The 55,999-nt window shown below is 60.2% G+C and carries 56 protein-coding genes, 1 pseudogene and 2 riboswitches (1 of these 59 cut by a window edge); of the genes and pseudogenes, 15 read left to right on the top strand and 42 right to left on the bottom strand.

Annotated elements, in window-relative coordinates; all coding sequences use genetic code 11:
• Positions 1–792: the 5' portion of a long-chain fatty acid--CoA ligase gene (locus tag FOI68_RS04980; protein WP_029098481.1), read on the bottom strand. 837 nt of this gene lie to the left of the window's left edge; 792 of the gene's 1,629 nt are visible here — the first part of the coding sequence; it begins with the start codon at positions 790–792; its stop codon lies beyond the left edge, outside the window.
• Positions 793–1,077: 285 nt separating this feature from the next.
• Here FOI68_RS04980 and FOI68_RS04975 point away from each other — a divergent pair, with 285 nt between their 5' ends.
• Complete coding sequence (locus tag FOI68_RS04975) at positions 1,078–2,394, top strand: MFS transporter (RefSeq protein ID WP_029098480.1); 1,317 nt, start codon at positions 1,078–1,080, stop codon at positions 2,392–2,394.
• Between the two features lie 138 nt (positions 2,395–2,532).
• On the opposite strand, the gene FOI68_RS04970 is transcribed toward FOI68_RS04975, so the two are convergent.
• The 8 genes from FOI68_RS04970 to FOI68_RS04935 form a co-directional block, all read right to left on the bottom strand.
• The gene (locus tag FOI68_RS04970; RefSeq protein ID WP_035299635.1) at positions 2,533–3,759 is read right to left on the bottom strand and encodes an ROK family transcriptional regulator; all 1,227 of its coding nucleotides are present in this window, start codon (positions 3,757–3,759) and stop codon (positions 2,533–2,535) included.
• Between the two features lie 110 nt (positions 3,760–3,869).
• Positions 3,870–4,955 carry a M24 family metallopeptidase gene (locus tag FOI68_RS04965; RefSeq protein WP_143862514.1) on the bottom strand — a complete coding sequence of 362 codons (1,086 nt, stop codon included), beginning with the start codon at positions 4,953–4,955 and terminating at the stop codon, positions 3,870–3,872.
• Complete coding sequence (locus FOI68_RS04960; RefSeq protein ID WP_143862513.1) at positions 4,945–6,660, bottom strand: phospho-sugar mutase; 1,716 nt, start codon at positions 6,658–6,660, stop codon at positions 4,945–4,947. The genes FOI68_RS04965 and FOI68_RS04960 overlap by 11 nt, the downstream gene beginning before the upstream one ends.
• A gap of 29 nt (positions 6,661–6,689) precedes the next feature.
• Entirely contained in the window at positions 6,690–7,685 is a 996-nt protein-coding gene (gene galE, locus FOI68_RS04955) for a UDP-glucose 4-epimerase GalE (RefSeq protein WP_143862648.1), read from the bottom strand.
• On the bottom strand, positions 7,685–8,683 hold the full coding sequence (gene galT, locus FOI68_RS04950) for a galactose-1-phosphate uridylyltransferase (RefSeq protein WP_143862512.1): 999 nt from the start codon (positions 8,681–8,683) through the stop codon (positions 7,685–7,687). The genes galE and galT overlap by 1 nt, the downstream gene beginning before the upstream one ends.
• A gap of 50 nt (positions 8,684–8,733) precedes the next feature.
• Positions 8,734–9,924 (bottom strand): galactokinase, encoded by a 1,191-nt coding sequence (locus FOI68_RS04945; protein ID WP_255433370.1) that lies wholly within the window; start codon positions 9,922–9,924, stop codon positions 8,734–8,736.
• Between the two features lie 566 nt (positions 9,925–10,490).
• Entirely contained in the window at positions 10,491–10,832 is a 342-nt protein-coding gene (locus FOI68_RS04940; protein ID WP_143862510.1) for a hypothetical protein, read from the bottom strand.
• Between the two features lie 126 nt (positions 10,833–10,958).
• Positions 10,959–11,669, bottom strand: a complete 711-nt coding sequence (locus FOI68_RS04935; protein ID WP_143862509.1) for a copper homeostasis protein CutC — start codon at positions 11,667–11,669, stop codon at positions 10,959–10,961.
• Between the two features lie 172 nt (positions 11,670–11,841).
• A riboswitch (PreQ1 riboswitch) is annotated at positions 11,842–11,885 on the top strand.
• An 82-nt stretch (positions 11,886–11,967) separates the two neighbouring features.
• On the opposite strand from FOI68_RS04935, the gene queC reads away from it, so the two are divergent.
• The 4 genes from queC to queF are packed head-to-tail and all read left to right on the top strand — an operon-like array spanning position 11,968 to position 14,391.
• Entirely contained in the window at positions 11,968–12,639 is a 672-nt protein-coding gene (gene queC, locus FOI68_RS04930) for a 7-cyano-7-deazaguanine synthase QueC (protein WP_255309680.1), read from the top strand.
• Positions 12,639–13,127, top strand: a complete 489-nt coding sequence (gene queD / locus FOI68_RS04925) for a 6-carboxytetrahydropterin synthase QueD (protein ID WP_029098471.1) — start codon at positions 12,639–12,641, stop codon at positions 13,125–13,127. Before queC ends, queD begins: the two co-directional genes overlap by 1 nt.
• Positions 13,124–13,852, top strand: coding sequence for a 7-carboxy-7-deazaguanine synthase QueE (gene queE / locus FOI68_RS04920; protein WP_255433369.1), 729 nt, complete (start codon positions 13,124–13,126; stop codon positions 13,850–13,852). Before queD ends, queE begins: the two co-directional genes overlap by 4 nt.
• Before the next feature lie 41 nt (positions 13,853–13,893).
• Complete coding sequence (gene queF, locus FOI68_RS04915) at positions 13,894–14,391, top strand: preQ(1) synthase (RefSeq protein WP_044897399.1); 498 nt, start codon at positions 13,894–13,896, stop codon at positions 14,389–14,391.
• A 195-nt stretch (positions 14,392–14,586) separates the two neighbouring features.
• On the opposite strand, the gene FOI68_RS04910 is transcribed toward queF, so the two are convergent.
• Complete coding sequence (locus FOI68_RS04910) at positions 14,587–15,486, bottom strand: NAD(P)-dependent oxidoreductase (RefSeq protein WP_029098468.1); 900 nt, start codon at positions 15,484–15,486, stop codon at positions 14,587–14,589.
• Between the two features lie 246 nt (positions 15,487–15,732).
• Between FOI68_RS04910 and FOI68_RS04905 the strand changes: the two genes are divergently transcribed.
• Positions 15,733–16,002, top strand: a complete 270-nt coding sequence (locus FOI68_RS04905) for a hypothetical protein (RefSeq protein ID WP_143862507.1) — start codon at positions 15,733–15,735, stop codon at positions 16,000–16,002.
• A 171-nt stretch (positions 16,003–16,173) separates the two neighbouring features.
• On the opposite strand, the gene FOI68_RS04900 is transcribed toward FOI68_RS04905, so the two are convergent.
• The gene (locus FOI68_RS04900) at positions 16,174–17,376 is read right to left on the bottom strand and encodes a M20 metallopeptidase family protein (RefSeq protein WP_143862506.1); all 1,203 of its coding nucleotides are present in this window, start codon (positions 17,374–17,376) and stop codon (positions 16,174–16,176) included.
• Between FOI68_RS04900 and FOI68_RS04895 the strand changes: the two genes are divergently transcribed.
• A complete protein-coding gene (locus FOI68_RS04895) occupies positions 17,375–17,596 on the top strand; it encodes a hypothetical protein (RefSeq protein ID WP_143862505.1) in 222 nt (73 codons plus the stop codon). The two genes, FOI68_RS04900 and FOI68_RS04895, sit on opposite strands and share 2 nt — an antisense overlap.
• Before the next feature lie 68 nt (positions 17,597–17,664).
• Complete coding sequence (locus FOI68_RS04890) at positions 17,665–18,966, top strand: amidohydrolase (RefSeq protein ID WP_143862504.1); 1,302 nt, start codon at positions 17,665–17,667, stop codon at positions 18,964–18,966.
• Positions 18,967–19,290: 324 nt separating this feature from the next.
• Here the strand turns inward: FOI68_RS04890 and FOI68_RS04885 are convergent, their stop codons facing one another.
• Both FOI68_RS04885 and FOI68_RS04880 read right to left on the bottom strand, forming a co-directional pair.
• Complete coding sequence (locus FOI68_RS04885; protein WP_029098462.1) at positions 19,291–19,551, bottom strand: metal-sensitive transcriptional regulator; 261 nt, start codon at positions 19,549–19,551, stop codon at positions 19,291–19,293.
• A gap of 97 nt (positions 19,552–19,648) precedes the next feature.
• Positions 19,649–21,436 (bottom strand): sigma-54-dependent Fis family transcriptional regulator, encoded by a 1,788-nt coding sequence (locus tag FOI68_RS04880; protein WP_143862503.1) that lies wholly within the window; start codon positions 21,434–21,436, stop codon positions 19,649–19,651.
• A 222-nt stretch (positions 21,437–21,658) separates the two neighbouring features.
• Between FOI68_RS04880 and adh the strand changes: the two genes are divergently transcribed.
• Both adh and FOI68_RS04870 read left to right on the top strand, forming a co-directional pair.
• Positions 21,659–23,179: an aldehyde dehydrogenase gene (gene adh, locus FOI68_RS04875; protein ID WP_143862502.1), complete on the top strand. Its 1,521-nt coding sequence runs from the start codon at positions 21,659–21,661 to the stop codon at positions 23,177–23,179.
• 7 nt (positions 23,180–23,186) lie between these two features.
• A complete protein-coding gene (locus FOI68_RS04870) occupies positions 23,187–23,561 on the top strand; it encodes a DUF779 domain-containing protein (RefSeq protein WP_029098460.1) in 375 nt (124 codons plus the stop codon).
• A 112-nt stretch (positions 23,562–23,673) separates the two neighbouring features.
• On the opposite strand, the gene FOI68_RS04865 is transcribed toward FOI68_RS04870, so the two are convergent.
• The 10 genes from FOI68_RS04865 to ehuB form a co-directional block, all read right to left on the bottom strand.
• On the bottom strand, positions 23,674–24,876 hold the full coding sequence (locus FOI68_RS04865) for a branched-chain amino acid ABC transporter substrate-binding protein (protein WP_044897432.1): 1,203 nt from the start codon (positions 24,874–24,876) through the stop codon (positions 23,674–23,676).
• Between the two features lie 263 nt (positions 24,877–25,139).
• Positions 25,140–25,625 carry a glutathione peroxidase gene (locus tag FOI68_RS04860; protein WP_065067153.1) on the bottom strand — a complete coding sequence of 162 codons (486 nt, stop codon included), beginning with the start codon at positions 25,623–25,625 and terminating at the stop codon, positions 25,140–25,142.
• A 755-nt stretch (positions 25,626–26,380) separates the two neighbouring features.
• Complete coding sequence (gene thpD / locus FOI68_RS04855) at positions 26,381–27,271, bottom strand: ectoine hydroxylase (RefSeq protein WP_143862501.1); 891 nt, start codon at positions 27,269–27,271, stop codon at positions 26,381–26,383.
• 43 nt (positions 27,272–27,314) lie between these two features.
• Positions 27,315–27,698, bottom strand: coding sequence for an ectoine synthase (locus tag FOI68_RS04850; protein ID WP_143862500.1), 384 nt, complete (start codon positions 27,696–27,698; stop codon positions 27,315–27,317).
• Between the two features lie 16 nt (positions 27,699–27,714).
• Positions 27,715–28,989, bottom strand: a complete 1,275-nt coding sequence (ectB, locus tag FOI68_RS04845; RefSeq protein ID WP_143862499.1) for a diaminobutyrate--2-oxoglutarate transaminase — start codon at positions 28,987–28,989, stop codon at positions 27,715–27,717.
• A gap of 10 nt (positions 28,990–28,999) precedes the next feature.
• Positions 29,000–29,509, bottom strand: coding sequence for a diaminobutyrate acetyltransferase (gene ectA, locus FOI68_RS04840; protein ID WP_255433368.1), 510 nt, complete (start codon positions 29,507–29,509; stop codon positions 29,000–29,002).
• Positions 29,506–30,318 (bottom strand): ectoine/hydroxyectoine ABC transporter ATP-binding protein EhuA, encoded by an 813-nt coding sequence (gene ehuA, locus FOI68_RS04835; RefSeq protein WP_143862498.1) that lies wholly within the window; start codon positions 30,316–30,318, stop codon positions 29,506–29,508. The genes ectA and ehuA overlap by 4 nt, the downstream gene beginning before the upstream one ends.
• Before the next feature lie 15 nt (positions 30,319–30,333).
• A complete protein-coding gene (gene ehuD / locus FOI68_RS04830; RefSeq protein ID WP_029098453.1) occupies positions 30,334–30,984 on the bottom strand; it encodes an ectoine/hydroxyectoine ABC transporter permease subunit EhuD in 651 nt (216 codons plus the stop codon).
• Between the two features lie 3 nt (positions 30,985–30,987).
• On the bottom strand, positions 30,988–31,635 hold the full coding sequence (gene ehuC / locus FOI68_RS04825; RefSeq protein WP_143862497.1) for an ectoine/hydroxyectoine ABC transporter permease subunit EhuC: 648 nt from the start codon (positions 31,633–31,635) through the stop codon (positions 30,988–30,990).
• Between the two features lie 35 nt (positions 31,636–31,670).
• Positions 31,671–32,570 (bottom strand): ectoine/hydroxyectoine ABC transporter substrate-binding protein EhuB, encoded by a 900-nt coding sequence (gene ehuB, locus FOI68_RS04820; protein ID WP_143862496.1) that lies wholly within the window; start codon positions 32,568–32,570, stop codon positions 31,671–31,673.
• A gap of 204 nt (positions 32,571–32,774) precedes the next feature.
• Positions 32,775–32,910, bottom strand: a riboswitch (cyclic di-AMP (ydaO/yuaA leader).
• A gap of 334 nt (positions 32,911–33,244) precedes the next feature.
• Between ehuB and FOI68_RS04815 the strand changes: the two genes are divergently transcribed.
• Both FOI68_RS04815 and FOI68_RS04810 read left to right on the top strand, forming a co-directional pair.
• A complete protein-coding gene (locus FOI68_RS04815) occupies positions 33,245–33,844 on the top strand; it encodes a hypothetical protein (protein WP_035299610.1) in 600 nt (199 codons plus the stop codon).
• Between the two features lie 150 nt (positions 33,845–33,994).
• The gene (locus FOI68_RS04810) at positions 33,995–34,351 is read left to right on the top strand and encodes a L,D-transpeptidase (protein ID WP_185973882.1); all 357 of its coding nucleotides are present in this window, start codon (positions 33,995–33,997) and stop codon (positions 34,349–34,351) included.
• 1,112 nt (positions 34,352–35,463) lie between these two features.
• Here the strand turns inward: FOI68_RS04810 and FOI68_RS04805 are convergent.
• The 16 genes from FOI68_RS04805 to FOI68_RS04725 all read right to left on the bottom strand — a co-directional run bounded on the left by FOI68_RS04805 (position 35,464) and on the right by FOI68_RS04725 (position 50,760).
• Positions 35,464–36,237: an ATP-binding cassette domain-containing protein gene (locus tag FOI68_RS04805; protein ID WP_143862495.1), complete on the bottom strand. Its 774-nt coding sequence runs from the start codon at positions 36,235–36,237 to the stop codon at positions 35,464–35,466.
• A 20-nt stretch (positions 36,238–36,257) separates the two neighbouring features.
• Positions 36,258–37,040 (bottom strand): aliphatic sulfonate ABC transporter permease SsuC, encoded by a 783-nt coding sequence (gene ssuC, locus FOI68_RS04800; protein WP_143862494.1) that lies wholly within the window; start codon positions 37,038–37,040, stop codon positions 36,258–36,260.
• A gap of 30 nt (positions 37,041–37,070) precedes the next feature.
• The gene (ssuD, locus tag FOI68_RS04795; RefSeq protein WP_143862493.1) at positions 37,071–38,222 is read right to left on the bottom strand and encodes an FMNH2-dependent alkanesulfonate monooxygenase; all 1,152 of its coding nucleotides are present in this window, start codon (positions 38,220–38,222) and stop codon (positions 37,071–37,073) included.
• Positions 38,223–38,239: 17 nt separating this feature from the next.
• Entirely contained in the window at positions 38,240–39,265 is a 1,026-nt protein-coding gene (locus FOI68_RS04790; RefSeq protein WP_255433367.1) for a sulfonate ABC transporter substrate-binding protein, read from the bottom strand.
• A 201-nt stretch (positions 39,266–39,466) separates the two neighbouring features.
• On the bottom strand, positions 39,467–40,501 hold the full coding sequence (locus FOI68_RS04785; RefSeq protein ID WP_143862491.1) for an LLM class flavin-dependent oxidoreductase: 1,035 nt from the start codon (positions 40,499–40,501) through the stop codon (positions 39,467–39,469).
• The gene (locus FOI68_RS04780; RefSeq protein ID WP_143862490.1) at positions 40,498–41,952 is read right to left on the bottom strand and encodes a 4-hydroxyphenylacetate 3-hydroxylase family protein; all 1,455 of its coding nucleotides are present in this window, start codon (positions 41,950–41,952) and stop codon (positions 40,498–40,500) included. Before FOI68_RS04780 ends, FOI68_RS04785 begins: the two co-directional genes overlap by 4 nt.
• Positions 41,924–43,408, bottom strand: a complete 1,485-nt coding sequence (locus FOI68_RS04775; protein WP_044897417.1) for a 4-hydroxyphenylacetate 3-hydroxylase family protein — start codon at positions 43,406–43,408, stop codon at positions 41,924–41,926. Before FOI68_RS04775 ends, FOI68_RS04780 begins: the two co-directional genes overlap by 29 nt.
• The gene (locus FOI68_RS04770) at positions 43,405–44,229 is read right to left on the bottom strand and encodes a MetQ/NlpA family ABC transporter substrate-binding protein (protein ID WP_143862489.1); all 825 of its coding nucleotides are present in this window, start codon (positions 44,227–44,229) and stop codon (positions 43,405–43,407) included. Before FOI68_RS04770 ends, FOI68_RS04775 begins: the two co-directional genes overlap by 4 nt.
• A gap of 11 nt (positions 44,230–44,240) precedes the next feature.
• Complete coding sequence (locus FOI68_RS04765; RefSeq protein ID WP_029098442.1) at positions 44,241–44,903, bottom strand: methionine ABC transporter permease; 663 nt, start codon at positions 44,901–44,903, stop codon at positions 44,241–44,243.
• Complete coding sequence (locus tag FOI68_RS04760) at positions 44,896–45,666, bottom strand: methionine ABC transporter ATP-binding protein (RefSeq protein ID WP_143862488.1); 771 nt, start codon at positions 45,664–45,666, stop codon at positions 44,896–44,898. Before FOI68_RS04760 ends, FOI68_RS04765 begins: the two co-directional genes overlap by 8 nt.
• Positions 45,667–46,156: 490 nt before the next feature.
• Positions 46,157–47,197 (bottom strand): tripartite tricarboxylate transporter substrate binding protein, encoded by a 1,041-nt coding sequence (locus FOI68_RS04750; protein ID WP_143862487.1) that lies wholly within the window; start codon positions 47,195–47,197, stop codon positions 46,157–46,159.
• A gap of 35 nt (positions 47,198–47,232) precedes the next feature.
• Complete coding sequence (locus FOI68_RS04745; protein WP_029098440.1) at positions 47,233–48,750, bottom strand: tripartite tricarboxylate transporter permease; 1,518 nt, start codon at positions 48,748–48,750, stop codon at positions 47,233–47,235.
• Positions 48,751–48,765: 15 nt separating this feature from the next.
• Positions 48,766–49,224, bottom strand: a complete 459-nt coding sequence (locus tag FOI68_RS04740; protein WP_035299598.1) for a tripartite tricarboxylate transporter TctB family protein — start codon at positions 49,222–49,224, stop codon at positions 48,766–48,768.
• Between the two features lie 197 nt (positions 49,225–49,421).
• Entirely contained in the window at positions 49,422–49,676 is a 255-nt protein-coding gene (locus FOI68_RS04735) for an HPr family phosphocarrier protein (RefSeq protein WP_160297068.1), read from the bottom strand.
• A 27-nt stretch (positions 49,677–49,703) separates the two neighbouring features.
• A complete protein-coding gene (locus FOI68_RS04730; RefSeq protein WP_065067164.1) occupies positions 49,704–50,393 on the bottom strand; it encodes an LrgB family protein in 690 nt (229 codons plus the stop codon).
• Positions 50,380–50,760 (bottom strand): CidA/LrgA family protein, encoded by a 381-nt coding sequence (locus FOI68_RS04725; protein ID WP_065067165.1) that lies wholly within the window; start codon positions 50,758–50,760, stop codon positions 50,380–50,382. The genes FOI68_RS04730 and FOI68_RS04725 overlap by 14 nt, the downstream gene beginning before the upstream one ends.
• Before the next feature lie 284 nt (positions 50,761–51,044).
• On the opposite strand from FOI68_RS04725, the gene FOI68_RS04720 reads away from it, so the two are divergent.
• From FOI68_RS04720 to FOI68_RS04710, 3 genes and pseudogenes are all read left to right on the top strand, one after another.
• On the top strand, positions 51,045–52,121 hold the full coding sequence (locus FOI68_RS04720; protein ID WP_143862486.1) for a YeeE/YedE family protein: 1,077 nt from the start codon (positions 51,045–51,047) through the stop codon (positions 52,119–52,121).
• A gap of 24 nt (positions 52,122–52,145) precedes the next feature.
• Positions 52,146–52,379, top strand: coding sequence for a sulfurtransferase TusA family protein (locus tag FOI68_RS04715; RefSeq protein ID WP_029098434.1), 234 nt, complete (start codon positions 52,146–52,148; stop codon positions 52,377–52,379).
• A 248-nt stretch (positions 52,380–52,627) separates the two neighbouring features.
• Positions 52,628–52,876 (top strand): annotated as a pseudogene (locus FOI68_RS04710) (SDR family oxidoreductase); the annotation flags it as partial.
• 58 nt (positions 52,877–52,934) lie between these two features.
• Here FOI68_RS04710 and FOI68_RS04705 read toward each other — a convergent pair.
• From FOI68_RS04705 to FOI68_RS23285, 3 genes are all read right to left on the bottom strand, one after another.
• Positions 52,935–54,206 carry a sensor histidine kinase gene (locus FOI68_RS04705; protein ID WP_044897426.1) on the bottom strand — a complete coding sequence of 424 codons (1,272 nt, stop codon included), beginning with the start codon at positions 54,204–54,206 and terminating at the stop codon, positions 52,935–52,937.
• Positions 54,199–54,885 (bottom strand): response regulator transcription factor, encoded by a 687-nt coding sequence (locus tag FOI68_RS04700; protein WP_029098432.1) that lies wholly within the window; start codon positions 54,883–54,885, stop codon positions 54,199–54,201. Before FOI68_RS04700 ends, FOI68_RS04705 begins: the two co-directional genes overlap by 8 nt.
• A gap of 208 nt (positions 54,886–55,093) precedes the next feature.
• A partial coding sequence (locus FOI68_RS23285) for a hypothetical protein (protein WP_185973870.1) occupies positions 55,094–55,999 on the bottom strand: 906 nt, incomplete at its 5' end.

The following is a 55,999-nucleotide window of genomic DNA, read 5'->3' as shown; positions in this document are numbered from 1 at the left end:
CCTTTCGGACTCGATCAATTCGGCCAGGATCTGCGGGGTGAATCTCGGGCCGGGCAACACTTGTGTCGTCCCAAACCACGCAGCGGCAAACGGAAGTCCCCAGGCGTTTACATGAAACATGGGAACGACCGGCATGCAGACATCGGACTCGGACAGCGCAAGGGAATCTGCCAGCCCAATTCCCATGCAGTGCAGGACAATGCCGCGGTGCGTGTACACAACCCCTTTCGGCTTCCCCGTTGTGGCTGACGTGTAGCACATGCCAGCAGGATCGTTCTCCTGGATATCGGTGGGGTATTGATAGTGGGGATCGCCCTCCTGCAGCAACGCTTCATACGAATAAAGAGGCTCGAGGCTGGAGGCGGGCAGTTCGTCGTGATCCGTCATGAGGATGTAAGCCTTCACCGTATGGAGGTGATCCTTGCAGCGCTCGATGAGCGGCAGCAGGTCATCGTCGATCAGAAGCACCTGATCTTCTGCATGGTTGATGATGTACGTGATGTGTTCGGGGGAAAGACGAATGTTGATCGTATGCAGCACAGCTCCCATCCCCGGGATGGCGAAATACGCCTCGAGATGTCGATGGTGATTCCACGCCAGTGTCCCCACGCGATCGCCGCGTTTGACGCCCAGTTTTTCCAGGGCACTCGCCAGCCGGCGCGTTCGTTTGCCGATCTCTTCATACGTAAACCGATACATCCCGGTCGCCGTTCGGGAGATCACCTGTTTCCTGGAAAAGTATTGTTCCGCCCTCTCCATCAACGGCGCGATGGTCAACTGGACATTCATCATGCGCCAACACCCCCTGCACAAATATTCGTTTGTATGTTTTGAATATATATACTATTCTATACTCTTTCCCCAACCATAATCCTTCTGGAAACGGCGGAAATGGACAATCGAAAAAAAATAGTGGAGATCATCATATGATTGGACGGAATAGTTTAACTAAAATGAAATTTCATCTACTTTTGTGAAATGATAAATGGTATAATTTGAATAGACGAAATGTTTCGAGTGTTGACGAGGCCCATACAAGTACGTCCAACACCGGCACTTTACGAGGAGGATGCAGCAATGTCTCAACCCATTGATCGCGCACAGAGACGACGTATCACGAGCAACATCTTCAAGGGGTCGGTCGGAAACCTGATCGAATGGTACGACTGGTACGTCTATTCCGCATTCGCCGTGTATTTCTCGGCGGAGTTCTTCCCCAAGGGAGACCCGACCATCCAACTGCTCAACACGGCGGCCATCTTCGCCGTCGGCTTCCTGATGCGCCCGATCGGAAGCCTGCTGATGGGCCGCTACGCTGACCGCCATGGCCGCCGTGCCGCGCTGACGCTTTCCATTACCATCATGGCCAGCGGTTCGCTGATTATTGCCTGTACCCCCGGCTACAGCACCATTGGCGTGCTGGCTCCCATCATTCTGATTTTTGCACGTCTGCTCCAGGGATTGTCACTGGGCGGCGAGTACGGAACTTCGGCGACGTACCTGTCCGAGATGGCCAGCAGCGGCCGCCGCGGCTTCTACTCGAGCTTCCAGTACGTCACGCTTGTTGCCGGACAGTTGGTGGCACTGGGGGTTCAGATCATCCTCCAGCAGGTGCTCAGCGAACCCGATATGAAGTCCTGGGGCTGGCGCATTCCCTTTGTGATCGGCGCCATCGGAGCATTGGCCGTATTGTGGCTGCGCCGCACGATGGACGAATCGGAGCAGTTCTCCAAAATGGGCTCGGAAAGCCGGGCGAGCGCCGGGACCATTCGGGCTCTGATGAAACACCCCAAGGCGGTACTGACCGTGGTCGGACTGACGCTCGGCGGAACCGTCGCCTTCTACACCTACACGACGTATTTGCAGAAATTCATGGTGAATACGGTGGGCCTCGACAAAGAGGTCGTCAGTTGGATCAACTTTTTTGCCCTGCTGGTATTCGTCGTGCTTCAACCGATCGCCGGCCTGCTGTCTGACAAGATCGGACGTCGCCCGCTGCTGATTGGTTTCGGCATCCTGGGAACGCTGCTGACGGTGCCGCTGTTCCTGCTCATGGAGCAGACGACGAACCCGGTCGCCGCTTTCCTGCTGATGATGACAGGTCTCATCATTGTAACCGGTTACACGTCCATCAATGCGATCGTGAAAGCCGAGCTCTTCCCGACAGAAGTCCGTGCTCTTGGCGTGGGCTTCCCCTACGGCGTCACCGTAGCGGTGTTCGGCGGGACGGCGGAGTTCCTCGCGTTGTGGCTGAAGAGCATCGGAACAGAGTCGCTCTTCTACTTCTACGTCTCCGCCTGCATCGCCGTGAGCTTTATCGTCTACTGGCGCATGGACGAGTCTTCGAAAATCTCTCGCATCGAAGCCGAACTGAATCATAACCGGAAAAAATAGCGGACAGGGAACCATCGGTACACAGCGGTTCACGCTGCTCCATCACGTCGTGCAATCAGCCTAGTGAGCCCTCGGTTTTGCCGGCAGGCAAGGCCGAGGGCTCACCTTCGTTTGGGGCGTGCGCGCCCGTCTCCCCTGTCACATCGGCGTTGCATAATCAGGTGCGAACAGTTTTTTCAGCACCAGCGTGACGGCGCCGATCGCCGTGGCGTGATCGCCCAGCCCGGAGAGCGTGATGGACGCGGCTTCCGCGGGCGTCTGCAGCGCCCGGGTGCGCACCGTCTCGTTGACCGCCTCCAGCAGAAAATCTCCCGCTTTGGCCACTCCTCCGCCGATGATCACCCGCGCCGGATTGAGGAAGTTGATCACGGCGGCGATCCCGATGCCCAGGTAACGGCCCGCAGCCTGCAGCACCTCAATGGCCAGCGCGTCCCCCTGCAGCGCGGCCGCATGGACGGTTTCGCCCGTGATCGCATCCGCGTCTCCGCCTGCCAGTTCAGCGATGATGCTTGTTCGGCCCCGCTGCATCTCCGCCTTGGCCCGGCTGGCGATCGCCGGACCGGAGACGAGGGCTTGCAGGCAGCCGTAGTTGCCGCAGCTGCACTTCGGTCCTTCGGGATCGACGGTGATGTGCCCCAGCTCGCCGGCCGTGTGGGTGGTTCCGTCAAACAGCTTCCGGTCGATAATAATCCCGGCCCCGACGCCGCGCCCCACATTGACGCAGACGAAGTGATCGATTCCCCGGCCGCTGCCGAACCAGCTTTCGCCCAGCGCCATGGCCCGCACGTCATTTTCCACTTCGACGGGCAGCGCAAACGCTGTCTGCAGCCAATCGCGAATCGGAATGTTCCGCAGGTTCAGGTTGGGGGCGTAGATCGACACCCCTTCGGCCGGGTTGACCAACCCGTGCATCCCCACGCCAATGCCGATCACGGACGATTTGTTCAGCCGATTCCGGTCCATGATGCCGCGGACGGCCTCTGCCAACAGCGCAAGCAGCCGTTCGTTGGACAGGTCGGCGGGCATGCTGACCCGGAGCGAGTCGAGAATCTCCGCGTCCAAATTGGTCAGCACCAGCTTGATGTCGCGCGCTCCCACGTCGATGCCGATGACCTGAAACGCCTGGGAATGGATGCGCAGCAAAATGGGTTTGCGGCCGCCGCTGGAGGCGCCCAGATCGCTTTCGATCACCAGGCCGGATTCCAGCAGTTCGCCGACGATGTTCGTGACCGTCGGAGCGGTCAACTGCGTCCGTTTCGCAATGTCGGCGCGGGAAATGGGGCCTTCGGTGCGGATGACGTTCAAGATCAGCGACTTGTTCAGCGATTTCATCAACTGAAAGCTTCCTGCCATGCCTCGGACCATGCGTTTCCCTCCTTTCCGTCAGCGTGCCCGATGTGCGCAACCCACACACCAGTGATACCACAAGCCGCTGTCCGGCGCCAGTCCGGTCGTTTGTTCCGCCGCTTCCCGGCCTAGCGGATCAGGATGTCCGGCCGCAGGTAGGTCCGCCCCTCGCTTGCCGCCTCCATGTACACCCATTCGCCCGTGTGCGTGATGAATTCAATGTCCGCTTCGTGAACGAGGAAGGTATCTTCCATCTTGATGCCGCGGATGGCCGGATTCCAGGCGAAGGCCTGCTGCGCCTGGACAACGCCTTCTCCTCCCGGCACCACGAGCAATTCCCGGGAGGCGTAGCCGCTCGGTCCTCCCTGGTGCAGCAGCCGCCAGTCGTCCGGGTACCCTACCCGTTGGTACGCTTCGATCCCCCGCTGCAGGATGTCGGCCATCTTCGCTCCCGGCCTTGTCGCCGCAATCATCGCGATCTCGATCTCCGCCAGCTTCCGCTTGTTTTCTTCCAAGGCGGGCGGCAGGTCCCCGAAATGGACAAAACGGGTGACGTTCGCCACCAGTCCCCCCTTTTCCGCGCACAACACGAGCATGGCGTAGCGGTCCAGCCTCTTGTCCGTGGGAATCGGGTGGCGATAGCGGTAAATCCGCTCGTCCGTGGCGACCAACAGCACCTGCGGGTTGATTCCTTCTCTCATCACCTTGGCCGCGAGATGGGCGGCGATTTCGTGCTCCGTCCACCCCCGCTGCAGCTCCCGACAGGCGGCCTCGAGCGCTTTTGCCGCCGTTCGCCCCAGCCGGCGGTAGCGCTCCATCTCCTCCTCCGTCAGCGTGTACCGGACCTGCGCCAGTTCGTTCGCCACATTGGGCAGGTGGTGGAACCAGACGTCGGCGCCCACCGCTTTTCCCGCGCACAACTGCAGGATGGCTTCATCGTTCCCCTCGTACCATTCAGGCGTGACGAACTCGCAGCCGAAATCGGCCAGCTCCTCGTCACGGATGCGGGCGGCTTCCATCCGCGACGTGATGCAGTAGATGTTGTCGGCAAGGATCAGCAGGTCCGCCACGCCCAACGCCGTCGTGTTGACGATGTGGTTGTCCCCTCCCCCGGTCGCCCAGGCGAAATTGGACCGTGTGCGGAGCAGCACCCCGTCCAGCTTTCGCGCTTTCAGAAACGCCCGTATTTTCGCTACCGCCGCGTCAGAGGACATGGCCCTGGTCACTTCCTTCCGCCTTTTGGATGAACTGCAGGACGTCCGTTTTCAAGCGGTTGAGCCGTTCGCTCGCGTCTGCCGGGTCCGTTCCCTTTACGCCGAAGTAAAACTTGATCTTCGGCTCCGTGCCGGAAGGACGGGCCGCAAACCACGAACCGTCCGCGAGCAGGATTTTGATCACGTCAGCCGGAGGAAGCCCCTCGATTCCGGGCAGGTAATCCTTGCGTACGGCCACCGGAACATCACCCACCCGTTCAGGAGGCTGCTTGCGCAGGCGCTCCATCAGCCGATGGATTTGTTCCTCCCCCTCCCTGCCTTTCCACGTGATCGAAACCAGATCTTCCTGATAGAACCCTACCTGTTCATACAGCTCCAGCAGCACCTGATGCAGGCTCCGCCCCTGTTTGTCATAGTAGGCCGCCATCTCCGCCGTCAGCATGCACGCCTGGACCGCGTCCTTGTCGCGGCCGAAGTCGCCGATCAGATAGCCGCAGCTCTCCTCGTAGCCAAAGAGGAACGTCTTTTCCCCCGTCTCTTCCCACCGCCTGACGGCTTCCGCGATATGCTTGAAGCCGGTCAGCGTCTCCACCGTTTCCACGCCGTACCGGGCGGCAATCGCGGTCCCCATCTCCGACGTGACGATCGTTTTCACGATCACGCCGTTGTCGGGCAGCGCATTTCGACTCGCTCGCTGGGACAGGATGTAGGCGAGCAGCAGCGCTCCCAACTGGTTGCCGGTCAGGCAGACGAATGAGCCGCTGCCGTCCCGCACCGCGACGCCAACGCGGTCGGCATCGGGGTCGGTGGCCATGACCAGGTCGGCTCCCGCCTTTTCGGCCGTCTCGATCGCCAGGGCGAACACCGCCGGGTCTTCCGGATTGGGAGCGGCCACCGTCGGAAAATCAGCATCCGGCCATTCCTGCTGCGGTACGACGGTCACATGCCGGAAGCCGATGTCGCGCAGGCTCCTTTGCACCGGCACGCTGCCCGTCCCGTGCAGCGGCGTGTAGACGACGCGGTAGTCCGCGTTGTTCTCCCGGGATTGGAACGCCAACGTGCGCAGCCGGGCGGCATACGCCTCGTCCACCGCCGCGCCAACCTCTTCCAGCAATCCCTGTGACACCGCCGCCTCCGCGTCCGCCAGCGGTACCGCCAGTTCGTCCACGACCGCCATTTCGTTTGCGATGGCCTCCGCCACGCCGGCGGTGATCTGGGCACCGTCGGCTCCGTACAGCTTGCAGCCGTTGTATTCGGGGGGATTGTGGCTCGCCGTGATCATGATCCCGGCGGCCGCCCCCAGATGGCGGACGGCAAAGGACAGTTCGGGCGTGGGGCACACTCCCTCAAACAGGTACGCCTTTACCCGGTTGGCCGCCAGGACCAGCGCCGCCTCCCGGGCAAATGCGGCAGACTGCCGGCGGGAGTCGTACGCGATGACCACTCCTCGCCGCATCGCAGTTTCCCCCTGCCGGGCGAGGAAGCGGGCCAGGGCCTGCGTCACCTTGCGGACCGTGTAGCGGTTCATCCGGTTGGTGCCGGCCCCCAGAACGCCGCGCAGCCCGCCGGTGCCGAATGTCAGCGACCGGTAAAACCGATCTTCGATTTCACGCTCGTCTCCTTCGATCAGGAGCAGTTCCCGTCTCAAGTCCGGATCCAGCTCTTCATGCCGAAGCCAGCGTCCGTATTCTGCCTTTGCGTTCATTTCACATCTGCCCCTCCTCTCCCCCCGATTTACCGGTCCACACCGGCGTAGCCGCGCGGATGGCGGCGGTGCCAGTTCCACGCGCTCTCGATGATCGTCTCCAGCTCGGGGCAGCGCGGATGCCAGTTCAGCAGCCGTTTCGCCTTGTCGGCGGAAGCGACCAGCACGGCCGGGTCTCCCGCCCGCCGGGGGCTCACTTTGGCGGGGATCGGATGGCCCGTCACTTTCCGCGCGGTGTCGATCACCTGTTTCACGGAAAAGCCCGTGCCGTTCCCCAGGTTGAACACATCGCTCCGGTTGTGCGTGCGGAGATAGTCCAGCGCGAGCCAGTGTGCGTTCGCCAGGTCCATGACGTGCACGTAATCGCGAATGCACGTCCCGTCTTCGGTCGGGTAGTCGTCGCCAAACATCTCGATCTGCTCCCGCTGTCCCAGCGCCACCTGCAGGACGAGCGGAATCAGGTGGCTCTCCGGCTCGTGGTCTTCCCCGATGATCGCGTCCGGGTGGGCGCCGGCCGCGTTGAAGTAGCGCAGCGAGATCGACTTCAGTCCGTACGCCTGGTCGCACCAGCGGAACATCTTTTCCATGGCCAGTTTGGTTTCGCCGTACGGATTGGCGGGAACGGTCGGGTCTTCTTCCCGGATCGGGATGCGCTCGGGTTCGCCGTAGACGGCCGCCGTCGAAGAAAAGACCGCCTTCCGGACGCCGTGCTCCACCATCGCCGACACCAGGGTATGGGTTCCGATCACGTTGTTGTCGTAATAGGCGAGCGGATCGCGGACGCTCTCCCCGACGAGCGATTTGGCCGCGAAGTGAATCACCGCTTCGATCTCATGGGCGCGAAACACCTCGTCCAGAAACTGCCGGTCCCGGATGTCTCCGCGGTACAACGTGCCGCCGAGCACGGCCCGCTCGTGTCCCGTACGGAGGTTGTCCACCACGATCACCTCTTCGCCGTGAGCGAGAAGCTCCGCCACGGTGTGACTGCCGATGTACCCCGTTCCGCCCGTCACCAGAATCGCCATCACGCGCCGCCTCCCTCTGGCAGGCGCCCTTCTTTTTGCAAAAACCGCCGATACGCTTCCCGCAGCCGGGGAGCCGTCTCTTCCACGGACTGGGGATTGGTCGCCGCCCACGCCCCCATCTCCGAGGACGCGTAGTACTTGATTTTGTCTCTTTCCCTCAGCGGCGTGTAAAACTCAATGTGGAAATGGTAGTAGTCCTCCACGTTTTCGCCGTTGACGGGGCGTTGGTGCATGACCATCATGTACGGGAACAGCTTCTCGAACAGTTGATCCATTGCCCCGGTGGTGTCGCGGAGGATCGCGGCCAGGCTTCGTTTCTCGTCCGCGGTGAAATCGGTGATCGCCGTCTTGTGCTGTTTGCTGACGATAAACACGCCGTACGGGTAATCCGTGAAAAAGGGCAGATAGGCGAGAAAGTGGTCGTTCTCGACGATGACCCGCTGTTCGAAGTTCTTCTCCTCGTCATTCATCTGGCAGAGCAGGCACTTGCCTGTCTCTTGATGGTGAAGCCTGCAGCTTTCCAGCTCCTGCTTGATTTTCAGCGGCATTTTCGAGTAGGCGTAAATCTGTCCGTGCGGATGGGGCATGGTGACCCCGCATTCTTCGCCCCGGTTTTCAAAAATCAACACGTACTGGTGGCGAGGGTCTTTTTCCAGTTCGGCAAAACGCTCCGCCCACAGGTCGACCAGCTTGACGATATGATCGACGGAAAGTTCCGGCAATGTTTTCGTGTGGTCGGGCGAGTACAGAATCACCTCGCACTTTCCGTACGACTTCGCCGTTCGGTACAGGGAGGTCTGCACCGGGTCCGGTTCCGGCGGATCGGGCGTCAACACGGGAAAATCGTTGTCGTACTTGTACACGTCGTAGTGGTCCGGCACCCTGCCCGAGCCCGGGCAAAACGGGCAGGTATCCTTGGGCATGTGCGGACGGTGCTGCCTGTTGGACGCCACCATCGTCCAGTCGCGCAAAAGGGGATTGTAGCGCAGTTCAGCCATTGACCAGATTCCTCCTTGCTCTCGTTTCTCTTCCGGCATGCGTGCTGACGTTACACGGAAGGGGGCAGCACGACTTCGCCCGCTCCGTCTCCGAGCTCGCACACGTAAAAGTCGGGCACCAGCCCTGTGGCTCGCGTGTAATGTCCGGCTGCCTGACGCATGAACGCGTCCACGGCGTCCGCCTTCACCAGACTGACCGTGCAGCCGCCGAACCCCGCCCCCGTCATGCGGGTGCCGATGCAGCCGTCGGCCTGTGCCGCCGCTTCGAACAGCGCATCCAGTTCGAACCCGGTCACTTCGTACAGGTCGCGCAGCGATTCATGCGAGGCTTTCATCAGGCGGCCGAACGCGTGCAAATCGCCGGCCGCCAGGCATTGCGCCGCCTGGATGACCCGTTCGTTTTCAGCGACAACATGCTCCACCCGCCTGCGAATCACGCCGTTGGGGAGTGCCGTGCAAACCTGCCGCCACTCGTCGCCGGAAAGATCGCCCAGCGAGCGGAGATGCGGCAGACGCTGCTGCAGTTCGCGCAGTCCTTCCTCGCACTCCCGGCGGCGTTCGTTGTACGTGGAATCGGTCAAGGCCCGCCGCTTGTTGGAGTTGGCGATCACCAGCTTGTATCCGTCGATGTGAAAAGGCACGTATTCGTAAGCCAGCGTGTCGCATTTCAGCATGATGGCATGGTCCTTTTTCCCCATCCCGACCGCGAACTGATCCATGATCCCGCAGCGCACCCCGACGAAGCGGTTTTCCGCCCGCTGCGCCAGTTTGACCAGCTCCACCATCGGCACGTCGATCCCCGCCAGGGCGGTCACGGCCGCAGCGGCCGCCAATTCGACGGAGGCCGAAGACGACAGTCCCGCGCCGTTGGGAATGTTCCCGAAAAACAGCAAATCCGCCCCCTTCAGCAGCGGGGAGCATTCCGGCAGCGCCGCCAGTTCATGCAGAACGCCCTTCGGATAATTGGCCCATCCGTCTTCCGCCCGGTAGACGATGCGGGCCGCTTCGCACGAGGTTTTCCCGGGAAAATTGACGGAGGCAAACCGGTACACGCCGTCCTGCCGGGGAGCGGCCAGCGCCCAGGTACCGTACGTGAGGGCGGCGGGAAACACATAGCCCCCGTTGTAATCGGTATGCTCCCCGATCAGATTGACCCGCCCCGGCGCAAAGAAGACGCGGACGTCTTCCCGTACGCCAAACTCCTCGCGAAATCTCACGTGCAGCCGCGCGTAGATCTCCACGAACACCACCCTTTCCTTTCCCCTCTCGCCGGCAATATGCCGGCGGCAGCCCTTGCGTTTCCAGATGCTTGCCAACGTCAACCCTTGCTTTTCCGGCTGCCAACCGGCAGGGCCGTGGAGAGCGGAATGCATACATACTTTATTAAATTAATTAAATAATACTACGTCTGACGTTGATTCTCAATGATTGACTTTTCGAAATTTTTTCGTTAGATCTATCGCCAATGATTTATGCTGACATGCCGTTAAACGGTCTTCAATCATTCTCGAATCTCTGCACTTTTCCGGGGTTCTTTCACACCTTAGGATTCAATAGTTTTCGTCCCGGGAATACAGCATGCTGACACCTGGTTGGATGGATTTAGATTCGCGCGGATCTACTTTGCCAGGCTGAGTGTCACAAAACGAGCGAATCAGTTCTGCAAGATGAACGGGAATTTGTCAAAGCGTACGCCCGGCTACTAACGTCGAATGGAGCACTGTCCGCAGGCCGGATACGGTGGCCAATTTTTTATGATCGTCATATTGCTAGATGATAAGAATTAGATTAGCACTCACAACTTTTCTCAGTAACTTTTGTCTTTCGTGTAGATAAACTGAGGATTCATGAAAGAAGTAATCATTACTTTTGATTTGTCATTTTTCACTTCATAAATCCTTTCACCATATTGTGTTTGACCAATCAGTTTCCCATAAGTAAAGTTTGCTGGATCAGCAGATATATCCCAGTAGTAAACATTACCATTTATGGTTACCTTACTTATGGAATATTCAGTACCATTAAAAATTACCTCTTTTACGTTTTGTTCTAACGTATATATTGGAGCGTTGACCACATTATAAAAATAACGGCTTATGAACAATAGAATGATGAATAATCCACAGAGTATAGAGATTCTTATCTTCATTTATCTTCATCTGCTCCTTAGCTACAATTAGACTTTTTACCTGCGGGCAACTCCAGCTCGTGGAGTCGCACCGCTTCATCACATCATTTTACATATCCGCCGCTGCTGTCGTCATTCGCTCCCGGCTCAATGGCCGGGCCGTTCCATCACCAGCGTTTTCAGCGCCGCTTTCACTGCCGCCACCTTCGCCTCGTCCACAGGCTTCAGCGCCTGGCCGTCTTCGCGCACGCCGGTGCCGAAATGGACTTCGGCCACGCCGGTGGAGCGGATCACATCGGCCATCGTCGTCAGCGTCAGGCCGCTGCCCGCCATGATGGACAGATGCGTTCCCGCGGTCATCCGCACCAGTTCGGCGATCCGCTCCGCCCCGTCCAGCGCGCTCCGCTGTCCCCCGGATGTGAGAATCCGCCGCACCTGCGGATAGTGAAGCAGCACGCGGGCCGCTCCCAGTTGGTCGGCCGCCTCGTCAAAGGCGCGGTGGAACGTGACGTCCAGCCCTTCCGCTTCGGCCAGCAGCTCCTCCAGCGCTGCCGTATCCACCGTTCCCTGCGGCGTCAGGATGCCGAGGACGATGCCCGCCGCGCTGTTCTCGCGGATGACGCGAATGTCTTCGCGCATCACCCGCAGATCGTCGGCCGTGTAGCAAAACGTCTGGCTGTGCGGTCTCACCATGACGTTGACCGGAATGGAGACGGCCTTGACCACCGCGTCGATCAGACCCCAACTGGGCGTCACGCCCCCTTCCAGGATGCCGCTGATCAGCTCGATCCGATCCGCTCCTCCCCGCTCCGCCCGTTTGGCGTCCTCCACCGTTGTCGCAATAACTTCCAACACCATCGCGCTTCCTCCGTTCTCTCGTGTTCTCCATGGTAAACCGGCCGCAGCTTGTCGGACTGATGTGGGCCAGCCAAATAACGGCAGTCCGCGCTGGCGGCAAAAATAGTGTATAATCAGAATAGCCATGCCCATACCGCCTGACAACTGCATACCGGAAAATCCATGCGCACGCATGGGAGAGGTTCGCGAACTCCCTCTATAAAAAACTAAGGTGAAAAACAGTACCCTTGGTATTGTTTTGTTTTTTTTGCAGGATTCGGTTCAAGAACTCTCTTTCTTCCACCACAACGCAAAGGAGATGGAGAGCATGAAACAGGAAAAAGCCGTCGTCGTCTTCAGCGGCGGCCAGGACAGCACGACCTGCCTGTTCTGGGCGCGCAAGCAGTTTGGCGACGTGGCCGCCATCACGTTTGACTATCAGCAACGGCACAAACTGGAGATCGAATGCGCCCGGCAGATTGCCGGGGAATTGGGTGTAGAACACACGGTATTGGACATGAGCCTGCTCAATCAACTGGCGCCCAACGCGCTGACCCGAACCGACATTCCGATCGCCCAGGAAGACGGCCAGCTTCCCTCCACATTCGTAGACGGACGCAATCTGCTGTTCTTGTCGTTTGCCGCCGTCTTCGCGAAACAGCGGGGAGCCCGCCACCTGGTCACCGGCGTGTGCGAAACGGACTTCAGCGGGTATCCCGACTGCCGCGACGCGTTTATCAAGTCGCTGAACGTCACGCTCAACCTGGCGATGGATTACCCCTTCGTCATCCATACGCCGCTCATGTGGCTGAACAAGGCGGAGACCTGGAAACTGGCCGACGAATTGGGCGCGTTTGACTTTATCCGCGAAAAAACGCTCACCTGCTACAACGGCATCAAAGGAGACGGCTGCGGCGAATGCCCCGCCTGCACCTTGCGGAAAGCCGGCCTGGAGGCCTACCTGCGGGAACGCGGGGAGGTGAAGGCCTGATGAGCGGTTTTTTTGACTTCCGCATTGTCGACCGCCTGCAAACGCTGGGCAAAGAGATTCAGAAAGAACAGCTTCGCTACCATCGCAAGCGGGTGCTGGTCAGCAAGGAGTTTACCTTTGACGCCGCTCACCACCTGCACGCCTACGAAGGAAAGTGCAAAAACCTGCACGGCCACACCTACAAGGTGGTCTTCGGCATCAGCGGCTATCCGAATGAGATCGGCATCGTCATCGATTTCGGCGACATCAAGGAGATCTGGAAGCGGCACATCGAGGTGTACCTGGACCACCGCTACCTGAACGAGATGCTTCCCCCGATGAACACCACGGCGGAAAACATGGTGGTCTGGCTGTTCGAGCAGATGGAGGCGCAGCTTTGCTCGGAAGCGTACCGCGACCGGTACGACGGCGCCCGCGTGGAGTTTGTCCGCCTGTACGAGACGCCGACCAGCTACGCCGAGGCGAGACGGGAGTGGATGTACGAGTGAACACCATTCCGGTGCTGGAAATCTTCGGCCCCACCATTCAGGGAGAAGGCATGGTGATCGGCCAGAAAACGATGTTTGTGCGCACCGCCGGCTGCGACTACCGCTGCCGCTGGTGCGACTCCGCCTTTACCTGGGACGGCTCGGCCGCAGGCGAAATCCGGCAGATGACGCCGGAGGAAATCTGGCAGGAGCTGCGCCGGATCGGGCAGGACCGCTTTGCCCACGTCACCATCTCGGGCGGTAATCCGGCGCTGATCGCCAACGTCGGGCAGCTCGTCCGGCTGCTGCGGGAGCAAAACATCCGGACGGCCGTCGAGACGCAGGGCAGCCGGTGGCAGGATTGGCTGCTGCTGGTCGATGACGTGACGATTTCGCCCAAACCGCCCAGTTCCGGGATGACCACCGACTTCGCCGCGCTGGATGCGATGGTGCACGCGCTGTCCGGCCGAACCGGCGATGTGCACACCAGTCTGAAGGTCGTCGTGTTTGACGAAGCCGATTTTGACTACGCCCGCCAGGTGCATCAGCGGTACCCGCGCGTTCCCTTTTTTCTGCAGGCGGGGAACGACGACGTGGCGCAGGCCGATCTCGCCGGTCTGCGGGACCGCTTGCTGGCGGCCTACGAATGGCTGATCGAGCGGACGATGACCGCAGCCGACATGAACGACGTCAAAGTGCTGCCCCAGCTACACGCGCTGGTGTGGGGCAACAAGCGGGGCGTCTGACTGATTGGCACGTTTTTGCATAAGAAACGGGGGAATGTTGCATGGATAACCGTCAGGAACGAGATCTTTCTTCGCTCACGCTGCTGGGCAACCAGCAGACGAAATACAGCTACACATACGATCCCGATGTGCTGGAGACGTTTGACAACAAGCATCCGTACCGCGACTACTTTGTCAAATTCAACTGTCCGGAGTTCACCAGCCTGTGTCCGATTACCGGACAGCCCGACTTTGCCACCATCTACATCAGCTACATCCCGGACAAAAAAATGGTGGAGAGCAAGTCGCTGAAGCTGTACCTGTTCAGCTTCCGCAACCACGGCGACTTCCACGAGGACTGCGTCAACATCATCATGAACGACCTGATCAAGCTGATGGACCCGAAATACATCGAGGTGTGGGGCAAGTTCACCCCGCGCGGCGGAATCTCCATCGATCCGTACTGCAACTATGGCAGACCGGGCACCAAGTACGAGAAGATGGCGGAGTACCGCCTGATGAACCACGACATGTATCCGGAAAAGGTGGACAACCGCTGACGGAGCGGACAGGCGAAGCCGGGGCGCATTCACGACGCCACCGGCACACCTCGTCCCGCCAAAAAACAGATGCCAGACGAGCCGATCGTCTGGCATTTTGTTTGTCGAAACGCGACCGTGCCTGCCGGGGACTGCTCCCGGGACGGGCCGGTTCTGCTTCCATGTGCCGATACGCCGCGTCGGCCCATCGCTTCGTCACACGGACGCCGCGAACTCCTTGTCAAACCATTTGATCAGCGCCTGGGTGCCGCTGTTCTCCTCGCCCTGCGCGGCCAGTTCCTCGTACAGCGATTTGGAAAGCTCCAAACCGGGGGTCATCAGCCCCATCTCCTTGGCTGCTTCCAGCGCGATGGTCATGTCTTTGATGAAGTGCTTCACGTAAAAGCCGGGGGCGAAATTGCCGGCGATCATCCGCGGCGCCAGGTTGCTGAGCGACCAGCTTCCCGCCGCTCCCGCCTCGATGCTCTGCAGCACGCGGGACGGGTCCAGTCCCGCTTTTTTCGCGTACGCGATCGCTTCGCAGACGCCGATCATGTTGGTGGCGATGGCGATCTGGTTGCACATTTTGGTGTGCTGGCCGGCGCCGGGTCCGCCCTGCCGGATCACGTTGGTGCCCATCACCCGCAAGATCGGCTCCACTGCTGCGTAGGCGTCCTCGTCGCCGCCCACCATGATGGTCAGACGCGCTTCCCGCGCCCCCACGTCACCGCCGGAGACCGGCGCGTCCAAGGCAAAGAGCGAGCGCTTTTTCGCCTCTTCGTAAATCGTCCGGGCGAGGGACGGCTTGGACGTGGTCATGTCGATCAGGTAGGCGCCGGGCTTGGCATGGTGAACGATGCCGTCCGTCCCCAGATAGATCTCTTCCACGTCTTTCGGATAGCCGACCATGGTGATGATCACCCGCGCCGCCGCGGCCAGATCGGACACCCGGTCCATCCACGTCGCCCCCTGCGCGATCAGCTCCTCCGCCTTTGCCTTGGTCCGGTTGTACACGAGCACGCGGTAACCCGCCTTCATCAAATGGGACGCCATGCTTTTCCCCATGACGCCGGTGCCGACAAACCCGATCACCACGTCTTCCTTCTGCACTGTCATCGTTTCCGCTCCCTTCCGCTGATGGCTGCTTGTTTCACACAGAGGGAACTTCTCCTGCCGCCATCCAAAATCCTGCACGCCGTTGATTCAAAACCGCAGCGCCCGGTGCGGGTATCCGTGCAACAGAAAAGGGCCCGCAAGCTGCCGGAGAGTGATCACGGCAGGAGGCCAATCCGATAAAAACGGGGCAGACTGGAAATCCTAACAGGTATGGCAAGGTTGACCATGACGGGAGGAATCCATCCAATGAACCAGTTCATCGCCGGTTCCATGATTTCGGGCGAAGCGGACCCGGACGCTCACGAGTTTACCGTCACCGAAATAAAAAGCATCCCAACGCATTCCGTATGGGACACCCGGCAGGTGGAAGACGTGTACGAGCTGCTGACAAGGGTGATCAACAGCGGCCAGGATTCGCTGGTCATCTCCACAGGCATGCTGCCGCTCCTGTTGAACCGCATGGAGATTGAAAAGCTGCAGGCGGAGCTGTCTTCCATCCTGGCGTTCATCCGGTAAAAACAGCGTCCCTTCCGGCGAAAGGACGCTGTTTTTTCGCTATTCGCTCCTGCTTTCATCGTACGGCTTCCGCAGAGGTGTTGTGGTGGTCGTGGATGTCAAAGCCGGTCATGTGGCACGCACCTTATTGTGCAGCGGGTCACAGCCGGGCAGCCGATCATTGGCACCCGGTCAGCGCCCCAGGTAGTTCAGCGCCAGCGCCGACAGCATGGCAATGCCGACCGGCAGCGCGTCCTCGTCAATGTCAAACAGCGGGTGGTGCAGCGGATACGGCGTCAGTTTCTCCGGATTGCCCACGCCGAGGCGGAAAAAGACGCCGGGCACGTGATGCGTGTAATACGAAAAGTCCTCTCCGCCCATCGACGGTTTCACCAGCCGGCACCGGCCCGGACCGAGTACCTGCTCCGCCGTCTCCATCACCAGATCCACCATCCTGTCGTCGTTGATGATGGAGGGATAGCCGAACTCGTAGTCAAACGCGTACGCGGCTCCCATCGCCGAGGTCACGCCGCTCACCACCTGTTCGATTCGCGCCGGCATCTGTTCCCGCAAAGCGGGATTCAGGGTGCGCACCGTCCCCAGGAGTTCCACCTGGGGCGCAATCACGTTGCTGGCCGTGCCCCCCTGGATTTTGCCGATGGTGATGACGATCGGATCGAGCGGGTCCACCTGCCGGCTGGCGATCTGCTGCAGGGCGGAGATCACCTCCGCCGCGACTGCCACCGAGTCGACGGCCAGATGGGGATGGGCGGCGTGTCCGCCCCGGCCGATGATCGTGATGCGGATGGTGTCGGCAGCGGCACAGCCCACCCCGCGCACCGCCGTCACCTCCCCGACGGGCACGCCAGGAAAGACGTGCAGCCCGGCCATCGCCTCGATACCGTAGTCGCGCAGCAGACCGTCCTCGATCATCACGTTGGCCCCACCGCCATCTTCTTCGGCCGGCTGGAAGACAAAGACGACCGTACCTCTCGGCGGCCGCTCCACCTGGGAAAGAAACTGGGCCGCCCCCATCAGCATGCTGGTGTGGGCATCGTGTCCGCAGGCGTGCATCTTGCCCGGCACCGTCGATCGATACGCCGCTTCCTTTTGGTCCTGGATCGGCAGGGCATCCATGTCGGCGCGCAGTCCGATGACCGGCCCGGGCTGTTCGGCCCTGAGCACGCCCACCACGCCGGTGCGCCCCACGCCGCGCCTCACCTCCAATCCCAACTGCTGCAGGTGGCGGGCGACGATCTCCGACGTGCGCACTTCCTCGAAGCTCAGCTCCGGATGCCGATGGAAGTCGCGCCGCCAGGCAGCCGCCTGCTCTCTCAGCGCGCCGGCTTTGGCGAGAATGTCCGAACGTTGATACAAGACGGGAATCTGTTCCATGAAGTGGACGCCTCCTTTGTTACGCCTCGTGGGCGAATGCCTCCAGTATGGCGGCAATGTGCTTGATCCCCTGGACGTAGTCGTCGAGGATGATGTTTTCATTCGGCGCGTGGTTGTTGGACGCTACCCCAATACTATAGAATATTATGAATATCGTGTCAATTTGGAAATGATTGATGATGGAGAAGGAACCGGCCGAGAAAAAGCGAACAGCAAATGATTATTGGCATAATTCTTACATTATTCCCAAAAGAAACGGATCATGACCCGGATTGAAGGAGAAGAATCATGGAGAAACGTGTGCACTCGATTGTGGAAGAACTGTCCCCCACGCTGCTGAAGTGGCGCCGCGATTTTCACCGCTACGCCGAATCGGGGTGGGTGGAGTTTCGCACCGCCAGCATCGTCGCCAGCACCCTGCAGGAATGGGGATTCGAGGTGAAGGCGGGACGCGAGGTCATCAAGCCGGAAGCGCGCATGGGCGTGCCTTCGGAAGCGTTTTTGCAGCAGCAGGAACAGCGGGCGCTGTCGCAAGGGGCCGTCACCGAGTGGCTTCCCCGTTTGTCCGGGGGATTTACGGGCGTCGTCGGGATTCTCGATTCGGGCCGTCCCGGTCCCACCGTCGCGTTTCGCGTGGACATGGACGCGCTCGACCTGCAGGAGTCAGCCGATGCCGACCACCTGCCCGCGGCGGAAGGGTTCGCCTCCGTCAACGCAAACATGATGCACGCCTGCGGCCATGACGCCCACACGGCGATCGGGCTTGGCCTGGCCTATGTGCTGAGCCGGATGAAAGGCGACCTGCACGGCCGGGTGAAGCTGATCTTTCAACCCGCGGAGGAAGGCGTGCGCGGAGCCAGGTCCATGGTGGAAGCGGGCGTCGTCGATGACGTCGATCTCTTCTTCGCCTGCCACGTCGGCACCGGCGTTCCGCTGGGGGAAGTGGTCTGCGGCGCTGACGGCTACCTCGCCACGACCAAGATCGACGTCACCTACAGAGGCGTCGCCTCCCATGCGGGCGGGCATCCCGAAGACGGCAAAAACGCGCTGTTGGCTGCCGCTTCCGCCGTGCTTAATCTCCATGCCATCTCCCGCCACAGCGGCGGCAACTCGCGGATCAACGTCGGTGTGCTGCATGCCGGCAGCGGGCGAAACATCATTCCCAACCACGCCGCGTTCAAACTGGAGACGCGCGGCGACACGAGCGAAGTAAACGAGTACATCCTGTCCAGGGCCATGGACGTGATTCACGGCGCCGCCGCGATGTACGGCGTACAGGCGGAGATCGACATCGTCGGAAAAGCGGACAGCAGTTCCCCCAGTCCGGAGCTGCTCCCCTACATCCGCGCCCAGGCTTCCAAGGTGGCCGGCGTCACCAGCATCGTCGACACCCGGAACGCGTCCGGCTCCGAGGACGCCACGTACATGATGGAGCGGGTGAAGCAGCGCGGCGGTCTCGCTTCCTACCTGGTTTTCGGCACGACGCTGGCGGCCGGCCACCACAACGAAAAGTTCGACATCGACGAACGGGTGCTGGGCATCGGCGTACAAACGCTTGCCCTCTGCGCCCTGTGCGCCGGGGATCGGTGATTACGCGGGCGGGAGTGGTTGGGTCCGTATGACTCCGTCCGGATCATCTGCGACGTGGGCAGGGAGTTTCAGGACCGCATGACCATCCGGAACATGCTGGAACTGGCCTGCCGCAAAGAAGAAGCGTTCCATTTCAATAGGCGCAGATTGCCGTGCAGGTGATCGAAGTGGAGGGGCTGGCCCCCGTTTGCCCCAAAAATCAAAAAACGGACCTCCCCCCCCAAGGAAGGGTTCGGCCAAGCGACAACCGATGCCGAACCCTTCCTTGGGGGGGGGGGAAGCCCGCCTTTTCCCCGTTCTCTTTCCTGTCTGCCGTCAAGGGGCTTACCTGCTCTTCACCAGCAGCCGGACGGCCTCCTCCACGATCTGGTCCGTTTCCCTGCCCTCGGCCAGCTCGTGTTTGATGCATTCCGCCAGATTTTCCGCGACGATGACGGCGATCGCCTTGTCCACGGCGGAGCGGATGGCGGTGAGCTGCCCCACCACTTCCTTGCAGTCCTTGTCCGCTTCGATCATGCCGAGGACGCCCCTGACCTGACCCTCGACGCGCTTCAAGCGGTTTTTCACGTGATCTCCGTACTTCATGGCCATGCCTCCTCTTCCTCTGCCGATCGGCGGACGGACGGATCACCCCGTTCACGTACCCCGATGGGTATATAGTAGACAGGAAGGAAGGGGGCTGTCAAATCCGCGAGCGCCCTTTGTCCGCTTCCGTGCCCAGCCGGATGCCGTAGCCTTTGATCTTCCGGTACAGCGTGTTGCGGCCGATGTGCAGCAGCCGGGCCGCTTGGGAGATGTTGCCGCGGGTCGCCAACAGTGCCTCCTCGATCGCTTTCCGCTCGTGCCGCCGCAGCGAAGACGGCGTGTCCTCCCTCTCGCCGGGATCGTCAAGCATCACGTGCTCCGGCCTGATGACGGCGCCCTCCGCCAGAAACGACGCCTGCTGCAGCACGGCCAACAGTTCCCGGATATTGCCGGGCCAGGTATGCCTGCACAGCTTGTCCAGCGCTTCCGGGGAGAGCTCCGCCGGAGTGTCCGCATGCTTGCGCAGAAGGTGGCCGGCCAGTTGTCGGAGATCGCTGCGCTCTCGCAGGGCGGGCAGATGCAGGGTAATGCCCTTTAGCCGGTAGTACAGATCGGCCCGAAAACGGCCGGCCTGCACCTCAGCCGGCAGGTTCCGGTGCGTGGCGGCGATGACGCGGACGTCCACCTGTTTGGCGACGGCACTGCCCACGGGCGTGACCGTTTTTTCCTGCAGCACCCGGAGCAGCGCCGCCTGTGCGCGGAGGGACATGTCCCCGATCTCGTCGAGAAAGATCGTTCCCCCGTTGGCCGCAAGAAACTTGCCCGGACTCCCTTCTTTCTGCGCCCCGGTAAACGCCCCTTTCTCGTATCCGAACAGTTCGCTCTCGATCAGGGTGTCAGGGATGGCGCTGCAGTTGACCGCCACAAACGGCCCCCGTCCGCTGGCCGCGTGGATCGCCTGGGCGAACAGCTCCTTGCCGGTCCCGCTCTCTCCGGTGATCAGGACGGCCAGCGGGCTCCCCGCCGCCTTTCGGGCAAGTTCCTTGGCCCGGAGGATGGCCGGACACTCCCCGTAGATGTCGGCAAAGGTATACAGGCCCTGCTCCTGCCGGACGGTCTTTTCCCTGGCCGGGCTTGTCCCGATCGCGACGGAGCGGTAGACCCGCTGTGTCTCGTCCTTGATCGGAATCACCTGGAAGTGGGGCTTGGGCGAAAAGATTTGGCCAAGGCAATCTTCTCCCAGGAGGCGGAGAGCCGCCCGGTTGGCTCCGGTCACGCGCCGGTCGGCGTCCAGCGTGAGCAGCGGCAGCGGATGGCGGTCAGAGACCGCCTCCAGATGCCGCAGCGTGATCAACTGCTCCTTTTCCATCTCCTCGATCATGAAGCGGTTTTGCAGCAGTTCGGCGGCAAGCGGCGCAAAGGTCGCAAACACCGGTTGAAACCGGTCGTGCAGACCGCTGATATTGATGACGCCGAGAAAGTCCCCGCCCCTGCCGTACAAGGGGGCCGAAGCGCAGGTGAGAAAGCGGTTTTCCACAAAATAATGCTCGCTTCCCCGGACGAGCGCCGGCCTCTTCTCCTCGATGGCCACCCCGATGGCGTTCGTTCCTTTTCTCGATTCGTGCCAGTTGGCGCCCACCTGAAGCTGCACTTGGGCGGCGCGGCTGGCAAAATCGGCATCGCCGCTGGCATACAGGATCGTCCCTTCCCGGTCGGTCAAAAAGACGACGCAGCCGAACTGCCGGATGACCGGATACAGCCTGGAAAAGACCGTTTCGGCATGGTTGACCAGGGAGCGGTGCCGGTCGATCAATTCCTTGATCAGCGTGCCGGTAATGATTTGGTCATCCGCTTTGTCATCCGGTTTGAGACCGCGTTCATGAGAGCGCTTCCACGAAAGGGCAACATCAGGCGGACAGTCTGACAGAGAAACCTGAAAGGACATGAAGAGGCCTCCTTTCCGATCGTTTCGTACCTCTATCGTACCACAACCGTCCGAATCTTATAAATGTTCCGTTTTGGAGCACCGCTGTTCCATCCCGGCACAGGCGGATGAAGCATGGTTCCGCATTTCGCCCGAAAACGACGCCGGTTATGGGGTTGGCATCTTCCTTGCACATGGAAAGAGGCAGCAGCCATTAAAAAAATCAATAAGGAGGCGTTTTCCATGATCTATGCGCAACCCGGACAGGACGGCGCGAAGGTGACGTTCAAGAAACGCTACGGAAACTACATTGGCGGCCAATGGGTCCCGCCTGTAAAAGGGGAGTACTTTGACAACGTTTCCCCCGTCAACGGCCAGGTCTTTTGCGAAGTGCCCCGCTCCACCGCCGAGGACATCGAACTGGCGCTGGATGCCGCCCATGCCGCCAAGGAGGCGTGGGGCCGGACGTCAGCAGCGGAGCGCGCCCGCGTGCTCAACCGGATCGCCGACCGGATGGAGGCCAACCTGGAGATGCTGGCGGTGGCGGAGACCTGGGACAACGGCAAGCCCATCCGCGAAACCCTGGCCGCCGACATACCGCTGGCGATCGACCATTTCCGCTACTTCGCCGGCTGCATCCGCGCACAGGAGGGAACGCTGTCGGAGATCGACTCCCATACCGTCGCCTACCATTTCCACGAACCGCTCGGCGTCGTCGGCCAGATCATTCCGTGGAACTTCCCGCTGCTGATGGCCGCCTGGAAGCTGGCGCCGGCGCTGGCCGCGGGCAACTGCGTCGTGCTGAAGCCCGCCGAACAGACGCCCGCTTCCATCCTGGTCCTCCTGGAACTGATCGGCGATCTCCTGCCCCCGGGCGTGCTGAACGTCGTCAACGGCTTCGGGCTGGAAGCCGGGAAGCCGCTCGCCTCCAACAGCCGGATCGCCAAGATCGCCTTTACCGGGGAGACGACGACAGGCCGCCTGATCATGCAGTACGCGTCCCAGAACATCATCCCCGTCACGCTGGAGCTGGGCGGCAAGTCACCCAACATCTTCTTCCCCGACGTCTTTGCCAGGGACGACGCGTTTTTGAACAAGGCGATCGAAGGGTTCGTGCTGTTTGCGCTCAACCAGGGGGAAGTGTGCACGTGCCCGTCCCGCGCCCTGATCCACGAATCGATCTACGAGCCGTTCATGGAAAAAGCGCTGGCCCGCGTCAAGGCGATCAAGCAGGGAAATCCGCTGGACACGGAGACGATGATCGGCGCGCAGGCCTCTACCGAACAGGTGGAGAAAATCCTCTCCTACATCGAAATCGGCAAGCAGGAAGGCGCGGAACTCCTGATCGGCGGAGAGCGGCAGGCGCTCGGCGGCGGCCTGGAAAACGGCTACTACATCCAGCCGACCGTCTTCAAGGGGAACAACAAGATGCGCATTTTCCAGGAGGAAATCTTCGGCCCGGTGGTGGCCGTGACCACGTTTTCCAGCGAAGAAGAGGCGCTGTCCATCGCCAATGACACGCTGTACGGGCTCGGCGCCGGCGTCTGGTCGCGGGACATCAACACGGCTTTTCGCATGGGCCGGGGCATTCAGGCCGGGCGCGTCTGGACCAACTGCTACCACACCTACCCCGCCCACGCCGCGTTCGGCGGGTACAAGCTGTCCGGCATCGGCCGGGAAACGCACAAGATGATGCTGGATCACTACCAGCAGACGAAAAACCTGCTCGTCAGCTACAGTCCCGACGCGCTGGGCTTCTTTTGAAAAGGCAATGGCCGACGTGCAGAAGGTGCTGGCTACCGACGCCGCGCTGGCGCTGATCGAACGGCTCAAAGCCAAGTACGGCCCGCTGATGTTTCACCAATCGGGCGGCTGCTGCGACGGCAGTTCGCCGATGTGCTATCCGGCGGGGGAATTTCTGATTGGAGACAGCGACGTCCTGTTGGGCGAAATCGGCGGATGTCCGTTCTACATGAGCCGGGCCCAGTACGAATACTGGAAGCACACACGGCTCGTCATCGACGTCGTGGAAGGGCGCGGCGGCATGTTTTCGCTGGAAGGGCCGGAAGGGGTGCGCTTTCTCACCCGCTCCAGCCTGTTTACCCCCGAGGAGTATCAGCAGCTTCAAGACGAATGGAACCGCTGAGCACGCAGCCCGGATCACCGCGATCCGGGCTGTTCGCCTTCCTCCGGGAGCAGGGAGCCGCCCCGGGCAGGAAAAAAGCCGATGTTCCGCTGAACATCGGCCGCTCTCCTTGTTACTCGATCTTGCCCAGGAAGGTCGTCTTGTCTTTCTCGTACTTGTAAATGAACACGTCGGCGTATTGGTTGTCCCCTTTGGCGTCAAACGAGACTTTGACGAACTGCCCTTGAAAATCCTTCGTCTTGTGGACCGCCTCCAGCACCTGCTCGCGGGTCGGCTTTTGCCCGCCGTTGGCCTTGATCGCCTGCTTGATGCCGTTGAGGATCACGTTCATGGAGTCAAAGGCGTAGACGGAGTAGGTTTCCGGCTTTTTCCCCATCGTCTTTTCGTACTCCTCCGCCCATTTCCGTCCCTCTTCCGTCTGCTTCACGTCCCCTGCCAGCGAGGTGAACACCACGCCCTCTGCAGCCTCGGGTCCGGCGATCTTGATCAGGTCGGGGGAGTCGATGCCGTCGCCGCCCATGAATACCCCCTTGAAGCCTTTTTCCCGCGCCTGCTTGACGAGAATCCCGGCCTCCGGGTAGATGCCGCCGAAATAGATCAGGTCAGGGTTTTTCGCCACCACCTGGTTGATCACGAAGTTGTAGTCCTTCTCCCCCTGATTGACGCCTTCATAGCCCAACACCTGCACGCCGTCCTTTTCGAACTGGGCTTTCACCTGGTCGACGAGCCCCTGCCCGTACGCCGTTTTGTCGTGAAGCAGGAAGACGGATTTGACCCCGAGCGTTTCCTTGGCGTACTTGGCTCCTTTGGGCCCCTGCGCGTCGTCGCGGGCACAGATCCGGTGCACGGTCTTTTTGCCTTCCTCCGTCAACTGCACGCCGCTGTTGGCCGGCGAGACCATCACCAGGCTGCCTGTCTCGTACTTCACGGAGGCGGGAATGGCCACGCCGGTGTTGAAATGGCCGACCACGCCGAGGACATCGGGGTTGGAGACCAGCATCTCCGCGTTGGTCACGCCGATTTTCGGATCGGCCTGGTCGTCCTGCGGAAACAACTGCAGGTCAAATCCCATCTGTTTGAACTCGTCCTGCTGCAATCGCAAGGCGTACTCCGCCCCTGTCTTGATCGAGTCGCCGATCGCCGACTGGGAGCCGGACAGGGGGCTTTGGGTCGCAATCAAAATCTTGGCGGTGGCCGACGAACCGCTCCCCGCGCTGGCGGCCTCCCCGGCTTGTCCGGCTTGTCCTGTTTGTCCGGACGATGAGCCTTGCGAGTTACAGCCGGCGATGGAAACGGCAGCGAGAAGCAGCGGCATGAGGATGGACGCGCGTTTTTTGAGTCTCACGATTCTTGCCCCCTTGTTTTATATGTCGAATAATTCTATGAATTTAAATATATGAGAAAATATAAGGTTCATGTTCTGACAACATGTCCAATCATTTGTGCGAAAAATCTGACAAAACATCTCTTGAAATGAAAAAAACGGCGTTGGGTAGACGCCGAAGGTTCATGTTTATCTACGTGACGAGCACACGTGTCAGAGTCGCCGCACATGGCGGTTCTACCCGAGCAGCCCGATCACGCCTCCTCTTGGAGCAGCCGCTTGATATCCGCCGCGATGCGTTCCGGCCTGGTCACGGGAGCGTAGCGCCTGACCACACTGCCGTTTCGGTCGATCAAAAACTTGGTGAAGTTCCATTTGATTCCGTCCGTCAACAATCCCGGAGCCTGCTTCGTCAGGTAGACGAACAGCGGATGGGCGTTCGGCCCCTTGACGTCCACTTTCGCAAACAGCGGAAACGTCACCCCGTAGTTCACCTGGCAAAAGTCCCGGATCTCTTCGTCCGAGCCGGGCTCCTGATTGTGAAACTGATTGCAGGGAAACGCCAGCACTTCAAACCCCGATGCGTGAAACTCATCGTACAGCTTCTGCAGCCCCTGGTACTGCGGGGTAAACCCGCACCGGCTGGCCGTGTTGACGATCAACAGCACCTTTCCCCTGTAATCGGCCAGCGGCTTCAGCTCGCCGCGGTTTGTTTTGGCCGAAAAATCGTAAACGCTCATGACGCCCACTCCCCATCGGTATCTGTTTTGCAAGGAGACTGCCTGCCGCTTCATGCACCGCTGCCTGGTTATAGACCACCAAACAGGTACAAAAGAACATGTGACTGTCTGAGGATAAACACGACAATGCCGATGCCAACAGTCGCAGCCATTGTTTTTTATTTGCAGGCATAAGGAGAAACAGGATGATGGCAGACAGCATGTCAAATCCAAACGGGACGGAACCCCTGTAAAAAACGGATAGCCCTCTGCCGCCAACAACCCGATGGGCATTGCGGCACAAAACGCTGCAATCCATCCGTTTCCTCTGCCAAACCACGCCAGATAGGCTGCGATTGGCGACGCTGCCGCTATTATACCCCAACGGATAAAGACATGGGTGGGGAAAAAGCCAAATACCCACGCCGAATAGACGTAATAACTCAGCAGCATGCCGGCGAAGAATGCAAACACCTTGACGGCTCCCATTCCTGGATGACTGCTCCATGCAGCAATCATTGCAGCCAACAGAACCCATATCCCCAATCGGGAGGTGATGTCACTGACAATCCCCCACAGGTTCCCGACGAACCCGTTGGACGGCAAATGCTTTGGTCCCGGTACGGAACAGATGAACGCAATCCTGTCCGTCTCCCCCGTGATCCGCAGTCACGTTGTCAACACAATGAAGGCTGTCTCCCCCTGCAGGAGAAGGAGACAGCCCGGTTCGCGTTTCACAGACAGGAAAAGCGGCTTCCGGCACAAGCGCCGCCGCTTCAGCCGCGGGTGGCGATGTAGTCCGGGCGCGGCTTTTGTCCGGAGTACGGGGACGTCAATCGGTTTTCCATGCTGTTGTAGACGAAAAACACGTTGCTTCGCGGCAGCGGGGTGATGTTGCTGTTGGACCCGTGCATGATGTTGCAGTCGAAGAAAACGACCGTCCCGGCGGGGCCAACCGCCGCTTCGATGCCGTGCCGTTCCGTCAGCAGGCGCAGGCTTTCCTGATCCGGCACGCCGTATTCCTGCCGGCGCAGCGACTGTTCGTAATGGGCTTCGGGCGTTCGCCCCACGCAGGAGACAAACGTCTTGTGCGAGCCGGGGATCAACAGCAGCGGACCGTTGCAGTGATGGTTGTCTTCCAGCGTGATCGAGCAGCTGAGCGCCCTCATGCGCGGCATGCCGTCTTCCATGTGCCAGGTTTCAAAGTCGGAGTGCCAGTAAAACTCTTTGCCGGTAAAGCCTTTTTTGTAGTTGATGCGGGATTGGTGGATGTACACGTCGCTGCCCAGGATCTGCCGGGCGATGCCGACGATCCGGGGATCGCGCGACAGCCGCCGGAACGCGTCGTGATCGCGGTGGACGGCAAAGATGGAGCGGATGTCCCGGCTGTCCGGTTCGCGGATCACCTCGTTTCTGTCCGCGTCCCGGCTTTGTTCCCACAGCCGCTTCAGTTCGCTGCGCAGTGTCTGCACGTCGCTCGCGGAAAAAAAGCCCGGCAGGCACAAATAGCCGTTTCGCTCATACCGGGCCAGGGCCTCGGCGTCCAGCGGCCCTGCGCCGGCAGCGACGTCTCCGTAGACGACGGGGTCTTTTCGCTCCAGCATGGCCGGTCGGTCGCTGACACGGGACGGGTACACATCCTCGGCGGCAAGGTGCGGATGGGTCATGCGATCCTCTCCTCTCGTTCCGATACTTTCCGGGCTGCTGCGTCTACGCGTTCGCCAGGGGGTAGGTTCCTTCTTCGTCGTGCACTTCCCGGCCGGTCAGCGGCGGGTTGAAGACGCAGACCATGCGCATCGCGGTTTTGGCCCGCAGGTAGTGCTTTTCGTGACCGTTCAAGGCGTACATCATGCCCGGCTGGATCGGGTAGGTTTCCCCTCCGACCACCTCGATTTCTCCCTCGCCTTCGATGCAGTACACCGCCTCCAGATGGTTCTTGTACCAGATCAGCGTCTCCGTCCCCGCCTTGATGATCGTGTCGTGCAGGGAAAACCCCATGTTGTCCCTTTTCAAGAGAAACCGCCTGCTGTTCCACGTGGGGGTGTCAATGTCGTCGGCCGTGCCGACAATCTCTTCCAGGTGTTTGACGATCATGAAACGCTCTCTCCTTTCACCGGCAGTCTTTTACGCTTTCCTCCAGAATCGACAGCCCTTGTTCCAGTTCCTTCTCCCCGATGGTCAGCGGCGGCATCACTTTCACCACTTCGCTGTTGGGTCCGGACGTCTCCATGATCAGGCCCCGGGCAAAGGCGCGCGCGCAGATCCTCTCCGCCAGTCCGTCCGCTTTGACGGCGATCCCCTGCATCAGACCTTTGCCCCGCACCTCGCCCTGGAGAAACGGGTACGCGCCGACGAGATGCTCCAGAAAGGCGCGGACCGCGGCCGCTTTGGCTTCCACCGCGCGGCGCAGGCCATCGTCCTCCCAGTACCGCAGCGCTTCGGCGGCCGCCACAAATCCCAGGTTGTTGCCGCGGAAGGTGCCGTTGTGTTCGCCCGGCCCCCAGATGTCCAGTTCCGGCTTGAACAGGGTCAGGGCGAGCGGCAGCCCGTATCCGCCGATCGACTTGGACAAGCAGACGATGTCCGGGCGGATGCCGGCCGTCTCGAAGCTGAAGAACGGTCCGGTACGTCCGCATCCCGCCTGCACGTCGTCCACGATCAAGAGAATGTTGTGCGTGCGGCAGAGCGCTTCGATCCGGCGCAGCCAGGACTCGCTCGCCGCGTGCAGTCCGCCCTCTCCTTGAACGGTTTCGAGAATCATCGCCGCAGGGAGGGAAACGCCGCTGCCCTCGTCTTCGAGCAGCCGTTCGAGATAACGCGCCGTGTCGGTGTCCGGCCCCATGTATCCGTCGTACGGCATGGAAACGGCATGGGGCAGGGGCGTCCCGGCGCCGTTCCGTTTCCGCCGGTTGCCGGTGACGGACAGCGATCCGATCGTCATCCCGTGAAAGCCGTTGGTAAAGCTCCACACACTCGTCCGGCCGGTCACCTTGCGCGCCAGTTTCAAGGCGCTTTCCACCGCGTTGGTGCCGGTCGGACCGGGAAACATCACCTTGTAATCGAGCCCCCTCGGCGCCAGGATGACGTCGCGGAAACGGGTCAGCAATGTTTCCTTCGCGTCCGTCGCCATATCCAGGCTGTGCGTGATCCCGTCCTGCCGGAGATACTCGATCAGCTTTTCCTTGATTCCGGGAGGATTGTGTCCATAGTTGAGCGCCCCCGCTCCCGCGAAAAAGTCGAGGTACGCCTTTCCCTGCCGGTCCCAGAGCGTATGGCCGCTCGCTTTGGTGAAGACGGCAGGGAAATGGCGGCAGTAACTGCGCACTTCCGATTCCAGTTGGTCAAAGACGGTCAAGGGTGTTCGCGACTTGGCAGCAGCTTTCATGCACAACCTCCTATCGTTTGGTTGGGATGGGCCCGATGCAAAACGTCCACTCCGGTTCGTGTACGCCCCCCGGAAACAGGCGGGCAGGGAAGCACTCCCGCACCTCGCAGCCCGTCTTCAGCTCCTCGGCCGCCTTGCGGAAAAGGGCGGCGGACGCCGCGTTTGACGGCGAGACGGTCGCTTCCAGATACCGCGTGTTCCGGCATGCGTCGCGCTTCAGCAGTTCCCGGATCATCCGGCTGCCGATCCCCTGTCCCCGCTGCGACTGGCTGACCGCGATCTGCCAGACAAACACGGTGTCGGGCCTGGCGGGGGGACGGAACGCCGTGACGAATCCGACCGCCTCCCCTTCCGCTTCCGCAATCACGCACGTGTCGGCGAAGAACTTGCCGCACATCAGATAGGCGTAGGCGGAGTTCAGCTCCAGCACGCCGGAGTCGCGCGCCAGCTTCCACATGGCGGCGCCGTCCGCTTCGCTCGGCTTTCGCATGGCGATGCGCCGGCCGGTTGTCGATTTCACCTCATCACCTCCTTTCCCGATCCGGCCCGAAAGCGGCTCAAAAAGGCCTGCAGCCGGGGGCTTTGCGGATCGTGGAAGATTTGTTCGGGAGACCCTTCCTCGACGATCGTGCCCCCGTCCGTGAAGATGACGCGGTCGGCCACGTCGCGGGCGAAGTCCATCTCATGCGTGATCAGCATCATCGCCATCTCCCCTTCCCGCGCAATCTCCTTGATCACCGCGAGCACTTCCCCGACCAGTTCGGGGTCGAGGGCGGACGTCACTTCGTCGAACAGCATCACGCTGGGCCGCATCACCAGCGCCCGGGCGATCGCCACCCGCTGCTTCTGCCCACCGGACAGGTGGGAGGGATACGCCTCCAGCTTGTCGCCCAGTCCCACTTTTTCCAGCATCGTCACCGCCCGCTCCACCGCTTCCTCCCGGGACAGCCCGAGGACGTGGATGGGGGCCTCCGTCACGTTGCGCAGGATGTTCATGTGCGGAAACAGGTTGAAGTGCTGAAACACCATCCCGATGTTTCCGCGCATCTTGTGCAGATGCCGCTCATCCGCCCGCACGAGCCGGCCGTTCACCCGCTTGTGCCACAAGAGTTCGCCGTTCACCTCGATCGTCCCGGAAGTGGGTTCTTCCAGCGTCATCAGCAGGCGGGCCAGCGTCGTCTTGCCGGAACCGCTCGGACCGATCACGGCCACCTTTTCTGCGGGCGCGATGTCCAGGTCAATCTCGTGCAGAATCGTCAGGTCGCCAAACGTCTTGCTTACGCTGCGGTACCGGACGATGGGATCGGCGGTCTGCCGGGTGTTGTTCATGCCACTCCCCTCCTTTTACCGCTGTGTCAGTTTGCTCTCCAGCCTGCGAATCAGCAGGGAGGAGGCGTAGCTGAGCAGGAAAAACAGCATCCCTGCCAGCGTAAAGGCCTCCAGGTAGCGAAACGAGGCCGAACCGATCATCTTGGCGGTCATCAGCATTTCCACCAGAGTGATGGCCGACAGCACCGGCGTTTCCTTGAACATGACGATCAGGTAGTTGCCCAGCACCGGTATGATCGGGCGGATCGCCTGGGGAAGGATGATGCGCGTCCACGTCTGTCGTCTGGAAAAGTTCAGCGCCGTCGCCGCCTCCCACTGTCCCCGGGGAACGGACTCAATTCCCGAACGGTACACTTCAGCCAGGTAGGCGCTGTAGTGAATGCCCAATCCCAGGACGCCTGCCGCAAACGGCGGCAGGGAAATGCCTGCCGAGGGGAGACCGTAGAAGAGCACGTACAGTTGGACCAGGAGCGGCGTGCTGCGAACGAACTCGATGACGCCCGCCGCGGCGAGAGACACGCCCCTCGGCTTCGCCCGCCGCGCGAACGCCAGCAGCAGTCCGCCGACAAGCGCGAGGGCAAAGCCGGCCAGGGTAGCGGCAATGGTCGTCTGTACGGCTCTCAACAGCTCAGGCGCAATCTGCCACGCAAACGGCCAGCTCCACACGGCTTACACCCTCCCCGCCGTCAGACGCCGCTCCAGCCCGCGCATGCCCAGCGTCAGCGGGTACGCCAGGGCAAAGTAGACGACCAGAACGAGCGCGAATATTTCGAAGGTTCGGGACGCGTCAAACGTGCGCAGCACCATCCCCTGAAAGGTGAGATCGGCCAGTGTGATCAGCGAGATCAGGGAGGTTCCCTTCAACAGCTCGATCAGCAGATTGCCGAAGGACGGAATCATCATGACAAACGCCTGCGGCAGGATCACCCGCCGCATCCGCTGCCACGGCGTCATGTTCAGGGCGATGGCCGCTTCCGTCTGCCCTCTGGGGACGGCCAGGACGGCGCTTCTCACCACTTCCGAGCCGTAGGCGCCGTGGTTGAGTCCCAAGGCGATCACCCCCGCCGCCAGCGGAGGCAGCTCCACTCCCAACAGCGGCAGCGCGTAATACAGCCAGAACAACTGAACCAAGAGCGAGGTGCCGCGAAACACCTCCACGTAGACGGCGGTCAGCGCACGAACGCTTTTCCGCCTGGAGAGGCGCCCGAATCCGGCCAGAAACGATGCCGCGAAAGCGACGAGCGCGGACAGGACGGTCACTTCCACGGTCAGGGCGGCTCCTTTTGCAAGCGAGGGAAGCAGGTCAAACAGGGACACGTTCCATCACATCCTTTCGTTTGAACGAAATCGGCTCAGGGCCGCGACAGCTCCGCCGCCGTTTCCTCCCCTGGCAGCTCCTGCTCCGTGAAGCCAAACGGCTCCAGGATGTGCAGCAGCTCGCCCGACTCCATCAGCTTTTGCAGCTCGCGGTTGTACGCGTCGACGAAATCCTGGTCCTCTTTGCGGAAGGCGGCCGCGCCGTACCCGCGGACGCTTTTGCCGTCGATGACCGGATGCACGAAATCCATGACCCTCTCCAGTTCGGGGTCCTTGGCGCTGTCCAGCACGGCCTGCAGAGAGGGACCCGTCATCGTGATCGCGTCCGCCCGCCCCGCCTGCAGTGCCGCAACGGCGGACGGCTGATCGGGCACCACCACCATCTGCGAAGGCTTCACGCCCGACTTCTGCAGGTACTCCATCTCAATCGCTCCGCTCATCACGGCCACCCTCGCTTGCGGTTGGGCCGCGATGTCCGGGTAGCTGCGCAAGTTGAGCGGGTTCCCCTTCTTGACCGCCAGCGCCTCCCCGATGCCGTACTCCGGGTTGGCGAAGGCCACTTCCTGCGCCCGCTGCGGCGTGATGTACATGCCCGCGGTGATGACGTCAAAACGCTTTGCCTTCAGACCGGGAATCAGCGACCCGAACTCGGTAAGCACCCCGTTGATCTCAGGGATGCCCAGCCGCTTCAGGATCACCCGCGCCACTTCCACCGCTTCCCCGGTCAGTTTGCCGTCAGGCGTGGCGTAGGCGTACGGCTTCTCGTTGGCGAACCCGACCGTGACAAAACCTTGACGCTTCGCCTTTTCCAGCGTGGTTTCCGCCGCTTCCCCCGCGCGGGGCGAGGCGGCCTGCTGCTGGGCGCATCCCGCCGCCAGCAGTGCGGCAGACAACAGCGCCGTCCAAGCGGCTGCCCACGTTCTTCTCCTGTTCATTCGCACCTCTCCTTTCTTCGTCAACGGATAGAAAAAAATCGGCGCACTGCTTCCGCAACTGGAGGGCCGTTCCAGACGGAAAGCGAATGCGCCGACTGTTTTCCTGCAAACAAAACGGAAAACCTGACGTGGGTACAGGGGGACTGCCCGAACGGGTGCCGGACAGCCCTCTGCACGCAACACAAGCGGATGTCGTGTACGAGTAAGATCGATCTGCTTTAGCCGACGAGGTTAGCTGACGGGTAGGATGGCAGAAGCATCCCTTCTGTTTGGAACAGAATTAACCCCAGAAGATGGTTCCCCCGTTTCCGTCATCAACGGAACTAGGCCCGTATGTGGTTGGATGATGATACGGCACGCTCCTTTTGCCATTTTGGCGTTCTCGAACATGGGGTTCATGTTACCATACTCCCGCCCCTGCCTCATCCCCGGTAATCCCGGATATTCACGCATCAGGCCCGCTCAGCCGCAGTTACCTGGAATTACCAGTCTCATCCAAAAAGATCCTTCCATATCCTACTGTGTTCATTCCTGGTAAAAACGTTGACTCCTGTCCTCCCTGCTGCGCCGGGTGGGGCTTGGCTGGTCGCACCGACCGGGAACCCGCGTTGAAACCGCCGTCACGCGGCGGCGTATAAACTAGTGGAAATCAAACCAAAAGGTGGGAATAGACAGTGGCCTGGACGAAACGATCTCTTCAAATTGGCCTGCCGCTCTCCCTGTTGGGCATCTTGCTGCTCCCCGTGTTCATGGCGGTGTTGAAATGGCTGTTCGTCTACCCGGAACAGACGTGGCTGATGTCCCACATGTCGCTGCTGCTCGCCTGTCTGGCGGGCCTCTTCATTCTGCCCGCCTTTGTCGTAAAAAAGGGCGTCAAACTGATCCTGGGCGGGGTGACGATCCTCTTTCTCTGGCTGACCATGAACACCTATGCGTATGTGGATCGCGAGGGTGTCCATCTGAACCCGTTCTTCGGCAGGGAAACGCTCTACGCCTGGAACCAGGTCCAAAAGACCGAAATCGGGGTCGGCCTCACGGGAAAAAAAGCGGATACGGCAGAAGTGTATATGCGGTTTACGTTCAAGGATGGCACACAAAAGCAGATCGGCTGCTGGTTCGTCTCCGATGCGGTGTTTGCCAAGGAAATGATGGAACAGCACGGTCTGCCGGTCACTCTGCTGCCGATCAGCGAGCAGGCGTACGAGCGCATCGGACAGTGGCCTGTTGCCGATCAGCTTGAGCTGCAGCAACTCTACACGGGAACCTCTACCTGACACGACAAAACGCATCAGGCGGACAGCGCGCCAGCCGTCCTGCCGGATGCGTTTTCTCGCAAAACCTCGTTTCCCCTCCCAAAGGACGGGAACGGTGCGGCTGCATAGGATGAAAACAACGCAGTACCACCGGCCGAGGAGGTGAAGATCATCCCGTACCACATCCGCATTTCCATCTCCAGGCTGCGGCTGGATCTGTACGACGGTCAGCGCCTGGTCCGCTCGTTTCCCGTCGGGTTGGGCAAAATTGCCACATCCACGCCGCGCGGCGACTTTACCATCATCAACAAAGTCCCGTACCCGAACTCCTACCCGGGCGGCCCGCTCAGCGTGTTCGGCACCTACTGGCTGGGGCTGAGCAGGCCTCATTACGGCATACACGGCACCAACAATCCGGCCTCGATCGGCAAGTACGTCTCTCACGGCTGCATCCGCATGCACAACCGGGACGTGGAGTACCTGGCCAAACGGGTGCCCATCGGAACGCCGGTGAAGATTCGCCCGTAGCAGCACGCAGGACAGACAAAAGGCACAGCGTTCCCGCTGCTGGGACGCTGTGCCAGTCTGTTTTCCACCGGCTGTATCTGAATTCAAATGCTTTTGAGTCCGAAAAACAGCAATAGGTAAAAGCAGCGCATCATCGTTGGATGCGCTGCTTTTGCATTGACATGTCCGGTGCTCCTTCGCATGCAGCCGGGGTTGCAGCTAATGATCTCTCCTACGTTGTTGAGATCGGAACGTCGAATAGACAGCGGACGATCCCTCGACCGAACACAATGTAAATTGCTCGTGCGGCCATTCACATCTCCTGGTTCAACCTTTGTTGTTCCCGAAAAGCAGATGAACCAAAAGGATCGCTGACAGTAACGCCAATAGACCCGAAATCGGCTCATTCTCAACATATGACATGGTGTGTGCGAGAACGTAGATAATGATTGTGAACATCACCACTAAAAACAGATGGAGTATCTTCTTGGCCAATACAGCCCCTCCTTTCCCAAAACCGACTAGAAGGGAGAATACCTTCCTTCGCTCTCCAGTACAGTCATAAAGGCATTCGGAACATGACAAATGGTAGCTGCTTCGATTCCATCGAGCGTTTTTTTGAGAGCTGTACCCAGGGAGCAGTGGGACAAACGATCATTCTCCTTTGTCAACCGTTCTGCGATGGCTCCAAGAAAATCTTGGTGGGACCCCCGCAACATGGCATTGTCTACAAATTTCTCTATTAGGGTTTTGTTCTCCTTGTAAAAGGAGATTAAGAAGGGGCAAAGACCTCTTCGTCTCATGCGGATTTTCCGTTTACGGTTCCCCGCTGACGAATTTTCCATTTTTTACATCCCTGAACATCGGCAGAAAAAAGTAGATCACCCTTGAGCCTGGCAGCTTGGTGATCTACTCTCTTCTGCAGTAGAGCCGCCCCCTTGTGGGGAACGTCTATTGTGCAGGGCCGGAGCGTGGCAACGCTCTTGGCCCTTTAGCCGTTTACGCAAATACATGTACCTTACATACACTTTTCCGGTATCAAAAATGAACCCAGATTGAAAGGAGAAAACCAGCCTGCCTGGCGAAAGCCGGCTTTTCGCATCCGGTTCCGGCCATGCGTACAGGATCCATGATCAGATCGAGTAGGAATGCGCTTGTTTTTTGGCGACAAACGGCTCCTCTTCCCGCGTTCCCAGGATTCTGTCCAGAATCACCCGCTCATAGTGGGCAAAACCGTTGTCCTTCACCCGGGGCCGGGCCAGGTTGATCTTGATGTCCATCGCCACTTTTCCCTCTTCCAGGAGAACCACGCGGTCGGCCAGGGCGACCGCTTCGCTCACGTCGTGCGTCACCAAAATGGCGGAGAATCCCTGTTCCAGCCACAGCTTTTCGATCAGCCGCTGCATCTCGATCCGGGTCAGCGCATCCAGCGCCCCCAACGGCTCATCCAGCAGGAGCAGCCGGGGCTCTCCCGCCAAGGCGCGGGCCAGCGCGACACGCTGCCGCTGTCCGCCCGACAGGACGCGGGGCCACTCACCGGCGCGTTCGGACAGACCGACGAGCCGCAGCGCTTCCTCCGCCGTCCGCCTCGCTCCCGCTCTGATCCCGACCGCCACGTTGTCGATGACCTTCTTCCAGGGGAGCAGCCTCGCGTCCTGAAACATGATGCGAACCTCTGCGTGAATGCCGTGGAGGGGCTGGCGATCCACGTAAATCTGCCCTTCCGTCGGCTGGTCCAGACCGGCAATCATCCGCAGCAGCGTGCTTTTTCCGCATCCGCTCTGCCCGACGACGGCGACAAATTCGCCGGGCTGCATCGCCAGCCGCACCTGCTGCAGCACCCGGGTGGCGCCAAAGGCTTTGCCCACCTCCTGCACATCGAGAGACATGCCGCAGCCCGCATTCATACCATCACCCCCACGCCGGATCACCGCTTGCTGTAGCTCGGATGCCACTGCAGCCACCTTCTTTCGATCGCCTTTGCGATGCCGTCGGACAATTTGCCCAACAGCGCGTACAAGAGTATGCTCAGCACGACGACGTCCATCTGCATGAACTCACGAGCATTGGTGGCCATATAGCCAATGCCGGAATCGGAAGCGATCGTCTCCGCCACGATGAGCGACATCCACATGACCCCGAGCGCGTAGCGGACCCCTACCAGAATGGAGGGAAGCGCCCCCGGAAGAATGATGTTCCAGAACAGCGCGAATCCTCTCAGCCCGTATACCCTGCCCATTTCGATCAGACCGTGATCCACCGTCCGGATGCCGTGAAAGGTGTTGACGTAAATGGGAAACAAGACACCCAGCGCGACGAGAAACAGTTTCGCTTCCTCTCCGATCCCGAACCACAGGATGACCAGCGGGATCAAGGCCAAATGAGGAATCGTGCGAACCATCTGCACCGATGTGTCCAGCAGCTTTTCGGCAGGGGGAAACACCCCGTTGATCAGCCCCAGGAAAAAGCCGAGGCTGCCGCCGATCAAAAAGCCGATCAAGGCCCGCTTGGCACTGGCCGCCGTATAGTCAAACAGTTCCCCGTCCTGAACCAACTGCACCGCCGCCTCCAGCACATGGACGGGTGTCGGCAGAACGTGCGTGGAGATGATCCCCCAGTCGCCGAGCACCTGCCACACGAGAATGACCAGAATCGGAATGCTCCAGGGAATCGCGTGCGCCAGGCCGCGGCTCTTCAACGGAAATCGCATGGCGAATCTCCTCCCGATCCAAAGACGATGTCAGCCATTGCCTATCCCGCTCTCGGACAAGGCTTTTTTCGCGGGAAAGCGGTAATTGCCGATGACTTCACCGGCGGGGGCGTTCGGCGCCTCCGTTCGGTTCGCCAGGGGCAGACGCGGGAATAGCAGTTCGGCCACCCGATATGCCTCTTCCAGGTGGGGATAGCCGGAAAAGATAAACGTCTCGATGCCGAGTTCGGCGTACTCCAGCATGCGGGCGGCGACGGTCTGCGGGTCGCCCACGAGCGCGGTCCCCGCCCCGCCTCTGACCAGACCGATGCCGGCCCACAGGTTGGGGCTGATCTCCAGATCGCTGCGATTGCCGTTGTGCAGCCGAATCATCCGCTTTTGGCCTTCGGAGTCGTAGTTGGCGAGCGCTTGCTGCGCCGTGCGGATCGTCTCCTCATCCAGGTGCTTGATCAACTGTTCGGCGGCGTCCCACGCTTCCCGTTCCGTTTCCCGGACGATCACGTGCAGGCGGATGCCAAATCGGACGGTACGCCCGTGCGCTTCCGCCAGCGCGCGCACCTTCCTGATTTTTTCCGCCACCTGCTGCGGCGGCTCTCCCCATGTGAGATACACATCCACATGTTCGGCCGCCACTTTGATCGCCGCATCGGACGAACCGCCAAAGTAAAGCGGCGGATACGGTTTTTGGAACGGGGGAAACAGCAGTCGCCCCTCTTTCACATGCAGGTACTGGCCTTGAAAATTGACCTGTTCCCCTCTTAACAGCGAGCGCCAAATGGTGAGAAATTCATGCGTCAATGCGTAGCGGTCATCATGGGGCAGGTGGAGACCGTCCCCGGCCAGCTCGACCGGGTCGCCGCCCGTCACGACGTTGATTAACAGGCGGCCGTTGGAAAAGCGGTCAAAGGTGGCCGCCATGCGGGCTGCCGCCGCAGGAGAAACAATCCCGGGCCGAACCGCCACGAGAAACTTCATCTGCCGGGTGGCCGCGAGCAGGGAAGAAGCCACCACCCACGCGTCCTCGCATGACCGTCCCGTGGGCAGCAAGGCACCGCTGAACCCCAGTTCATCCACCGCCTGGGCGATTTGACGCAAATAGTTGTACGTGATGGGACGTCCTCCGACGGATGTTCCCAGATAACGGCCATCCCCGTGTGTCGGCAAAAACCACAAGACTTCCATAGTCCTCTCCCTTTCTCTTACCGTGATGGTCGATAGATCGCCTCTTGGACGGAAATGTTTTGCGGAATCAGCTTCAGGGCGTAAAACGTATCGGCGATTTCCTGCTGCCCTTTCACGATGGCGTCATCGATCGGCTGCAGCCCGTACTCTCTTCGTTCCGCCGCCTTCTCCAGCGCGGCCACGTCGATTTTCAAAAGCGGCGCAAGCAGTTGGGCCACTTCCTTGGGATGTTCGTTTGCCCACGCGCTCGCGTGCTCCACTTCTTCGAGCAGGACTTGGACAATGTCGTAATGCTCCTCGGCAAAGCGTTGGGAAGCGAGGTAGAAATCGCGGTCCTCCGCCAGACCTTCGCCGTTGACCAGCACCCGGACCCCGCCGGCGTTCTCGATGTCGGCGTAATAGGGGTCCCACACCACCCACGCGTCGATCTTCCCCTGCTCAAACGCGATGCGGGCATCAGCAGGGGACAAAAACGACAGGGTCACGTCGCCGTACTGCAGGTTGGCTTTTTCCAACGCCTTCACCAGCAGGTAATGAGCGCTGGAGCCCTTCGCCAGGCCGATGTTCTTCCCTTTCAAGTCGGCCAGCGTGCGTATGCTGGAGTCGTTTTTGACGAGGATCGCCGAGCCGGCGGACTTTGCCTTGCCCGCGGCCACGTATACCAGGGAAGAGCCTGCCGCCTGGGCAAACACGGGAGGGGAATCGCCTGTTCGGCCCACGTCAAGATTTCCCGAGCTCAGCGCTTCCAGCAGCGGAGGACCGGCCGGAAACACGTTCCAGGTCACGTCGTATCCCAGTTCCTTCAATCGTTTTTCCAGGGTTCCGCGCTCTTTTACGATGTTCAGCGGATCCCCCTTCTGGTAGCCAATGCGCAGGAGCTTCGCCGTTTCTTCCTTTTTGGCGGCGGCCTGCCCCACGCTTCCGCCGCTGTCCCCGGAGCAGCCTGTCAAAAAGGCGGCCACCAGGAACAGGCCTGCGAGAAAAACGGCGGCAGCACGGGTTCCTGCCCGCAGGTTTTCCCGTGAATCTGTGTGTGTCAGCACGGTTTTCCTCCTCTCGCCGATGTGGGTATCAAAAAAAAGCCCCCACATGCTTGCATCAGAGCAAACAGGCAGGAGCCTTCAGTTGACTGATCGGCTGCGCGATGTTCGGTTTTCTTGTGCCCGGCATCGGTTGCTTACGGTACAGTTTATTCCAATTATTCCTACCTGTCAAGTATGAATTTGACTCGTGACGTTTCCCTTCTACGCCCGCATCACTTCCTCGAAAAAAGGCCCCAGTTCATCCAGGGGATGGCGAAACGCGGTCAATATCATGTCAATCCCCGCCCGGTGCAGCTCGTCGATTTTCTCCCGCACCTGCTGATACGAACCCACCAGTCCGGTGCGAAACCCTTCGTTGTTGGCGACAAAATCGCTGATTGCCGCAGCGCGGGACCACATTCCCGCAGCCCCCCGGGCATGGTTCTTGAATTTGTTGATCGCCGTCAGATCGGCGCGCTCCACGATGTATTGAAATTCCTCAAGCGCTTCCCGCTCCGTCTCGCGCGCGATCACAAAGGCGTTGACGGCAAACCGGACCTGCCGGTTGTGAAGAGCGGCGACCTCTCGTACCCGGTTCATTTGCCGCTGCAGTTCATCGAGCGGCGCGCCGTTCATAAAATACCAGTCAGACAGCTTCCCCGCCATGATCTGCGCCTCTTCCGAATTGCCGCCCTGGAAAATGGCCGGATACGGCTTTTGCACGGGAAACGGCCGGATTCTTCCCGCGTGAATCTGATAGTAGTCGCCGCGAAAGGAAAACTCTTCGTGCTGCCACAGCCCTTTTACTACCTGGAGGTATTCTTCCGACCGCCGATACCGCTCGCTGTGACTCATCCAGGGAACGCCAAACATCTCCTGCTCCCCCTGGAACCAGCCGCTGACGAGATTGACGTGCCAGCGGCCGGACGTGATCACATCCAGCGTCGCCCCCATTTTCGCCAGCGTCACGGGAGGAACGAAACCGGGCAGAACGGCGGAAATAAAGTGAATGCGTTCGGTATGGGCGGCCAGAGCCCCCACGATCGACAGCGAGTCCAACTGCCCATCCGACCCGTCTCCGCCACCCAGTCCTCCCAGATAGCGGGTCGGGAACAGGATCGCGTCCACTCCCAGCGCGTCGGCAAACTGCGTCAGCCGGAGATTGTATGCAAAGCTGCCGTCTTTTTCCTGCTCGGCCTCCGAGCGCAGAAACCCGCCGGAAATACTGGCTCCCCATATCGCCACCTGCACACTCATACGCTTCCTTCGCCCCTCCCGTTTGCTTTTGCCAATGCCCACACGGCATCCGTCAGCGCCTGTTTTTCGTACCCCAGATACTGGCTGGCATAGGTGCGGACGGGATCGCCGGAGTAAAAGCGCTCGTACAGCTCATGTCGGGAAGCAAGCGGACTGCCGATCAGGTCCCAGGCCAGCTTGAACAGTTTCACGCGGGTGTCGGCGTCCGCCTCCGCGCCGCGATAGTACCTTTCCAGAAACGGTCCGAGCGGCCCGTTTAGTTCCGCAAGCGATGACGGCACCTGCATAAAGCCGCCCGCTCCGATCTGCTGGAGGATTTCAATTGCGCGCGGGTAAAAGCGGGACCCGAGGTTTCTCGCGGTCGTCAACGGCTCGACGGCCGGGAGCCACACCCCGGACGGATTCGGCTTCGCCTGTTCGTGAGCGGCCAGCAGCAGCGCTCTCACGGTTTCCACCTGGACAATCAGCTCCCCCAGCTTTTCCTGCACGTGCAAAAAGTGTTGGGCGCCGATGGTTGCGGCCAGCTCGTGACCGATGGCGGCGACGAATTCGAGCTTGTGCAAAAGCCGCACCACCGTCGGCTGTTGGCTCAGCGCGACAGCGACCGGATCTTGTCGGACGGCCCAGATCGCTTCCGGATCGTCTTTGATAAAGACCCGCTCCCACGGAATCAGCGCATCGTCGAAGACCACCACCGCATCCATCTCGTCAAACCGGGAGCTGAGCGGATGATCCTCTCTTTCCGCGGACGCAAACGACTCCCGGCAGATAATATGCACCCCCGGCGTCGCTGCCGGGATCGCAAACATGGTCGCGTACCGCTCCTCCGACTGTGGGCGCCGGTGATACGGATACACCAGCAGTTCGTCCACGTAGGGAGCGCCAGTGGCGATCATCTTGGCTCCGCGCACGACGATGCCGTCTTCGGTCTCCCGCACAATGCGCAGATGGGTGTACGGATCGTCAAGCTGGGAAGAGCGTTTTGACCGGTCTACCTGCGGATCGTGCAGCGCGGTGGTGGAGAACCACTCCTGATCGCGGCTCTCCCGGTAATACCGCTCGATTTTCTCGGCAAACTGCCCATCCCCTCCCCCCAGCACATGCCGGCTGGCGTACCACCCGGTCAGCAGGGAGCGGGAATAGTCGGACAGCCTGCTCATCATGCCAAATGTCCGTTCCGACCAGATGTCGTACGCCGTCTGCTTTTGCAGCAGCTCCTCCCTGCTTCGCGGGACCAGATACGCCAGGTTGACCGGCTGCCCGGTGTCCGGAGACCGAAACGTCAGCGACGGCCCCACGTGCGGGTCATCCTGCAGATCCAACAGCTTCCCTATCGTGTCAATCGTTCCCGCAAACGCCGGGTGGCCTATCAGATCGTGTACGACCTGGCCGTTCAGCCAGACGCTTCTCCCGTCGTTTCGCCTAGACAGATACCGTTGACGCGCTCCCATCCTGCTTCCCCTCCTCGGCCGCAATCAGATTCCAGAAATCCCGCAGACGGGATTGAAACCGTTCCTTGTCGTAACGCAGATACTGCGCGGCGTACGTCCTGACGGGATCGCCGAGGTAAAAGCGCTCGTACAGCTCGTGCCGCGATCCCAGCGGGCTTCCGATCAGGTCCCAGGCCAGCCGGAACAGCCGGATCCGGTCCTGGGCGTCGACGTTTGCCCCTCGGTAGTATTTTTGGATCAGGCCGCCCAGTTCCCCGGCGAGCCGCTCCGCCTGGGACGGCACCTGCATGAACCCTCCCGCTCCGATTTGCTGCAGAATTTCAATCGCCCGCGGATAGTACCGGGGCCCCAGGTTTCTCGCCGTTTCGATCGGCGTCAGGTCCGGCACGAACGTCCCGTACCGATCCGCCTTGCCCCGGGTTTCCGAAGCAGCCAGCAGCGCCTTGACCGTCTCCAGTTGAATCGTCAGTTCTCCCAGCTTTTCCTGCACGTGCAGATGGTGGTTGGCACCGATCGCTTCGGCAATCGCAAACGCGACGCCCGCCACAAATTCCAGCTTGACCAGAAGCCGCACCACGGTGGAGTGGTAGGCCAGCCCGTTTGCCGTCTCATCCAGTCTGAGCTCCCAGACCGCCTGGGGATTGTCGTGCAAAAAGACGCGCTCCCAGGGAACGAACGCATCGTCAAACAGCAGAACGGCGTCCATCTCGTCATAGCGGGCGCTGAGCGGCTGGGCGTCCCGCTGGCTGGAAGCAAACGACTCGCGGCAGACGATGTGCAGCCCCGGCGTGTTGGCCGGAACGATCATCATGTGCGCATGGGCGAGATCGCCGTCATGCAGGCGGTGGAACGGATAGACGAGAAAGTCGTGCGTATACGGAGCGGCGGTCGCAATCATTTTCGCCCCCCGCAAAAACACCCCGTCTTCCGTCTTTTTCACGATCCGCAGAACCGCATCCGGGTCGCTCTGTTCGGACGGTCCCTTGGAGCGGTCGATTTGCGGGTCCAACAGCGCCGTCGTCACAAACCGGTGATGGTCGCGGGCTTGTTCGTAATAGCGGGTGATTTTTTCGGAAAAATGCGCGTCAAACTTCTGATAGGTGTCCCGGGCCGCGTACCACCCGGTGACCAGGGAACGGGCGTATTCGGAAAGGCGGCTCATCACCCCGTGCGTTTGTCGGTCCCAGCGGGCAAACGCCGCCGTGCGCTTCTGCAGGTCGGCCAGCGTGTGCGGCACGAGAAAGGCGGCGTGAACGTACTCCCCCGTCCGCGGACTGCGAAATCCGACCTGCTCGCGAGTCCCGTCGTCTTCCAGCGTCTGAAAAAGGGATGTCAAGGTGTGCAGGGTGCCTTGAAAGGCGGGATGGGTCGAGACGTTCTCCACCTTTTCGCCGTCCAGCCAGACGGTCCGCCCGTCCTGCAGGCTGTCGAGAAACCGCTGCCCCAGCGTGCTCATTGGCCTACCTCCTTTGCGTACTCGGGCTTGATGAACCCTTGGAACTCTCTGTCGATCAATTCGTCAAACGATGGGGACCGATACGCCTCGACGAGGTCTTTTACAAACGGCTTGTCTTTGTCTGCCGTGCGAACGGTCAGCACGATGATGTACGGTTTCGGCGTTTGCTCCAGCTTGAGCGCATCGCTCAACTTCCACCCGGAGGCCAGGGCAAAGTTTCCGTTGACGACGGCGTAATCCACATCGTCCAGGGAACGGGGAAGCTGGGCGGCCTCCAGCGGCACGATCTGGATCTGCTTGGGGTTTTCCGCGATGTCCTTTTCGGAGACGTGCAACGCGTCCGCATCGGGCCGAAGTTTGACCAGGCCCAGCGTTTGCAGCAGGCCCAGCGCGCGCGCCTGGTTCGTCGGGTCGTTGGGCAGCGAGATGCGCGTGCCTTCCCGGATGTCATCCAGCGAGCGGTGCTTTTTGGAATACACCCCCATGGGCACCGTGGGAATGGGGATGATCCCGGTGAGATCGGCCTGCTGCTCCTTGATGTAATTGTCCAGATACGCCGTGTTTTGGAACACGTTGGCGTCGATCGAGCCGCTCAATAGCGCCGTGTTCGGTTGAACGTAATCCTGAAACTCGACGATCGTCACCCGATACCCCTTTTCCTCCAGCAGAGGCTTGATGCCTTTTCGCAGTTGATCGCTGTACGGACCGGCGGTGGCGCCGATTTTCAATTCCTTCTGACCGCCCGCGGATGAGCCGCAGCCCGCCAGCAGCGCGGAAAGCAGACTGGTGACAAGCGTCAGAAGCAGCGTGATTTTCTTCATGGAAGACCCCCTTATTTCTTATCCAACCGCTGCGCGATCCGGTTGCCCGCAAACTGGATGAGCTGTACGAGCAGAATCAACAGGACGACGGTGGCCGCCATCACTTCCGTCTGAAAGCGGTAGTAGCCAAAGCGGATCGCCAAATCGCCGATCCCTCCGCCGCCAACGGTTCCGGCCATCGCGGAGTAGGACAGCAGGCTGATGGACGTGACGGTCAGCGCCGAGACGATGCTGCCGCGTGCTTCGTTGAGCAGCACCTTCCAGACGAGCTGCACCGGCGAAGCGCCCATCGCGACCGCCGCCTCGATCACGCCTTTGGGAAGCTCCCGCAGGGATTGTTCCACCAGGCGCGCAAAAAAGGGAATGGCCGCCAGGGAGAGGGGAACCGACGCGGCGATGGGGCCGATCGTCGTCCCGACGATCAGGCGCGTCAGCGGGATGATCGCGACGAGCAGGATGACAAACGGCAGGGAGCGGACGGTGTTGACCAGGTAGTTGATGGCGCGGTGCAGCGTGATTCGCTCCAGGATTTGCCCTCGGTCCGTGAGAAACAGCAGGACGCCCAACGGCGTTCCGAACAGGAAGGCGGCCCCGACGGAGATGCCGACCATGGTAAACGTCTGTCCGAGCGCCAGCCAAAATTCCGGCGCCAGTTCGAGCAGATTGTCAGCCATTCAGCACCTCCGACGGGTACAGCTGTTCCGGCACTGCCTGAAACAGCAGTTTGCCCAGCGCGGACGCCGGCGCCGTCTTGGCGTGACGGATCTGCAGTTCTTCGACGAGGTGTCCGTTTTCCAGCACGGCTGCCTTATGGCACAGCTGCTTGACCACGTCCATCTCATGGGTGACGATCACGACGGTCACCTTCCATGTCTGATTGATGTCCCTGATCAGGGAGAGAATCGACTGCGTCGTCCGGGGATCGAGGGCGGACGTGGGCTCGTCGCACAGCAGGATGCGGGGACGGTTGGCCAGGGCCCGGGCGATGGCGACGCGCTGTTTTTGGCCGCCGCTCAACTGGGACGGGTAGCTGTCCGCCTTGTCCTGAAGCCCCACCCATTCCAGCAAATCGCGGACCCGCTTCTCGCGGTCCCCCTTTTCCGCCTTGGCGATTTCCAGGGCAAACTCCACATTCTCGGCAACCGTTCGATTGCTGAACAGGTGAAAGTGCTGAAAAATCATTCCGATCGCGTGTCTGGCCTCCCGCAGCGCCCGGGGGGAAAGGGCGGTCAAATCCTTCCCTTCCACAAACACGCGCCCGGCTGTAGGCCTCTCCAGCAGATTCATGATCCTGAGCAGGGTCGACTTTCCGGCACCGCTGTAGCCGATAATGCCGTACACATCCCCCTCCCGCACTTCCAGGCTGACGGGTGCCAGCGCCTGGTACGGGCCGGCAGGGGTTTGATACGTCTTCGCGACATTCTCCAGACGAATCACCGCGCTTCCTCCTCTCCTTGTCTGATAAAAATGAGGCCTCCTTCAACCTGCCGCAGAGGGCAGACGAGGAAGCCTCCGGTCGTCCGGTCGGACCTGATGGGATGGGAAATGCAAAAGGCTCCCGCCGCCTGCCGCCGGGCAAGCAGAAAGAGCCTTCAGTTGACTGATCAGCGGATTTATTTGGTTTCACTCGGGGGATGTATGATAAAGATTAATCCAACAATTCATACCTGTCAAGTACGAATTGATTTCCGGGGGAAGGGACCGGGCAAATGGCTGATGCAGTATCTGCTCGAACACCCGGCCGTCCGCCATACCAACATGGCGCTGGGTACCCGGGATGCCCACGGCCTCTACGAGCGGTACGGTTTTGAACGAAGAGAACTAATGCGCAGGCCGGCCCGACAGCAAGGGGATTGAATCACCATGTCACGCATCTTCACAAACAAAGCCGCCGTTTCCTAGGAAACGGCAGCTTTTTCGTACATCGTCATTTTCGCATGCTGCGCTTTTCGGCCAGCTCGACGTAATACCCGGTTTCCTTCTGCACATCCTGCGTAAACGTGGCCGAGTCGGCATAGTCCGGCTCCACCTGCATGTCGTGCAGCTTTTTCACAAATGCGGGGTCTTTCACCATTTTCGCCACGGCTTCTTCCCACTTTTTGATCACGTAGACGGGCGTCCCTTTCGGAAAGGAGACGCCGGTCCACCAGAAAACGGTCAGCCCCTTTACTCCCTGCTCTTCCGCGGTGGGTACGTCGGGCAGAAACGGGCTTCGCTCGTCGCCGGACACCGCGAGGATTTTCACTTTCTTCGCCTGGAGCATGGGATTGATCTCTCCGACGGTGTGGACGGCGAGGATCGCGTGTCCTCCCGCCACCTTCGGCAGCGAGTCGGACGCGCCCTTCGTCACGATCATCCGGGTCTTGGAAAAATCGGCCCCGATGGCGTCCATCCATTCCGCCACGCCGAATGCGGAAAAGCCGGCAGGTCCGACGGAGGTCCAGGTCAACTGTTCCGGGTGCTGTTTCACCCATTGCGAGAACTCGGCGAAGTCCTTCCACGGCGCATCCGCCTTGACGGCGAACGCCAGCGTTCCTTTTCCGATCCGGGCGGCGTAAATCTGGTCCGCGTTGGTGATCAGGGGCTGTTTCATCCCCGCCGACAGCATGGACGTGTTGGAAACGTTAACGGCGAGCGCCGTGTAGCCGTCGTTTTTCGCCTGTTTCAAGGCGTACTGCGCCCCGACCGTGCCGCCGCCCCCCGGTTTGTTGACGACGACGACCGGCTGCCCCCACTCTTTGCTCAAATAATCCGCCGCGGCCCGGGCCACCAGATCCACCCCGCCCCCGGCGGAATAGGGAACCACGTACTCGATCTGTCTGTCGGGATAGGCGGGAGCCGCCTGGCTGGCGGAGGCCTGCGTCTCAGAGCCCGCGGCCGGTTGGGCAACGCCCACTCCGCAGGCCGTCACCGTTGCGGCCGCCAGGCAGGAGACGATCCCGCCGATCCATTTCACATACGCTTTCAAAAACACTCCTCCTGTACATGCTGATCTCCATGATGCTAGGCCACGTCCGCGCCGCGCTGCCGCTCTTCCCGCACCCGCTTTTGCGTCCGCCTGTTGAGCGCGAGGGACACCAGCATCAGGGCGGCCGCCGCCAGCAGGATGACCAGCGAGATGGGGCGCTGCAGCACGATCGCCACATCGCCGGAAGACATGACCATCGTCTGGATGAACGACTCCTCCAGCAGCGGTCCGAGAATAAAACACAGAACCAGCGGCACGACCGGCCAGCGGTAGGTATAAAACAGGTAGCCCAGCCCGCCGAACGCGAAGGCCACCGCCACGTCAAACAGGCTGTTTCGCACGCTGTAAGCCCCGATGGTGCAAAACATCAGGATGACGGGCGCCATGATGCCGTACGGGACCTTCGTCAGTTTGACCCACACCCAGACCAGCGGCAGATTGAGCACCAGCAGCATCGCATTGCCGACGAACATGGACGCGATGACCGTCCAGACAAATGCCGGGTGCTGCTCAAACAGCACGGGACCGGGCGTCAAGCCGTAGATCATGAACCCGGCCAGCAGGATGGCCAGCGGCGGGGACGAGGGAATGCCCAGGGAAAACAGGGGAATGAATCCGGCGCTGCTGGTGGCGTTGTTGGCCGCTTCCGGCGCGGCCACGCCCTCGATCGCTCCCTTGCCGAACTGCTCCGGATGCTTCGACACCTTTTTCTCCAGATCGTAGGCGAGAAACGAGGTGATCGCGGCGGAACAGCCCGGCAGCAGCCCGAGAAAAAACCCGACCAGCCCCCCTCTGATCGTGGGCGCGGCGCTCTTTTTCCAATCGCTTTTCGACGGGTAGACGTTTCCCGGTGCGCCGATGACGGTGGCGAGCCGCTTTTCCCCGATCCCCTTCAGCACTTCGGCAATGGCAAACAGGCCGATGATGATGCTGATCATGTCAAACCCGCCGTCCAGCAGGGGGATGCCGTAATCAAACCGGGGCATCCCGGAAGACGGCCCCAGTCCCACCAGCGACAGCGTATACCCGAAGGCTCCCATCAAAAACGCCTTGATCAGGGAACCGCCCGACAAGCTGACCATCAGCGTCAGCGCCAGGATCATCAGGGCAAAGTATTCGGGAGGACCAAACTTCAGCGCCTGGTCCGCCAGGATGGGCGCAAAACAGACCAATCCGACAACGCCCAGGATGCCGGCCGCAAAGGAGGCGATGGCCGATATGCCGAGGGCCGGCCCCCCTTTTCCTTTCTTCGCCAGCGGATAGCCGTCCAAACACGTGGGGACCGACGAAATCTCCCCGGGGATGTTCAGGAGGATCGCCGTGGTCGATCCGCCGTACATGGCGCCGTAGTAGATGCCGGCCAGCATGATGATCCCCTGCGTCGGTTCCAGCACGGCAGTGACGGGAAGCAGGATGGAGATGGCCGACGTGGGCCCCAATCCCGGCAGCACCCCCACAAAGGTGCCGACCAGTGCGCCGAGTGCAGCCATCAGCAGGTTTTCCGGCGTGATGGCCTGCGCGAAGCCTGCCAACAGAAGGTGTAAGGTGTCCATGATACCGCGTCCCTTTCACAGAAAGAATCCGGTTGGAAACGAAATCTGCAGCCACATGATGAAAACCACGTACAGACATCCTGTCAGGACGGCGGCCAACACGATGGCCGTCCCCCATCCGTACCTTCCGACGACGCGGAAAAGAAACGCCGACACGATCAGCGTCGCCGTCAGGTAGCCGACGATGTCAATCAAGAGGCAGTACGCCCCCAATAGAGCCAGGCAGAGGAACATGCTCGTTCGGTGCGGCGACGGCGGTGCCTTGGCCCGCTCCTCATTCCGGAACGAGTGAACCAGCAGGGCCGCCCCCAACAGCACAAACACAAGCCCCAGAATGGCTGGCAGCGTATGATCGCCTACATATCGGGACAGGGAATAGGCCCGCAGCCGATACGCCTCCAGACTGACCAAAACGCCCGCCGCGATGGACAAAACGGCCCCCAGGAAGTCAGGTACGTTGTGCGGAAGTCTCACGTCATCACCTCGCCATGCGGAAGCCCTTCTTGCCGCGCGTCACTGCACCGCGTGTCAGCGACGCCCGCAAGTCATACCACAGCCTATGGCACAGGTGCCCATTGTGTGCCGGAGCACAACAAAATCCGAGGCGGCCGTCCCCCCCGGATTTCTTGCCATCCCGATTCGTTTCCACCAGCGGCATCACGCTGACACGCTCATTCGGAAGCCAGAAACGAGCGCAAATCTTCCAACGCCTCTTCGGCATCCGCTCCCGCCGCACTGATCACGATGGTCTCCCCTTGTTTCGCCCCAAAAAAACCAAACGTGCTCAACCGGCTTTTCGCATTGATCTGCACATTTTGATGCTCAATCAAGATGTAACTGTCGAACTGATTGGCTTTCGCCACGATGTTTCTCATGCGCTCAGGCTCCAGAGCCCGCCGCAAGGTAATCGACAATCGCTTTTTCATACGCATCCCCCACTCTTCCCCAAACAGTCAGTCCAACACCCACAACAGCTCCGGCGCCAGGACAGCCATGAACACCGCGGAAAGCGTCATCCCCAACACGCCCATGGCTCCCTCCGGCTCTCCCCACTGGGCGGCCCGGGCTGCTCCCACCATCGAGGCGGCTGTTCCCATCGCCAACCCTTTCACCAGGTTGTTGGTAATGCCCGCCCAGCGAAGGATCACAGGGCCGATCAGTATCCCCGACAGCCCGGTCATGGTGACAAACAAGGCGGTCAGCTCCGGCAATCCGCCCAGCAGATGAGAAACGGAAACCGCCATCGGGGTGGTAATGGATTTGGGCGCCAGGGAAACGATGGTCGGGTGGCTTAGCTGAAAGAGATAGGCAATCCCGATGACAGAGGCCACGCCGGCACAGGAGCCGACAGAGACGCCGGTCAGGATCGGGCGGAGATGGCGGAGGAACACGTCGGCATGTTTGTAGAGCGGGATGACCATGGCCATCTGGGCCGGCCCCAGCAAAAAGGTGAGGAGATGGGTAGACGTTTGGTACGCGGCATAGTCCGTGCGGGTAGCCGCCAAGACCGCGATGATCAGCAGCGGACTCATCAAAATGGGGCTGCTCCACACGCGGCCGACCTTCTGATTCACCCGACACCCGATGACATACGCGCCCACCGTCAGAATCAACAACCACACCATTCCGCTATCCGCCGTCATTTTGCTTCCCTCCCTGTTTGCACAGCATGGCGACCCATGCCGTCGTGATCAGAACGAAAATCGTACTGACGACAATGATCAAAAACAACGCCCACCCCTGCTGTCTCAAGATGCCCCAGTACTTCATGACGCCGACGATCGACGGAACCAGAAACAGCGCCATATGGCGATAAAACAAGCCGCTGGAATGTTCGAAGTGCGCCGGTTTCAGGACGCCGGTCACAAGCAGGAGAAAAAACAGCACCATTCCCGTCAGCACCGGAGGCACGGGAAGAGCGAAGAAATCGGTGACGAGGACGCCAATCCCGTACAGCATGCAGAGGACCAGGACTTCAAGCAGCAGTTTCAGGCTCCATCCCCCCATCATTCCGGTGTTGTATCTCACTATAAAGAAAACAGCCGGAGAAACTCAACTGCAATGTCAGTTTATCTAACACAAACTAAGCGGTTACATCTCGATCATGCACGCATTTTCTCCGTTTATCCCCAAATATCTCCAGATACTCACGATCATACATTCTTTTCTGTTAGCTTTTATTACATGAATGTGACAAAACATTCATCCGGACTCTTTAATGGTAAGTTGACACATCGGATTTATCGGTCTTATAATGATAAAAAAATTAACTTGCTTCTTTGGAGAGGATGGACATGTTTGCAAAAATAGGCTTGGGGCTGCTCTGCGGAATTGTTCTCGGATTTGTCCTGCAGCGGGGACGATTTTGTGTGGTCGGCGCCTATCGCGATGTCATTCTGGTGAAAGACAACCGCATGTTCATCGCCGTCTTGATCGCCATCGCCGTACAAAGCATCGGGGTCTACGCCCTTGCCGGTCTCGGGCTGATTCAACTGTCCGACGTCCCGTTCACCTGGCTCGGCGCCATTGTCGGCGGATTCGTTTTCGGTTGGGGGATCGTGCTCGCCGGCGGGTGCGCGACAGGCACCTGGTACCGAGCGGGCGAAGGGCTGCTGGGAAGCTGGATCGCGCTGTTCGCGTACATGCTGGGAACCGTGGCGACGAAATCGGGCGTCCTGAAACCGGCCCACGATGCCCTGACCCGGCACAAGGGCGGCGATGCGTTCATCTATACGACCCTGGGGATCTCCCCCTGGGTGTTGATTCTCCTGTTTGCCGCTCTGGTCTCCCTGATCGTGTGGCGGCATTTGCGCCAGCCTGCGCTGGTCGTCCCGACGCTGAAGCCGCGAAAATCGGGGCTTGCCCACCTGTTATTTGAAAAGCGCTGGCACCCGTTTGTCACCGCGCTGCTCGTCGGGATCATCGCGATCGCGGCTTGGCCCATGAGCGAGGCGACCGGACGGATGTTTGGCCTGGGCATCACGACGCCCAGCGGCAATCTGCTGCGCTACATCACGACCGGGGACGCCACCTACCTGGATTGGGCGGTCTTTCTCGTACTCGGCATCGCGCTGGGTTCTTACATCGCGGCCAAAGGGAGCGGCGAATTCCGCTGGCGCCTGCCTGATGTCAAGACGATTCGCCACAATTTCGTCGGCGGTCTGCTGATGGGATTCGGCGCCAGCATCGCCGGCGGCTGCACGATCGGCAACGGCCTGGTCAACACCTCGCTGTTCACCTGGCAGGGGTGGGTCGCCACCTTGTTCATCATCGCGGGCACCTGGTCTGCGACCTACGTCGTCATTATGCGGGGACGTCGAAAAGAAACCGCGGGGGCTGCCCCCGGCCAAACCGCACCCCTGTCCATGTAACCAACGCTGAAAGGAAGAATCCGGATGAAAAAACACTTGCAGGTCATCGGCATGGTTTGTCCCTTCCCGCTGGTGGAGGCGGAACAAGCGATGCGGGAGTTGTCGCCGGGACAAGAGCTGGTTATTGATTTCGACTGCACGCAGGCGACGGAAAGCCTGCCCCGGTGGGCAGTCAAGCATGGGCATCAGGTGGTTTCCTTTGAACAGACGGGCGATGCCCAATGGCAAATTACCATTCGCAAAGGGGCGGCAGGGTGAACCTGCCGCCCCTCTTCTTTCCTCCCTCGATTCTCGGACCGCCGGCCAACGCATACTTTTTCCACCGATTACCAAACTAAGGAAAATGACGTGAGAAGGAGGACCTGTACACGTGTCATCAATCCCCCAGAAACAGACGTTACCCCCGCAGCATCAGGATCAACAGCCTGGGATCGAGAGCGAAATGACGCCGCGTCCCGTAACCGTCGCCCCTCATTATAAAGCGAGCGGAAAATTGAAGGGGAAACCTTTCCGCCAACTTGGCCGAGCGGGGCATCCGTGTCAATGGTGTAGCGCCGGGGCCGATCTGGACACCGCTCATACCGTCCACGTTTCGCGCCGATCAGGTCGCTGTTTTCGGAGGCAACACGCCCATGAAACGGCCCGGTCAGCCGGCGGAAGTGGGACCGGCCTACGTCTTTTTGGCTTCCGACGACGCCTCCTACATCACCGGCCAGTTCATCCATGTGAACGGGGGAGAAATGGTAAACGGCTGACCGGTTTCGGCAGCCGTTTTTTCTTGGTTCGCTCCCCCGGGACCGCCATGAAGCGGAATCATCCCGCGTCCTTGCCCCGGGAGGGCAGCGTGACGGTAAAGCTGGATCCCACGCCCTCCTCGCTTTCCACGCGAATCCGGCCGCCGTGGGCATCCACAATCCACTTCGCGATGGACAGGCCCAAGCCGGTTCCTTCCATCTCCCGGGAACGCATTTTGTCCCCGCGGTAAAACCGGTCGAAGATGAAGGGCAGGTCCTCCTTGGAAATGCCGATGCCGGTATCGGCCACGACCATCGTAACCCAATGGCTGTCCCGTCTGCACGTGACCTTGATCGTCCCTTTTTCTTTCGTGTATTTCAAGGCGTTGTCCAGGAGAATCACCAGCAGTTGGTACAGCCGCTCCTCATCTCCCCAGATTTCCAGCGGCTGCTCGATGTCCGCCTGCACGTCAATCTCCTTCAACTCCGCAAGCTGCTGAAAGGACTGCACCGCTTTCCCCGCCAGCTCATCCAGCCGAACGCGCCGCTTCATAATCTGCAGCTCGTTGGAATCGGAGCGGGCCAGGGTCAGCAAATCGGAGACCAGCTTGTTTAACCGCTTCGTCTCCTGAATGCTCACCCAAATGTTTTCGCTTTCCTGCTCGATCGTATGGTCGGGATTGCGGAATAGCCGTTCGAGGTGAAGGAGAATGACCGACAGCGGCGTGCGCAGCTCATGGGAGGCGTCCGCGATGAATCGCTGCTGCTTCTCCCAGGACAGTTGAATGGGAATCAGCGCCCTTTTCGCGAGGAACAGTCCCGCAAAGACAGCGATCACGATGCTGACCACACCGCCGATCCCCAACACGTACAGGAGGGTGTTCAGCATTTTTTCTTCCGGTTCCAGGTTGACCACCATCTGGATCTGTTTCACTTTCCACACCCGACCGTCCGCGAACACCCGCTTGTCGATGGACAAGGTGTAGACGCGATAGGTCTGCCCGTCCACCGTCAAGGTTTCGATGCCGTCCGCCCCTCCTCTCGGCCGGAATGTGAGCAGTTCTTCCGCGTCGATGGAGTCGCCGTATTCCTTGCGAATGAGCTCTCCCCGATCGTCCCAGAGCAGGAAGACCATCCGCCTGTCCACGTCGAGCATCCGCTTTTTCTCGGGCCGAAAAAACGGGAACGGATCGAACAAGAGGCGTTTTCCGATCTGCCGCAATTCTGCATCCACCTGGGCATACAGCCGATACTGCATGGAGACGTACAGCGCGCTTCCCAGGCCGTTCAGCAGCAGGACGAACACGATCACGTTCAGCGTGACCAGGCGGATCCGCGTCTTTCTAAACATGTTCCTTGTTCCCCTTCAGGATGTAGCCGACGTTTCGAATCGTGCGGATATAGTGGTCGCACCCGTGATCGGCCAGCTTTTTGCGCAGGTAATGGACATACAGGTCCACAATGCCGTAGTTGACCTCGGATTCGATCCCCCAGACTCGGTCGAAAATCTGGTCGCGGGACAAAATCTGTTCCCGGTTGTAGAGAAAATACTTGAGCAGATCGTACTCCTTGCTGGTTAACCGCAGCGGATGGGGCCCCACATACCCGTCGTGCTCGTACTCCTTCAGACAAATCGGGCCGTAGCTCAGTTCGCCTTCCTTGGCAAACTTGCCGTTTCGCCGCAGCAGCGCTCTCGTTCGCGCCAGCAGTTCTTCCACCGCGAACGGTTTGACCAGGTAGTCGTCGGCTCCGGCGTCCAATCCTTCGACCCGGGCTTCCACGCTGTCTTTGGCGGTCAGGAACAAAACCGGCGTCAGATTTCCTTTTGACCGCAGCTTTCTGACGATCGACAAGCCGTCCAATCCGGGCATCATGATATCCAGCACCAGCAGGTCGTAAATGCCTCGTTCCGCCAGCAGCAGCCCTTCATCTCCCCTGTCGGCACAGTCTACCTGGTACCCTTCTTCCGTGAACACGGCGGAAATCGCCTGAAGCAAATGACGCTCATCCTCTACTGCGAGAATTCGCATACCCATCCCTCTTTCCTGCTCCAATCCCCCTCCCGTCTGCCTCCGGGAAAACGCCGGGAGGGAGCGCATTTCCTTTTTCATCTATACTACACCAATTGTGCTTGTGACCGTACTCTCCCATTCTATTAGTAAACCATCCGTTTTTTTGAAACAGATTTGAAAAAGGCAGGTGATCGCTCACCTGCCCTCTTTTCTCCCGTTTCAGAAATTACGGTTCTACCACGGTCTTTTCGGCGTGACCGGCGGGAAAGGTCCGCTCGATCAGCTTTTTCACCACGTTCTCGATTTCTTCTTTTCGCTTGTCAGCCTGCTCCTGCGTCAGCTTGCCTTCTTTCACCGCCGCTGCCAGGTTTTCTTCCTCCTGCTTGGTCAAGAGGCTGACCAGCTCATCCGTGGAAACGCCCTGCTCCTTGGCGATTTCAGCCAGCGACTTGCCGGCTTTCAGCTCGCTTTGCAGTTTTTCTTCGTCCAGCTTGAGCAGCGCCAGCAGTTCTTCATTGTGGCCGAATCCCGGGAACTTTACGAAGAACTTCCCGAAGCCTTTTCCCAGATGGGTGTCTTCCACAATGTGCTGCACCCGCTCGGAAATGGTCTCCTTCAGCTTGTCAGCCTGCTCCTGCGTCAGCTTGCCTTCTTTCACCGCCGCTGCCAGGTGTTCTTCCTCCTGCTTGGTCAAGAGGCTGACCAGCTCATCCGTGGCAACTCCCTGGGCCTTGGCGATTTCAGCCAGCGACTTGCCGGCTTTCAGCTCGCTTTGCAGTTTCTCTTCATCCAGCTTCAGCAGCGCCAGCAGTTCTTCATTGCTGCCGAATCCCGGGAACTTTACGAAGAACTTCCCAAAGCCTTTTCCCAGATGGGTGTCTTCCACAATGTGCTGCACCCGCTCGGAAATGCTCTCCTTCAGCTTGTCAGCCTGCTCCTGCGTCAGCTTGCCTTCTTTCACCGCCGCTGCCAGGTGTTCTTCCTCCTGCTTGGTCAAGAGGCTGACCAGCTCATCCGTGGCAACTCCCTGGGCCTTGGCGATTTCAGCCAGCGACTTGCCGGCTTTCAGCTCGCTTTGCAGTTTCTCTTCATCCAGCTTCAGCAGCGCCAGCAGTTCTTCATTGCTGCCGAA

Source organism: Brevibacillus sp. LEMMJ03 (genome assembly GCF_007197875.1).
GTDB lineage: Bacteria > Bacillota > Bacilli > Brevibacillales > Brevibacillaceae > Brevibacillus > Brevibacillus thermoruber.
The sequence above is the reverse complement of the archived record's forward strand: the minus strand, read 5'-3'. Positions and strand labels throughout refer to the sequence as shown.

Bases quoted from the DNA above. Each gene is read 5' to 3' on its own strand.
- queD (WP_029098471.1), top strand. From the start codon at position 12,639: ATGAGCGGTTTTTTTGACTTCCGCATTGTCGACCGCCTGCAAACGCTG.
- queC (WP_255309680.1), top strand. From the start codon at position 11,968: ATGGAGAGCATGAAACAGGAAAAAGCCGTCGTCGTCTTCAGCGGCGGC.
- FOI68_RS04890 (WP_143862504.1), top strand. From the start codon at position 17,665: ATGGAGAAACGTGTGCACTCGATTGTGGAAGAACTGTCCCCCACGCTG.
- FOI68_RS04705 (WP_044897426.1), bottom strand. From the start codon at position 54,206: ATGTTTAGAAAGACGCGGATCCGCCTGGTCACGCTGAACGTGATCGTG.
- FOI68_RS04860 (WP_065067153.1), bottom strand. From the start codon at position 25,625: ATGAGCGTTTACGATTTTTCGGCCAAAACAAACCGCGGCGAGCTGAAG.
- FOI68_RS04880 (WP_143862503.1), bottom strand. From the start codon at position 21,436: ATGTCCTTTCAGGTTTCTCTGTCAGACTGTCCGCCTGATGTTGCCCTT.
- FOI68_RS04775 (WP_044897417.1), bottom strand. From the start codon at position 43,408: ATGAGCACGCTGGGGCAGCGGTTTCTCGACAGCCTGCAGGACGGGCGG.
- galE (WP_143862648.1), bottom strand. From the start codon at position 7,685: ATGGCGATTCTGGTGACGGGCGGAACGGGGTACATCGGCAGTCACACC.
- FOI68_RS04850 (WP_143862500.1), bottom strand. From the start codon at position 27,698: ATGATCGTCAAACACCTGGAAGAGATTGTCGGCACGGCCGACGACATT.
- FOI68_RS04905 (WP_143862507.1), top strand. From the start codon at position 15,733: ATGAACCAGTTCATCGCCGGTTCCATGATTTCGGGCGAAGCGGACCCG.
- ehuB (WP_143862496.1), bottom strand. From the start codon at position 32,570: ATGAACAGGAGAAGAACGTGGGCAGCCGCTTGGACGGCGCTGTTGTCT.
- FOI68_RS04725 (WP_065067165.1), bottom strand. From the start codon at position 50,760: ATGATGGGGGGATGGAGCCTGAAACTGCTGCTTGAAGTCCTGGTCCTC.
- FOI68_RS04885 (WP_029098462.1), bottom strand. From the start codon at position 19,551: ATGAAGTACGGAGATCACGTGAAAAACCGCTTGAAGCGCGTCGAGGGT.
- FOI68_RS04745 (WP_029098440.1), bottom strand. From the start codon at position 48,750: ATGGACACCTTACACCTTCTGTTGGCAGGCTTCGCGCAGGCCATCACG.
- queF (WP_044897399.1), top strand. From the start codon at position 13,894: ATGGATAACCGTCAGGAACGAGATCTTTCTTCGCTCACGCTGCTGGGC.
- FOI68_RS04765 (WP_029098442.1), bottom strand. From the start codon at position 44,903: ATGGCTGACAATCTGCTCGAACTGGCGCCGGAATTTTGGCTGGCGCTC.
- FOI68_RS04960 (WP_143862513.1), bottom strand. From the start codon at position 6,660: ATGAACGCAAAGGCAGAATACGGACGCTGGCTTCGGCATGAAGAGCTG.
- FOI68_RS04910 (WP_029098468.1), bottom strand. From the start codon at position 15,486: ATGACAGTGCAGAAGGAAGACGTGGTGATCGGGTTTGTCGGCACCGGC.
- FOI68_RS04940 (WP_143862510.1), bottom strand. From the start codon at position 10,832: ATGAAGATAAGAATCTCTATACTCTGTGGATTATTCATCATTCTATTG.
- FOI68_RS04975 (WP_029098480.1), top strand. From the start codon at position 1,078: ATGTCTCAACCCATTGATCGCGCACAGAGACGACGTATCACGAGCAAC.
- FOI68_RS04965 (WP_143862514.1), bottom strand. From the start codon at position 4,955: ATGTCCTCTGACGCGGCGGTAGCGAAAATACGGGCGTTTCTGAAAGCG.
- FOI68_RS04730 (WP_065067164.1), bottom strand. From the start codon at position 50,393: ATGACGGCGGATAGCGGAATGGTGTGGTTGTTGATTCTGACGGTGGGC.
- FOI68_RS04865 (WP_044897432.1), bottom strand. From the start codon at position 24,876: ATGCCGCTGCTTCTCGCTGCCGTTTCCATCGCCGGCTGTAACTCGCAA.
- galT (WP_143862512.1), bottom strand. From the start codon at position 8,683: ATGGCTGAACTGCGCTACAATCCCCTTTTGCGCGACTGGACGATGGTG.
- ssuD (WP_143862493.1), bottom strand. From the start codon at position 38,222: ATGGAAGTCTTGTGGTTTTTGCCGACACACGGGGATGGCCGTTATCTG.
- FOI68_RS04770 (WP_143862489.1), bottom strand. From the start codon at position 44,229: ATGAAGAAAATCACGCTGCTTCTGACGCTTGTCACCAGTCTGCTTTCC.
- FOI68_RS04700 (WP_029098432.1), bottom strand. From the start codon at position 54,885: ATGCGAATTCTCGCAGTAGAGGATGAGCGTCATTTGCTTCAGGCGATT.
- ectB (WP_143862499.1), bottom strand. From the start codon at position 28,989: ATGAAAGCTGCTGCCAAGTCGCGAACACCCTTGACCGTCTTTGACCAA.
- FOI68_RS04735 (WP_160297068.1), bottom strand. From the start codon at position 49,676: ATGAAAAAGCGATTGTCGATTACCTTGCGGCGGGCTCTGGAGCCTGAG.
- ehuA (WP_143862498.1), bottom strand. From the start codon at position 30,318: ATGAACAACACCCGGCAGACCGCCGATCCCATCGTCCGGTACCGCAGC.
- FOI68_RS04895 (WP_143862505.1), top strand. From the start codon at position 17,375: ATGAAGTGGACGCCTCCTTTGTTACGCCTCGTGGGCGAATGCCTCCAG.
- FOI68_RS04785 (WP_143862491.1), bottom strand. From the start codon at position 40,501: ATGAGTGTGCAGGTGGCGATATGGGGAGCCAGTATTTCCGGCGGGTTT.
- FOI68_RS04870 (WP_029098460.1), top strand. From the start codon at position 23,187: ATGGCCGACGTGCAGAAGGTGCTGGCTACCGACGCCGCGCTGGCGCTG.
- FOI68_RS04720 (WP_143862486.1), top strand. From the start codon at position 51,045: ATGTTTGCAAAAATAGGCTTGGGGCTGCTCTGCGGAATTGTTCTCGGA.
- FOI68_RS04970 (WP_035299635.1), bottom strand. From the start codon at position 3,759: ATGGTCCGAGGCATGGCAGGAAGCTTTCAGTTGATGAAATCGCTGAAC.
- FOI68_RS04900 (WP_143862506.1), bottom strand. From the start codon at position 17,376: ATGGAACAGATTCCCGTCTTGTATCAACGTTCGGACATTCTCGCCAAA.
- thpD (WP_143862501.1), bottom strand. From the start codon at position 27,271: ATGACCCATCCGCACCTTGCCGCCGAGGATGTGTACCCGTCCCGTGTC.
- FOI68_RS04715 (WP_029098434.1), top strand. From the start codon at position 52,146: ATGAAAAAACACTTGCAGGTCATCGGCATGGTTTGTCCCTTCCCGCTG.
- FOI68_RS04780 (WP_143862490.1), bottom strand. From the start codon at position 41,952: ATGGGAGCGCGTCAACGGTATCTGTCTAGGCGAAACGACGGGAGAAGC.
- FOI68_RS04805 (WP_143862495.1), bottom strand. From the start codon at position 36,237: ATGAATGCGGGCTGCGGCATGTCTCTCGATGTGCAGGAGGTGGGCAAA.
- FOI68_RS04935 (WP_143862509.1), bottom strand. From the start codon at position 11,669: ATGGTGTTGGAAGTTATTGCGACAACGGTGGAGGACGCCAAACGGGCG.
- ssuC (WP_143862494.1), bottom strand. From the start codon at position 37,040: ATGCGATTTCCGTTGAAGAGCCGCGGCCTGGCGCACGCGATTCCCTGG.
- adh (WP_143862502.1), top strand. From the start codon at position 21,659: ATGATCTATGCGCAACCCGGACAGGACGGCGCGAAGGTGACGTTCAAG.